The sequence below is a fragment of the Methylobacterium nonmethylotrophicum genome, assembly GCF_004745635.1.
GTDB classification, from domain to species: Bacteria; Pseudomonadota; Alphaproteobacteria; order Rhizobiales; family Beijerinckiaceae; genus Methylobacterium; species Methylobacterium nonmethylotrophicum.
Window position 1 is genome coordinate 1 of the sequence record NZ_SRLB01000031.1, and the last position, 54,139, is coordinate 54,139.

Consider the following 54,139-nt stretch of genomic DNA (forward strand, 5'->3'; position numbering starts at 1 on the left):
CCGACCTGCTGCTGGATGGCCTTCTCGCCCGGATGCCAGGGCGAGGACTTCGTGATGGTCGGACCGTCGCTCATGATGCTCTCCCGTCCGGTTCGAGCGAGCGCGCCTGGCGGCGCGACCGCACCCGCAAGGTCACGCAGCGGCCGTGAGGCCGGCCGGCGTCTGGACGAAGGGAAGGAAGCCCGGCAGGGCCTCGATCCGGCGCAGGTACCCGTTGACGTTGGCGTAGCCGGAGAGGTCGACGTTGCCCTCCGGCGCACGCGCCAGGTAGCTGTAGAGCGCCACGTCCGCGATGGTGGGGTGTCGGCCAACCAGCCAGTCGCGCCCGGCGAGATGGGCCTCCAGGCGGCCCAGCAGCGTGTGCGCCCGGCCGATCACCTCCTCCGGATTGAACTTCGCGCCGAACACGGTGACGAGGCGCGCGGCCGCCGGGCCGTAGGCGAGCTCGCCGGCCGCGACCGACAGCCAGCGCTGCACGGCAGCCTCACCCTCGGCGTCCTCCGGCAGCCAGTCCGTGCGCCCAAGCTTCCGGGCCACGTAGACGAGGATGGCGTTCGAGTCCGAGACGACCGTCCCGTCATCGTAGAGGACCGGCACCTGCCCGAACGGGTTGAGGGCGAGAAACTCAGGACGCTTGTGCGCGCCCGCCTTCAGGTCGACCTCGACCGCCTCGTGGGCCACGCCGAGCAGCGAGAGGAACAGGCGGGCCCGGTGCGCGTGGCCAGAGAGGGGATGATGGTAGAGCTTCATGACCGTGTTCCCTTAATTTCGGACCGGGCGAAGCCCCGAACCGCAGGGACAAGGTGCTCCGGTGGAAGCACGGCGAGAATGCTCGCGCTTGGCAGTTCATTGTTGTCGCGAGCGGAACAATCCAACGCGAGGGGAGCCGGTCGTCACCGTGCGGTCGGTGCCCGGCCCCCTTCAAGCGGTTACGGCTGCCCCTTCGCGGCCAGGAAGCCGGCGTAGTTGTTGCCGGCGAAGGGCAGGTGGTCGCCCATCAGCTTCGCGTGCGCCTCGCCGGTGGCGGACTGCCAGTGGGCGAGGAGCTCGGCGCCGACGGCGACCCAGTTGATCGGCACGATGCCAGCCTGGACCATCCGGGTGATGGCCGCGTCCTCGACGAGCTTGCTCCAGGTGCCGGAGGCATCGACGACCGCGTAGACGTCGTATCCCGCATCCTTCGCCGACAGGGCCGCGAAGGCGACGCAGACGTCCGTCGAGATGCCCGCGATCAGGAGCTTCCTGCGGCCGGTCGCCTTCACGGCGGCGGCGAAGTCGGCGTTGTCGAAGGCGTTGATCTCGCCCGGCCGGTGCACGACGACTGCGTTCGGCAGGCCCTGCGCTACGATCGGCATGATCGGGCCGTTCGGGCCGTCCGAGGCGCTGGTCGTGATCACGGCCGGCAAGTCGTAGACCTGCGCGATAGTCACGAGCGCCTTCACGTTGTTCTGGAAATCCGCGGGCGACTGGGTCTGCACGCCGTTGGCGAGCCCGGTTTGATGGTCGACAAACAGCACGGCGGCGTTCTCGGCGGTCAATCTCTCGTAGGACATGACGTTCTCCTTCGGGTGGGGCGGCCTCGCTCCGGAACCGCCTGACACCCCCAAGATGCCGTCCCATGTCCGGCGCCACTAGCCGCCTTTGCAGGCACTCTGCGTCCCTGAATGCGGGACGCAACGCCTCTCCGGGCTTACCGGCCGAGGCGCTCGATCAGCAACTCGATGAGAACCTGCACCTTGCGCGATGCGTGCTGCCCGGGCGGGCGCACGACGAACATGCCAATGGAAGGCAGGGCGTATCCCGGCATGACCGGCACCAGAGAGCCGGCTACCACGTAGGGCTCCGCGATGACGTCGGGCAGCGCGGTGATGCCCGCGCCCGCGGCTGTCGCCTCCGCGATGGCCACCGCACTGTCGGCGCGGAAGCGGCCCGTCGGGCGGACCGGGAACGACTTGCCACCGGCGCTGAACGTCCAGGTCTCCGTGCCGATCATCACAGCCGGGTGTCCGGGCACATCATCCGGCGTCTCGGGCGCGCCGTGCGCGGCGACGTAGTCGGGGCTCGCGAACAGCCGAACCGAGAAGGACCCGATGCGGCGTGCGACTAGGTTCGAATCCGCAAGGTAGCCGACTCGGATGCCGCAGTCGAAGCCCTCCGTGACAAGGTCGACGTAGCGGTCGCTGTAGCGGCAGTTGATCTGCAGTTGGGGATGGCGGCGGGTGAGTTCGGCGATGGCCGGCGCGAAGTGCGTCGGGCCGAACGTGGAGGGCACGGCGACCCGCAGGAGGCCGCGGAGTGCGCCGCCGACCGAGACCGCCTCCAGGGCCGCGTCCACCTCGGCGCAAATCCGCGCGGCGTGCTCACGGAACGTCGTGCCCGCCTCGGTCAGGGCTGCGCCCCGGGTGGTGCGGGCGAGGAGCTGGGTGCCGATCTCGGCCTCCAGCCGCAGAAGCCGCCGGCTGACAATCGACTTCGCCATGTTGAGGCGGCGGGAGGCGGCCGAGACCCCTCCCGCGTCGGCGACCTCTACGAAGGTCCTCAGGTCGTCGACGTCCATCGCGTTCCGCTTCCCGGGACGGAGCTTACCCGGATCGGACGATACCGTCCCCGGCACGACGACGCTACGTTCCATGGAGGAGATGCCCACCGAGAAAGGACGACGACCATGGACGTGACCAAGCTCAGACGCGGCGACCGCATGGGTGACCCAACCCGTGGCTTCGCCGTCGAGATCATCCGTCCCGGGCTGAGCCTCGGCGGCGGAGATAGCGGCCTAGGCGCCATCGGCCGGATCGACCGCGCCACCGTGGCGCCCGGGCACGTCATCGGGATGCACCCGCACCGCGACGACGAAATCCTGACCTACGTCCGGGCCGGACGGATGCTCCACCGGGACACGGTCGGAAACGCGGAGGAGATCACGGCGACGCGCCTGATGATGATGAACGCCGGCCACACCTTCCAGCACGAGGAGTGCATGCTGGACCACGGCCCGGTCGAGGCACTGCAGATCTTTCTGCGACCGCGGGCGGCCGACCTCGGACCCAAGGTCCAGTTCCACGACTTCGGGGAGGTGTTGAGCCGTGGCAAGTGGCGCCTTATCGCGGGGCCCAAGGGCGCGCCGCTGGAGGTCCGAGCCCAGGCATGGGTCTCCGACGCGCATGTTGCGGCCGGGGCAGCGTTGTCCCTGCCGCCGCTCCCGGCGCCCGATGCGGTTCGCCTGCTCCACGTCTTCGGCGGCGACGTTGAGGTCGGCGGCTTGACGCTGCGGGCGGGAGAGACGGCTTACCTGACCGCAGAAGAGGGGAGGGTGCAGGCCCGGTCCGACGCCGACCTGGTCCTGTTCGCGACCGATCCGGGCGCGCCGTTCTTCCGCGGTGGCATGTTCAGCGGGAACGTGCTCGCCGATTGAGGGCGCGGTCCGTGCGCCGACCGTGTCCCTTGAACGGCTTGTCGACCTCGACCGAGGATCGCGCTGCGCAAGGATGCGAACGGCAACGGCCGTTCGCGAGGCCCATGCGGGTCGTGAGTGAGACCCATGGTCTTCGACCGTCTAGTAAACCGGACTGCGATGCCTGCCAGCCGCAGTGTCCTCGTTGGTTACTAATATTCCCGAACCTGTTCATGTCATTGCCGCCGCTTTCAGGCCTGCTTCTGCCTTAGGGACGGAAAGTCGAAATAGCAGGGCAGCAGTTCGCATGCCGCTTGGTCGGCTATGCGCCATAAACCGACCTTAGGTCGGCAGGCCCTGAACCGCCGCTCTCGACCCGTTGCGGTCCCTGGGAAGGTCCGCTTCCAGGCTGTTGACGCGGCAGAGGTCGACGACTGCGTTGGGTGGATTTCTGCTGATCCGCTTTCGGTCGGCAGCACGCAAGAGCAGACATCGCACCGCGCCTGCTTCCTACTGTCGACCGAAGACCGAGGGATGGTCGGCGGCGACTTCGACGGTTATCGCCTTCAGCTTCCAACGATCGGGGTACACATTGAGAGGCTAAATGTCGGGTAGGGCGGCTCAGGGGCGCCCGGTGTCCGATTAGTGTGTCCGCGAGGTAGGGTCCGGTGCCACCGCGAGTGCCTGCGCGACGTGGCGGAGCTTGTCGGGATTGCGGGTGATGTAGATCGCGGTGATCCGGCCGTCCTCAATGGCGAGCGCAGTGGTTTGGAGAACGTCGCCGCGTTCACGGCTGATATAGCCGGGCAAGCCGTCGATCCAGACGGGTTCGAGCATCTGCGCCCAGCCTCGACCCCATTTGCGCCGCACACCCTCGAACATGCGCAGGAGGCGGTCCAATCCGGTGATGGGGTTGATGAAGGCCAAAACCTTTCCGCCGCCATCCGAGCGCAGCACCGCGTTCTCGGCGAGAAGAGTACGCAGCGCTGCGGTGTCGCCGCTGGTGGATGCCGCGAAGAAGGCCCGTGCGATCCGCTCGCCCTCTTCGCGCTCTACGGGGAAGCGCGGACGCGCAGCCTCCACGTTCCTCCGTGCCCGGACGGCGAGTTGGCGCACAGCCGCTGCCTCCCGGTCGAGCGTGTCCGCCACCTCGTCGAGCGGCACGCCGAAGACGTCGTGGAGGAGAAATGCCGCCCTCTCGAGCGGCGACAGGCGCTCCAGCGCCATCATCAGCGTCAGCGTCAGGTCATCTTTGTCCAGCCCATCCTCCTCGTTCTCGACGAGCGGCTCGGGCAGCCAAGCGCCGACGTAGGTCTCCCGGCGGGCGCGGGCCGACTTCATCTCGTCGAGGCAGAGGCGCGTAACGATGCGCGCGAGGAACGGATAGGGAGCAGAGACCTTCGTCTGGTCCACCGCCACCCAGCGCAGCCAGGCATTCTGCACGACATCCTCCGCTTCGCTGCGCGAGCCAAGCATGCGGTAGGCGATGCGCAACAGCCGCGCGCGATGGGACTCGAACGTCGTTGTGGCGATTTCGGCCTGCGACATGGACCGTTCCTCGTAAACGAAGCCGGTTGAGCGAATGTGGACGACCATCGGCTATCCTTGCCGCCTTGAACAGCTGAGTTACCGCGCCGCCGACGCTGCTAGTGCCTGTCCGGGGTCGTCAACACCCGATCAGCCGTGTCCACGACGAAGACGGCGAGGAGCTTGGAGGGCTCGACGTCGCTGGCATTAGCGCTGACACCGTGGTGATCACCTGGCATTTCGACAAAGCTCTCGCCGACGCGGAAGACTTTCTCCGGGCCGTCGTTGATCCGGCTGCGCACCGCGCCCTCGATCACAGTTGCCGTGATGAAGGCAGATGCGGCGTGGGTGTGGGACGGTGAGGATCCGCCGGGACCGTACTCGACGAGGACGCCGCGCAGGCTCTTGCCGGGCACCGAAGGTAGTGGATGGTCGAAGATCGTCGTGACGCGGGCCTCGCCCCTCGCAACATCGGCCGCCATCGCAGGAACGGCGGAGAAGGCAACGAGGGTGCCCAGCAGAAATGCTCTGAACATGGAAGGGGTCTTTCTTCGTGGATGAGGAGACGCGCAGCGGTTCAGGCAGCAGCGAGCCAGCTCTCGAACCGCGTCGGCCCGAGCCGCGCCGCTTTCGCGTGCTCGGGAACGAGCGACCCCTTGTCGAGCGCAGCGCCGAAGTAGCGCGCCGCCCTGTCGGCCAGCACCTCCCGACGGTCGCCGGTGGATGCGATCGAGTGGGCGACGAAGTCACGGAACGGCAGGCGGTCCGGCCCGGCGATCTCGATCGTCGTGTTGCGGGGAGGAGCAGGCGCGACATCGGCGAGCGCTGCGGCTACATCGGCGGCGGCGATCGGCTGGAAGTCGGCATCGGGAACAATGATGCGGTCTCCTACGACGGACGCCCGGGCAATCGTCGCGACGAACTCGAAGAATTGCGTCGCCCGGACGATGGTGTAGGGAAGGCCAGACGTCGCGATCAATCGTTCCTGCGCGACCTTCGCGAGGAAGTACCCGTTCCCCGCCAGGCGGTCCGTGCCGACGATGGATAGGGCAACGTGATGTTTCACACTCGCCTCGCGCTCCGCGGCGAGGAGGTTACGGCCAGAGCGCTCGAAGAAGTCGAGCACCGCCGCGTCCTCGAAGGACGGAGAGTTCGACACGTCAACGACGACTTCGGCTCCGGCAAGAACCCTGGCCAAGCCTTCGCCCGTCAGCGCATTCACCCCGCTGCTCGGCGAGGCCGCAATAGCCTCATGTCCTTGTCGCGACAGTTCGGCCGTCAGATGCCTGCCGATGAGGCCGCTTCCGCCCATCACCACGATCTTCATGATACCCGTCTCCTTGCTCGAGAACGGACGGCGCGGCTCCTTGCCGCTCTCAGGCGTCCGTCGAACAAATGACGAGGCAGGGTGGGCCCGATGTGACATGCCCCGGAAAAAATCGGCGACATGAAACGTGGAGCCGGCGCCGGGGATCGATTGACATCCGCGGGAAAGGGACGGCGCTGGCGCCGCCCCTGACAGAGCGCAGAACCGACTAGGTTTTCACCTGGACCGGGAGGCGGAAGGGTGCGCCGAGGCGGTTGAACGCGTTCATCGCCGCGATGGTGATCGTCAGATCGACGAGATCCTTCGGCGCGAAGGCCTCGCTTGCGGCCGCATAGGCCTCATCGGAAGCATGCGTCTCGCTGACCAGCGTGACTTCCTCCGCCCACGCGAGCGCGGCGCGGTATTGGTCAGGAAACAGGTGGGGCACCTCTGCCCAGACCGGAACCAAGGCGACCTTCTCGAACGGCATCGTCTTAAGGAGATCCCGGGTGTGCAAGTCGATGCAGTGCGCACAGCCATTGATCTGCGATACTCGCAGGAAGACGAGATGGATCATCTCATGGGGTAGGCCGGTGGCAGTGGTGATGTAGTGATGAATGCCATAAAGCGCTTTGGCCCCCTGCGGGGCCACCTCGTTCCAGACCAGTCGCTTGATCTCGCTCATGTCTCGTCCTTGTGCTCGGAGCGCCGGAGACCGACGTTCGAAGCCATGACGAGCCAAGCGATCCGGGTGTGACATGCGATGCCGCATTCTCTCACAAAGCGGATCATCTCACGCCGAGAGTATCTACACCCGCTTCCAAGCGGGCCGGGCAAGTCGATTGATGACCGACATGAGGCGGAAAAGGAACGTCCGCTATCGGGCAGCGGGGTAGGGTCCGCTCCCCACCCCATGCGGTCGTTCAAAGGTGGCGGTTTGAGCGTCGGCTATGGGTGCAGGCTGTGTGAGAACGCGGTTTTGGTGGCTGGGTAGGTGAGTGAGCCCTTGCAGCGAACTCGCGTGCACGGGTCGGCTCACGCCCGGATCGCCGAGATCAGCGCTCCAACCCCGACGATCCGGATCATCCGCTTCATGTTGTAGGCCAGAACCTGCAAGCTCATCTCGGTTCTGAGCTTTGCCAGCGTACGGGTCAGGAAGTGGGTCGCCCCCATCCAGGCCTTCAGCGTGCCGAACGGATGCTCCACGGTCTGGCGACGGATCAGCATTGCGTCCGGCATCCGGTCGAGCCGCTCCTGCATCGCATCGAGCACGCCCTCGTGCACCCAGCGCTTGACCCGTCTCGTCTTCGCAGGTGTGCAGCGGGGTTTGAGCGGGCAGCCCGCGCAAGCCGCCGGGTTACGGTAGTGGTCCATCGCGTCATCCTCGGCCCGGCGGTCGAACCGGGCCACCCCCTTGGTCAGGTGCTGGCCGGCAGGGCAGGTGTAGTGGTCCTTCTCGGCGTCGTAGATGAAGTCTTGTCCTGTAAAGAGGCCGAGCTTGGCGTGGCCCGAGGTGAGGGTCTTGGGTACGCACGGCAGCAGGCCACTGCCTTCGCACGCCAGAACTTGATCCCCGTTGAGGTAGCCCCGGTCAGCCAGCACCGTGAGCGTGGTGCATCCCGTCGCCTCTTGGGCCAGGAGTCCCATCGGAACGAGCTGGGCGCGGTCGCTGCCGACGTTGGTCACGGCGTGAGCGACGATCAGATGATGCTCGGCATCGACCGCCGCCTGAACGTTGTAGCCGACGATCCCGGTTCCCTTGCCGCTGGTGGCCATCGAGCGGGCATCGGGGTCGGTCAACGAGACCTGCTGGTCGGGTGCCTCCTCGACCTGCTGGCGCATCGCCTGAAGGTCCTTCATCTGCTCGCGCAAAGCCGTGATCTTCTCGGTGAGCCGTGTTGTTCGTGCCTCGGCGACGTCACTCGGCTGGCGGTCGGCCCGGTCCAAGGCTGCGAGATAGCGGGCGACGCTCGCCTCGACCTGAGCCAGGCGTGCCGCGACCTTGGCGACCGTGAAGTTTTTGTCGCGATTGTTGACCGCCTTGAACTTGCTGCCGTCGATCGCGACCACCGCCTTGCTGAACTGGTTCAGGCGACGGCACAGGACGACGAACTGTGCGCAGGTGGCCTGGATCGCCGGTCCATTGTTCTTGCGGAAGTCGGCCAGGGTCTTGAAGTCGGGCATCAGTCGGCCAGTCAGCCACATCAACTCGATGTTGCGCTGGGTCTCGCGTTCGAGACGGCGGCTCGAGGGTACGCGGTTGAGGTAGCCGTAGAGGTAGATCTTGAGCAGCGTCGCCGGATCGTAGGCTGGACGGCCGGTCGCCTCGGGCACGGCTCTGGCAAACCCGAGGGTAGCGAGATCAAGCTCGTCGACGAAGACATCGACGAGGCGGACCGGGTTGTCCGCCGCCACATAATCATCGAGGCAGTCGGGCAGGAGCGTGCTCTGACGACGATCCTCACCGGCGATGAAGCGGGCCATCCCGACCTCCTCAGATCGGCGACAACCTTAGCAGATCAGCGCGTTTTCACACAGCCTCGGTCAAAAGTCCGCACGTCGATTTCAGGGGCAAAGTTCCGGCTGGCTGCATCGGCCTTAATCAAGCTGGCGCGGCGAGCAGGTTTGGATCGGCCGCCAAGTCGGGCACCGAGGCGACCGGCACGGCGACGTTCACGCTGAGCCTCAACGGGACGGCCATCGGGACGGTCGTCTTCTCCGCCGGCAAGACCGTGGCCACGTTCACGACGACCGGCGGCAACCCGTACCTCGTCAACCAGGGCGACGTCCTCACCCTGGTGGCCCCCGCGACGCAGGACACCGCCCTGGCGGATCTCGTGGGCTACGTCGCGCTCCAGTGAGGGTCCGTTCGTACCGCGCCGGTGTAACGGGGGGGAGGCCAGGTTCGGAAATTCGTATGCCGCGCACGTACCGAGGGCAGCCCGATAGCAAGGCTGTCCACAGGGGCAAGGGGGGTTGGTAACCACGAAGCGCGATGGGGCTCGACAAGGGATTCGGGATCCCGATCACTTGTCGGCACGCCGGTGAGATGGAGGATGCCCCGATGACGACCCGAGCCCACGACGTCGTTCAGGCCTTTGACGTCCCCATGCAGAGCATCGCCCTGGGGCTGGCAGGCGTCCTAATCGAGCAGCGGGCCATCCGCGCCGCCGACCGCCAGGAAGCCCGGGCCATCCGCCAGGCGACCGCCGCCCTGGCCTACCGCCGCGTCATGGCCGAGCACCGGGCCAAGCAGGAGGCCAAGGCCATCGTCGCCGCCCGCGCCGACCGGTACGCCCGGCAGCGGCAGGCCGCCATCATCGCGGCGCGCCGGGCGGCCCTGGGGGGCTGATGCCGTCGCGTTCCGTGCGGATGCTAACGGGATGCTGCGGTGAGCACGACTTGGGCTCCCGCAGCAAAAGTCTAGGACCCTTAAGCAAGAAACGCCGTTATCCACGGATTTATTTTCAGGCATGAAAAAGCCCGCCCAGGTCGCTCCGGGGCGGGCTTCGTCGTTCCGGGGAGGCGCTTCAGCCCAGGCTGACGCGGGGCTCGTAGGCGATGAGCTCGTCGAGGGCCTCGGCGATCCACGACGTCTTCTCCATCTCGGCCCGGGTGGCCTCAGCCGCTTCCGCGGCAGCTTGGGCCTCCCGCTCGGCGAACTCGGCCGGCGTCGGTGGCACCGGCAGGTGCTGCAGGCGGCGCTCGCCGAGGAGATGCTCGCCGACGTGTCGGGCATCGTGGAGGAAGAGCGTCGCGCTCTCCTGCGGCGTTAGGCTGTCGAGATACGCGATGGCCGCGCGGTCGAGCGTAGCGGGCGGGATCTCGCCGGAGCCGGTCGGGTGCAGGTGCTCCGCCGCTGCGAGCCCCCACTGCTCCGCCGGCGACAGGCTTTCGAACGTCGGCACCTGCGGCGCCTCGGGCGCGCGCATGGCCTCGGCTTGGTAGGCCACCTCGGCCTCCGCCGCGGCGGCCGGCGGCTCCGGGGCGATGACGTTGCGGGCGACGCGCCAGACGAGGCGGCCGGCCTCGATGACCGGCACCAGCGTGACCGCGGCCATGAGCGCCGCCATGCGCTTCGCAGCGGCAAGGAGTGCCTTGAGCATGTGATTTCTCCCTCCGTGGATTAACGCCTCGATCCTGCCCCCGGGCCCAGAAAGGGACCAGCGCCTCGGTACGTCATGCGATCCCGAGGGACTGCGCCTCGGCATACGTGACGGCGCGGGCCCATACGTACCGCTCTCCCGCCCGCGTCACGACGGCCACATAGTCCTCGCCACCCCACGGATAGACGACACCGACTTCGTAACTGTGGCGCTGGAACGTGAAGCGCGTCGGCACATCCGTCAGCCCGGCGCGCACGCAGCGCCGGCGCCAGGACCGCCGCCCCTCGCCCGCGGGATCGATTCGGTCCTCCGCCTCGACGAGGGAGACCTCCGCGACCGTGCCGTCCGGCTCGACGGCGTAGGCCCGGTTCGGGCTGCTGGACCGGGGCGGCGCCACGGCGACGAGCGTCCCGGGCGCGAGCTCGTAGCGAGCCCGGTCTCCGCCGTCGGCGTCCTGCACAGGACAAAAGCGCGCACCCAGCGCCAGGCTGTCCCCGACCAAAACCGCCTCGTACGCCCGCTCCCAGGCTGGGATGGCAAGGATTGGAGCGGCGATCCTTGAAGGACTGGACACCCCGTCCTTGTCGGGACCCCAAGAACAGGAACCGTATTCCTTTGACATTCGAAGCATCTCTGCCGGGATGCGTCATATTCGTCCGTGTCGCGAGCGGCATTCGTCAAAAAATCCGCTTGACGAATAGCATTGAAGCTGGAACGCTCAACAGCGTCAATAGCTTCAGGAGGCGTTGGTGACGGCCGAGGACGTGAGGGCGCTGCTGCGGCAGCGCGTAGATACTGAGGGGAGCGCCCTCGCATGGTCGCGCCGTCACGGGATGAGCACGGCGTACGTGCTGGATGCCCTGGCGGGGCGTCGTTCCCCGGGCCCGGCGATCCTCCGGGCCCTTGGCCTGGAGAAGGAGACGAGGGTCGATTACCGGGAGACCGCCCGTGGCTGACAAGTGGACGAGCGGCCTCCGGGACCTCGACGCCCGTCAGACGCGCCAGCGGCTCGCCGCGCTGATGGCCGAATGCCGTTTCGCCGCCGACGGCCTGGAGCACTTCCAAAGGCAGGGCCTGCGCGAGCAAGTGGCTGCGACCGAGCTCGCGTTGCTCCGGGTCGCCAAGGCCGAGATTGAGCGCCTCGCCGAGAAGCTGGCCGAATATCGCCAACCCTTCGAGCCGGCGCCGCCCCCGACTTACTACGACCCCTACGCCGCGGCCCGGGCACGCGCCGAGGCGAAGGCCAAGGAGGCCGCGGAGGCCACCCCCGAGCCGCAGCCGGAACCCGCGCCGGTGTCGGAGCCCGCCCCGGTCACGCCGCCCCGCCCGGTCCTGCCGCCGCGGCCCGGCATGCGGCTGCCCCCCATGATGCCCCGGAGGTCGGCATGATGCTCACCGAACGGCAGGCCCGGCAGCGGCTCGCCAAGGCGGTTGCCGAGGCTGGCTCCCAGCTCTCCATCGCCCGTCAGCTCCCCCTCACGCCGAGGGCGGCTCAGACGGCCGTCAGCCGGGCGCTCTGCGGAAATCGGGCGATCCATCCCGCGGTCTTGTCCCACCTCGGCCTGCGCCGCAACCCGCGGACGGGCGTCATCCGCGACGACGCCCCGCCGGCTTCATCCTTCCAGTTTCTCGCCGTCCAGGCCTCCGGCGAGGCCGGCGAGGCCGGCGAGGCCGGCGTGGCCGCGGCGGTCGCCCTCGCCGCCGCCACTCTGGGGAGGGATGCGTGAGCGAGATCGACGCCATCCGCGAGGCCTACCGCCTCGGATACGAGCGCGGGACTTACGACAGCGGCGGAAGCCCCGTCGACGGCCCCCACTTCGCCTACGTCGAGGCCGCCGACCTGCAGCGGTGGCTCGGCGAGGAGCGGTGGCATGCCGAGCTCGCACGGTTCCTCGGTCGCCCGCCGGCCGAGACGCCCGAGCCTGACGTCAGGGCCCGGTTCACCTCGGACGACCCCGACGAGATGCCGTTCTGAGGGCCTCCGTCGACGCGCCAGGCGACGGTGGCGCAGCCCTCCCGTTCTCACCCCCGAATCGCAGGTGCTCGCCATGCAGATCGCCCTGTCCTCTCTCCGTCCCGGCCACCATCCCGACGCCCCGGCCGGCGTCGTCAACGTCCGCCAGGTCGGGCGCGACGCTGGCCTGGACGCGCTCGGCGCCTCCATCGCCAGCGTCGGCCTGATCGCCCCCCTCGTCGTCGTCAGCGGCGGGGATGGCTTCTCCTACGTCGTCGACGGCAACCGGCGCTTCGCCGCCATCGAGTTCCTCGTGGCTGCCGGTAAGATGGCCCCGGACGCCGACGTGCCCGTCATCGAGCGCGAGGCCGCGTTTGCCCGGGAGATCGGGCTGAGTGCGAACGTCACCCAAGCCCCCATGCATGCCGCCGACCAGGTCGAGGCGTTCTCGGCTCTCCGGAGGGCGGGCGCCACGGAGAAGGTCATCGCCGAGCGGTTCGGCCAGCCGGTCGCGCAGGTTCGGAAGCTTCTGGCCCTCGGTGGCGTGTCCCCGACGGTGCTCGATGCCTGGCGTGCCGGCAAGGTCACCGAGGAGACCGTGAAGGTCTTCACGATGGCGTCGCACGAAGACCAGGACCGCGTCCTGGCGAAGGCGATCAAGGAAAATGCCATCTGGCCGCATTACGTCAGGCGCATGCTCGGCCTCGATCAGGACGTGTCGGGGCTGCTCGCCTACGTCGGGTCGAAGGCGTTCAAGGCAGCCGGGGGCCACGTCGTCGAGGATCTGTTCGGTGGGCAGAATGCGGTTTCCGACCCGGTCCTGCTGAAGCGCCTCGCCGATGAGCGCCTTGAGGCCGAGTGCGAGCGCCGCCGGGCCGAGGGGTGGTCGTGGGTCGCCAAGGGGGCGGACTTGCCCGGGGGCTGGCGCTGGTCATGGCCCAAGGTCAAGACCGGCGAGCGCCCCCTGTCCGCGGTCGATCATGCCCGTTACGAGGAGATCCAGGCCTGGCTCGATTCCGACGACGATGACGCGACGGACGAGCAGATCCGCGCCGCTCATGACGAAGCGGATGCGATCCTCGCGAAGGCCGTCGTACCGCCCGGCCCGGCGGAGCGTGCCCGCTCCGGGTGCGTGATCGAGCTCGGTCGCGATGGCAAGATCGACGTCACCGAGTACGTCATCCGCCCCGAGGACGTCCCCGCGGTCGCGCCGAAGGACGACAAGCCGGCCGAGCCCGAGGAGAAGGGCCTGCCCAACTCCCTTGTCGAGGCCCTTTGCGGCACGGCCACGGAAGCCGTGCAGGCGACGCTCGCCTCGTCACCGACCGCCGGTCTCGTCGCGCTGCTGGCCGGGGCCCTGACGGCGGACGCCTACGCGGCGCCCATGAAGCTCCGCCTCGAAGGCGTCGGCGGTGCGCAGGCCGCGTTGAAGGACAAGGAGCCGTTCCACGCGCTGGTCGCCCGCCTGTCGGCCATGTCGGTCGACGAGCTCCTGGTCGTTGCGGCCGGGGTCGCCGCCCGGGGCGTCCAGACGCTCTACCGCGAGCACGGCTCCAAGCCCCGCGCACCGTCGGAGCGGCCGTCTGTCCAAGCGCTGATGGGACTGCCTGACCCGGCCGTCCTCCAGGCCGAGCTCCTGACGCGGTTCGACGGCGAGGGATTCTTCAAGAGCGCGCCCAAGGCGGTGACGGTCACCGTCGTGGGCGAGGTCCTCGGCGAGGCCGAGGGGCGCCGCGCCGCCGGCATGAAGAAGGGCGACCTGGTGGCCTACGCGGTCGCCTCGGTCCTGCCGACGGGCTGGCTTCCGGTCGAGCTCCGCCACCCCGGCTACGACGGCCCGGGATCGGACGGGTCCGGCGAGGCACGTCTCTCAGCCGCGGCCTGAGAGCCTCCGTCGACGCGCCAGGCGACGGTGGCGCTCACGTTCCACCCCGGGTTCAGCAGAAGCGCCGCGTGCGCAGCGTCAACTATGTCCGCCTCATCCACGTAATGGCGGCTAACGAGTTACCAAAGGAGCATCCACGATGACTACTACCCTCTCCACCGGCGCCGCCGGCCGCTTCTTCGTCGCTCTCCCCGGCAACGGCGAATTTGGCATCTACAGCTCCGGCCGTACCGTCGATGTGACACTCGCCAAGGCCTATCGCGACTCCCAAACACTCCCCGCCGACGTCTGCCAGAACGAGGATGGCGAATGGGTCGTGTCCTGTCAGGGCGATAGTGAGACGTTCCGGGACGAGGATGAAGCTCGGGAATACGCTGGCGAGCTCGGCTTCGTCGCCCACCCCTGCACCGAGCGGCTCTACATCCACGTCGAGCGCTACGGCTACAATAGAAACGAGCCTAGCTTCCGCTATGCCTCGGGCACTAATGGGCTGATCGACCTCGACCTCGGCGACAGCGAGGTGGCGCTGGACGACGCGGTCGACGAGGTCCTCTTAGGTTTCCACGGACTTAGCTACGAAGCTCAGGACGAGTGGACCGCCGAGACCGCCCTCATCGACGCCCACGATTACGTACATGCCTACGTTATCGAGGGTGATAAGACCCGCAAGTGGGGCTACCTCGCCGACGAGCGGACACCCTTCAGGACCGCACTCGATCTGCGGGTCCGCGACATCATCCTCGACCGCATCGAGGCTCGCTGAAACAACACTCCGGGGCAGTCGCCCCGACCTCCCACAGCACCGTGATAGGAAGCACCCATAACCAAGGACGAGCGCACTGTAGAGATCCGCGCCACTGTCCGCGGCGTGCCCAACGTCACCCGCTCAACGCCACGCTCTCGGGCATGAGCTTGGCGCTCCGCGTCCACCGCTCCTGTATCGACGGAGTGCTCTACTTCGGCGACCAGGCCGCCGAACTCGAAGCCCAGGCCGACCGGCTCCGCGACGTCGCCGAGGACATCGAGGAGGAGCTCCGGCCACCGGGGCCGCGCCGATAGCCAGACAGCCGAAGGGCCCCCGGGATGACCCGGGGGCCCTTCGCGTTAGGCGGCCTGCTCGGCGGCCCGGGCTCGCTCCGCCTCCTGGCGGCGCTTGATCCCCCATTCCTCCGGCTCGACCGGGCTCGCCCGGAGCCAGGGCACGATCTCGGCCAGCGTCACCGGCCGCAGGTTCCAGGCGTCGACGCCGACGTCGCAGGACCGGCAGGTGCCCGGCATGGACGCGTGCGTGTGCCCGAAGAGCGAAAGGGTGTTGTGGTGGATCGCCGGCCAGGACCTGAGGGCGTAGTGCGTCAGGACGACTTCCTGGTGGCCACCCGGCTGGAAGCCCCCCTCGAACGGGATCTTGAGGACCTTCAGGTCCGCCGGCGGCTCGGCCCACGGCAGGCCGAGAACGCGGTCGCGGTCGTGGTTGCCTCGGACGAGACACTTGCGGCCGCGCAGCCGGGCGAAGATCGCCTGGCACCGCTCCGGGCTCGACTTCATCGCGAAGTCGCCGAGGTGCCAGACCGTGTCGTTCGGGCCGACGACGGCGTTCCAGTTGGCGATGAGGACCTCGTCGTGCTCCTCAATGGACGCGAAGTCGCGCTTGCTCATCTCCATGACGCCGATGTGGCCGAAGTGGGTGTCTGCGGTGAAAAACACGCGGGCGGGGGTCTTGGACTTGGTCATGAAGGCAGCCTCCTCAAAGGGGGGGCTGCGCGCGCGGCGTCACGCCCCCGGGGGATGGGTCTCGGTGCGGGTGGAGGCTATTCGGCGTTTCACGGCGGACCTCTCGTCGGCGTGGGGCAGGGATCGCAGCTCCCGATTCCTGGCGTCAAGCGGGGTCGTGCGGCGTGGTTAACGGAAAGCCCTGGCGGGGCGATTGTCACATTCTGCTTCCAGTTGGCCGATTGGAGTGGAAACGGACAATCAGGCCTCCGGGAGGTCGCGGTACGGAGGGCGGCGCGACCCGAGGTCGGCGTACCTCGCCCGGCACCAGGGCAAATATTTGGCGATTATGTAGCTTGCAAACCTGCCGCAATGAGAGTACAACCGTAGGCAGGAGCAAGCCTTCATGTCCGTCCTGAGCCAGCCCCAGTTCCACGACGAGGAAGCCGCCTTCAAGTGGCTTGAGGACACCTTGTGGCCGGAAGGCCCGGTCTGCCCTCACTGCGGCGGCATGGGCCGCATCGGCAAGATCAAGGCGAACCCTGAGAAGCGTGTCCGTCTCGGACTTCACAAGTGCGGCGACTGCAAGCAGCAGTTCACGGTGAAGGTCGGCACGGTGTTCGAGCACGCCCGCATCCCGCTCCACAAGATGCTTCAGGCGGTGCACCTGATGTGCTCTTCCAAGAAGGGCATCAGCGCGCACCAGCTACACCGCATCCTTGAGGTTCAGTACAAGACGGCATGGTTCCTGGCCCACCGCATCCGCGAGGCCATGCGCGACGGCTCTCTGGCCCCGATGGGCGGCTTGGACGGCCCGGCCGGTGGCGCCGGCATCGTGGAGGCTGACGAGACTTTCATCGGCCGCGAGCCGGGTGCGCCTGTGAAGCGCGCCTATCACCACAAGATGAAGGTACTAAGCCTCGTGGATCGAGAGGCCGGCAAGGTTCGCTCCATAGTCGTGAACGACCTCAAGCCGACGACCATCGTGCCGATCCTTGAGGAGAACATCGCCAAAGAAGCAACGCTGCACACCGACGAGGCCGGCGTGTACCTCAAGGCTGCCCCATCCTTTATCGACCACCAGACGACCGCTCACGGGCAAGGCGAGTACGTGCGCGGCATCGTCCACACCAACACGGTTGAGGGCTACTTCTCCGTGTTCAAGCGCGGCATGAAGGGCATCTACCAGCACTGCGGGAAGCAGCACCTTCACCGCTACCTTGCCGAGTTCGATTTCTGGTACAACAACCGCGTGGCGCTGGGGTGTGGCGACGTGGAGCGGGCGGGGCGAGCGCTCAAGGGCATCGTCGAGAAGCGACTTACGTATCGGTTAGCTTGCCCTAGTGAAATATAATCAAAATAAGAAGCCTTGAATTATATGCGGTGACCTTCCCGACGCAGCATATCGTTAAATGTAAAGTGCACAACACCCTCTAGTTGGCAGATGTCGGGAATTCTGCGCTTTGTCGTTGAATTTCCGGCCGAGCTTTCCATGCTGATTAGAGGGACGTTGAGTGTTTTGGCTAGAGCAATAATTGAAATGTCATTCAAGCCCACCGTGTTTTTTCGGTCATTGTTGTATTCAGCTATGACGCTTTCATGCACTGCTTGCATTCTTGAAACACACTCAATATATTCTTCGACAGGCCAACCCGCATCATCAAGATCTAATATCAGATTATGTTCATTTTCGCAAAGACATACGCCTATATCGCCAGTTATGCGCGTGAGTTCTTCGTATATTTCTGGAGTGCATGCAAGACAGCCCGACTCAACCATTGTCTTCATCAAAAGCCACAAAGACACATGTATATCCTCTGGAGTTGTCTCCATCGGATTGGAAAATCCAGAGGTATCTAAGCAATACCTCTTCATGTCAGGCGTTGAACTCTTCTCTGATACGGAACAAATGTTCCATATTCTTTATTCCCATAAACTCAGATGCATTATGGTTAGTAATTTTTCCTGTATTCCATGCCTCTATGACAAGGCCAGTATAGAGATCTCCTAGACTGGAACGATAACGGGACCCATAGTATTTTGATCGAGCAAAGCTCTCGAAATCCTCTTCTTCCCTAATGTACTCAGGTCTTTTGCGCTCCCAATAAAAACTTGGCTCGACATATCTGAGATTTACGAGTCGTATGAGCATGGCATGCTTGCTGACCTTAAATAGATCGGCAAGTGAAATGATTTCTTCGTTGGAGATCTGAGCAAGCGGCGTGACCGGCCGTGGCCGAATAATGCCTAGCGCATCTTTGGGCATAAGAAATGCCGCTGAAAATCGATCACACCAGCGCTCCACTGTGGGCCGCCTCGCTGAAACTAGCCGCGCATAAGGTTCTTTGTCGCTAACCCCGCTCGCACGCAAGAGCACATGCCCAAGTTCGTGGGCAAGCGTGAACGCCTGTGCTCCTGGCGACTCGCTGGTATAAACAATCGCAGGAAGAATGTCATGCGCGAGACATAGACCTCGGGCGCCAATCTTTTTAAGATCTGAGTGCTTAAGGGTCAGAATTCCAGCACTCTCAAACTTCGCGCGAAGTACATTGGGGAATTTGTCGCGCGCAGAACGTGGGATTGTTATTTGTTGGCTTGCCGGGAAATCCAGGGCATTCCTGGCAACGAGGGCTACATTCTCGACATTATCAGACACGCTTGCTCTAAGAGCCTCAGGAAGGTGCGGAACCTCCTCTCCGAGAGTTGAAAAAAGGTCAAGCGTGTTGAGCCGCTGAGAAGTCGCCCACTCCTGTAGTGTGCGAAGCTGCCATGCCTGTTCCGAGGACTGAACCTCGCGATGCTGCCGATAATCGGGAGTGATGTCGGCCGGCTTTTCAGACGGAGGCGCCGTGCGAAAGAACTCTATAAAAGCACGCCCATACACATCAGCAAGCCTTCTGGCCTGCTTTACTGTAGGGGCAGCCCCGCTGTTAGGCGTCTCCCAAGCCAGAATATCTGCCGCGGTCTTGTCGACCGCTCGGCCGGCTGCATCAGCACTTAGGCCACGCCACTCCCGTGCCCAGCGCAGCATGCCTGGGTTATAGGGTGGGCGCGGTCTCTTGCTTCTCAGTTCGGGCACAGCGGACAGAACCTACCAGAACAAGTCGGGAACAAAAATCGGACAAAGGGACCCACTTACGGCCAAGCTTGTGCCATGCGGGCTTAAGGGAGTCTAATGCACTGAGCGCCTGTGGGCAGCCCCTTGGTGAAGCGAGAGCCCGTGGCCTCGCGTGCTACAGGAGTCTACATTCTCGGGAGAGCAAGGACCGCACCGATGTCGGCGGACACACCCAACAAGCCCAAGCGCCCCGTCCCCAAGGCCGGAGCCGAGAAGCCACCCACCGACGCCGTTCTCTCCCAACTCGACAAGTTCAAGCAAGCCGCCCGCGAACTCGGGACAGACGACGACCCGGAGCACTTCAAGCAGGTGGTGCGACGGATCGCGCGGGCGCCTTCCGCCCCTGGCGAAAATACACTGAATACTACAGTAAAATCAAGCAAGGAATAGAATTCAAGCGATTTATAACGAAGCAGTGTATTATTTTAACTTTCTCTCTGATTTTTCCAGAATTGCTCTATAGTTAATGCCACGAACTCGCGAACCTTTGCGCGAGGCACTTTATTTCTATAGAGCCTTATAACATCAAATTGCAAAATCGCATGCGCTTTGCTTGGTAGATCAGCCATCATGCGATTGATTTCGAGACCGATATTGTAATCATTAGACGACCCTTCATAGGGCTTGCGCGCCGGATTGCGCTGCGCCCCTCCAGGCATTGAACCTGCGTACCTGCCCATCTCGCCCTCCCGTCTCACGACCGAGATAACGCTCAGAGGTCGCAATGGATGCGAGCCCTGGTTGCGCTTCCGGCAGCGGGTTTGCAAACTACACAATCGCAAAATATTTCCCCGGCCGCCGGACGTGCCACGGCGCCGGCCACCGGCACCGGACGAGGGCCGCGAGCACGTCCTCCAGGCTCGCCACGGGCCCGAGGCGCGCGATCAGCCGCTCGGTGTCGTAGCAGCCCCGGCGCCGGGGGCACCAGGGGCAGACGATGACGACCCGCCGGTACGGGAACGCCCCCAGCGCCCGCGGCGCCTCCATCCGTCCCTCCGTCGACCCCTATCGCGCGTTCCCTATCTGTTCCGGAGGGTGGCGCCGTCAATCCCGGGACCGCGCGGTCCCGGGATTCGAGAGGGGAGGGGTCAGCCCCCGAGGCGGGCCCGCTCCTGTTCGACCGCCTCCAGGATGGTGTTGACCCAGACATGCATCCCCTCGGCCTTGAGGTCGAGGCGCTGCGAGTGGATGTAGTGCCGGAGGGTGATGGCCTGCGCGAGCTCGCGCTCCTCGTCGGCGTCGCCCTTCGCCTTCCGGGCATGTGCCAGGATGGCCGATCCCGCGCCGCCCAGCCGCTCCATGTCGAGGAAGGTCGGCAGCGTCCGCCGGACGTCGTGCGGGGTCCAATGCCGGATGCCGTTGGCCGTCAGGAGATCCGCTTCGGGCCGGAGCGTCACGCCGCCCTTACGGGCTGCCTTGGTCTTCCCCTTCAGGCGGTCCATGAACTGCGTCAGCCCGACGGGGGTCGACCGCTTCCCCGCAACCCGGGACGGGAACAGATGGACGCCTTCCCGGGGCGCGCCGACGCGGTCGAGTGCCGCCAGGGCCTCGGGCGGGATGGGCAGGGCGTGCGGCCGCGCCCGCTTCTTCGGCGACGCGTTCCGCCCCGACCCCTTCATCTCGGCGGCCGTCCAGGTCCAGATCTTCCAGCCCGGCCGCTCGGGCCAGTCCCGCGTCGTCGCCCGCAGCGTGCCGGTCAGGGCACCGGCGCGCTGGCCGGTCAGGACGACGGCCCAGAGCGCCGCGAGCATGCCGGGGCCGGTTTCCTTCGCGGTTCCGCCGAGCGCCTTGTGCCGCTCCGCCAGAACGAGGGTCCGGGCGAGCTCCTCGATGGTCGGCGTGTGCTCGCGTGTCCCGGACGCGTACTCGACGGTGAGCCGCTCCCGCCACCAGGGGAACTCGACTTTGGCCAGGCCGGCGCGCGGCGCATGGTGGCGCCAGGCCCAATCGAGCGCGGCCTTCGTCGCCTCGACGCTGTCGGCGGCGGCGGACATCGTGTGCGCCTTCGCGACCATGTCGCGCATCTTCACCAGGTCCGCCAGGTCGACCATGTCGACGCGCTTCATGGGGAAACCGGCGCCGAGCGTCCGGCGCAGGTGACGCTCGTATTGGGTCTTCCACCTGCCCTTCAGGGTGGGGAGCTTCATCTCCAGGAAGAGGTCGACGAGGTCGCGCCATTCCCAGGGCCCGCGCCGCCGCCGCTCCTCGTCGGACATCTCCGGCGGATCGTCCGGGTGCGGCTTCGTGAAGGCGATGTCGAGGGCCTGCTCGGTTCCGATGCCCCGCGCGGACACCTGGCTGAAGACGTTCAGCTCGAACGCGACCTGGCTCTTCGTCAGGCCCCGGCGCTCCGCGGACCGGACCTCGTCGGCGGCGACGCGAGCCGAGGCGACGGGCAGGTCGTCCATGTCGCCGAGCGTGACGGTCCCGGTGCGGCGCTTGAGGAGCCACGTCCCGGAGCGCCGGGTCACGCGCAGCACCAGCCCCTGGCACTCGGTGTCCACGAAGTCGAAGCCGCGCCCCTCCAGCGCCTCTCGCGCGATCAGGCCCTTCGCCCGCTTGACGTGGACCTGCGTGAGCTTCGTCCGCTCGCGCCCGTATGTCCCTCGTTCCGCCCCCGCCATCGACGCCTCCGCCTGGATACCACGGGGATACCACGCACGTCGCCGCGCCCCGGGGCAAGCCGTCAGGCTGCGTAGACGGGCGAAAAACCGTTTGTTATCAAAGGGAGGGTTAACGGTCGACGGCGTCAGCCGGACCTGCCAGGAAGGGCCTTATCAGCTTCCCAAGCTGAATGTCGTCGGTTCGATCCCGATCGCCCGCTCCAATTGCTTCAGGCACTTGGCTGGTCAACGTGGTACGCCGGAGATCGAGCGAACCACCAGCGTCCGATGCGCAGCCTCTCTGCACGTCCCTTTTGCGGTCCCCGGATCGGGTGTCGATCCTCGCGGGCATCGATCGACCTTTCCAGGACGCGCAGCACCGAAGGCATCCCCGCGGCGGTCCGTTCAGGTCGGGAGCGCGCATCGGTCCAGCGGCCGGGATCGCCGATCGGACCGTGAGACCGCAGCCGTGGGAGAGCCGGCGCCATCGGCCTCATCGGCCCGGACCCCCAGCTGACGATCGGATCGTCCCCGGGAGCTTGGCCCCAAGGCCGCCAGGCAGGACGCCCCCGAAAGGAGCCGCGCGCGTTTGAGGGGTGCTGCACGGCCATCCGCGCCCGCGGCCGGCACGGATTGCCTCGACGCCCGGCATCACGGACATCGCACCCTGCGCCGCGTTCGGCGGCTTCCGCGTCCTGGTCCCGGCCGTTCGGTTGCCCGTCGCGCAGGCGCGGGAGGAAGCGACGGAGCGGGCCGCATGACCCTGCGCGGCGCCGGCGGAACGCTCGAACCCGACGCGGACCCTGGACGCTGAACCGCTTCGCCGTCCTCAGCCCGACACCGTACTGCAACCTGGCGGCAGCATCGCTGCGCCATTCCGGCGGCTGGCGGGCGACCCCGACCTGGTGGCGTGCACCCGTGCCGACCTCACGCGGTCGCGTTCACGAGATGGTCCGATACGGTCGAGATGAACGCACGAAGGCGCTGAAGACGCCGCAGGTCCCGGTGATACCCCATCCAGATGTCTCGCGCCGGCGGCGGCGTCGGCAGTTCCAGGGTGCGCAGGCCCGGGATCTGATCGCCGACCACGCGGGGCAGGACAGCGATGCCGACCCCTTGCCGGCACATGCGCCCCTGGACGTTGCGGTTGTTCGATCGCAGGACCGGTCTCGCGTTGGGGAAGCTCTCGATGAGCCACGCGATGTCAGGGAAATGGCCCGTGGATGTGTCGTGAGTGATCAGGCGGAAACCGGTCCCGTCGCCGTATTCGGGATCAGCCGCCTCCTCGGCGATGTAGACGCCGTATTCGAGCCTGAACAGCCGCCGCTGGACGACGTCGGCCGTGTCGAACGGAACGATGCGGAAAGCGACGTCGGCCTCCCGCTGGGCTAGGTTGAACAGGCGCGTGCCGGTCAGGATCTCGACGTCGACATTGGGGTGGGCCTTCGAGAAATCCGCCAGGACAGGCGGGAGGACATAGGCCCCGAACCAGTCCGCTGACGAAACACGCAGACTGCCTTTGAGATTCCGTTCCTGCCCCGCAAGCCGGCGCTCCATGGCCAGCGCGCCTTCTTCCATTTGCTCGGCCAGCGCGATGATCCCGTGGCCCTCGTCGGTCAGAACAAGACCGTCCGCCGTGCGCTGGAAGAGCGTGTGGCCGATCGCCTGCTCGAGGGCGCGAAGGCGCCTGCCGACGGTCGGATGGCTTGTGTGAAGAGCGCGCGCGGCGGCGCCGAGCGTGCCGGATCGCGCAACGGCAAGAAAGATTTTGACGTCACTCCACTCCATCGCGACCACCCGCACAAAACTGAACGCCGAGAGTACAGATATGTCACTTAACGAATAAATCTAAGCAGCTAAAGTCCCGCCAGCGCATGGAGAAGCGTCCGGCCATGGATTCCCCAGCCCGTGAGGGCGGTCGCTTGGATGACCCTGGCTGTGGCCGGGGGAAGCCCGCCCGGGCGGAGCAGAGAGATGGCTCGGCGTGGTCGCAGAACGCGGCGGCCCGCTCCGACGCTCGCAAATGAGGAATTCGATCATGATCGCGATGCTGGTGACCTGGGCGGGCGATGAGCAGGCGGCGTTCGACCGCGGTCATCGGGGCGACGTGCACGTCCCGCTCGTGCGGGAAGGCCGGAGGCCTCCCCGCGGGTGAGCGCCGCACTCGGCGTCGCAGTGATCGGCAACGCATCGGACTGGGTCTCAGCCTGAGGATCGCCCGGCAGCCCGCGTCCGGTCCTGCCCCCCAGCTCTCATCCGAACGACAGGAGATGGACCATGCGGATCGGATTTATCGGTCTCGGCAGCATGGGCTCAGCCATGGCCCTGAACCTGGTGAAGGCCGGTCATGACGTCCGGGCCTGGAACCGGAGCAAGGTCGACCAGGGCAGCGTCCCCGGGGTCACGCTGGTCGAACGCGCGGCGGACGCATTCGAGGCTGACGCGGTCTTCACGATGCTGTCCGACGACCCGGCCATTCGGGAGGTGATCCTCGATGCCGGCCTGCTGGCGCGCGCGCAACCGGGGCTGACCCATGTCGTCACGTCGACGATCTCGGTCGCATTCGCGCGGGAACTGGCGCGCCTGCACGACGCGGCGGGCCTTGGCTACGTGTCCGCGCCGGTCCTGGGTCGACCGAACGTCGCGGCGAGTGGCCGGCTCAACATCCTGGCGGCCGGGAAGGCCGATGCCGTTGCGGCGATCGAGCCGCTGCTCGCCCCCCTCAGCAGAAAGGTCTGGAAAGTGGGGGAGAACCCCGCTCGGGCGAATGCGGCAAAGCTCGCCTGCAACATGATGATCGCCATGGCGATCGAGGCGATGGCGGAGGGTGTCGTGCTGACCGAGAGCGTCGGCCTCGATCGTGCGGATTTCTTTGCACTCATCCTGGGCACCCTGTTCTCGGGTCGCGCCTATGAGAGCTACAGCGCCCAGATCACGGAACGATCATTCGAGCCGGGCTTCAAAGCCAGGCTCGCCCTCAAGGACATGCGCCTGGCGACTGAGGCCAGCAACGAGATCGGGCGTACGCTCCCGATGCTTGACGCTGTCCGCGAGGGACTCAGCAAAGCTGTCTCCGGTGGCCTTGGGGAGAAGGACTGGTCGATCATCGCCGATATGACGGTTCGCGGCGGTGACGGCGTGGCGTCGTCGAAGAACGGCGCGGAGGGAAAACCTTGAAGACTTGGCTCGTCACTGGCTGCTCGAGCGGCTTCGGCCAGCGCCTGGCCCTGGCCGCGGCACGACGCGGCGATCAGGTCATCGCGACCGCGCGCACCGTCGAATTGATCGAAGCGATGGCGGCACCCTTCGCCAGCCGCATGATCACGCTGCCGCTCGACGTGCCGGATGCGGCGGCGGCGGGGTCGGCGGCGAGCAAGGCCGTCGAGACATTCGGCGAGGTTGACGTGCTCGTGAACAATGCCGGCTACGGATCGTCCGGCGCACTCGAGGAAGACACGCTGGAAGAATATCGGCCGATGTTCAAGGTGAATGTCTTCGGCCTCACCGAGTCGACCAGAGCCGCTCTGCCGGTCCTGAGGCGCGAGGGCGGAACGATCGTCACTAGGTCGCCGGGCGCGGGCGGTGGCGGAGGGGGCTGCGACGATGCCGCCACGATGGCTGTGGAAGGCGTTTCCGAGGCGCTCGCGGGCGAGCCGGCCCCCTTCAGTTCCGCGGGCTGATCGTCGAACCCGGGCCGTTTCGCAGCGATATCGACGCCTGGCGCGGTGTCTCGATCGCCACGGATTTCGATCAGCCCTGAGCGCCGGCCGCCAGCGCTGTTCCACCGTCACCATCTGACTGGAGTGCGATCATGATCGCAACTGTGAAGGGATTTGCCCAGCAACGCGTGCCCGCGAACGGCATCACGCTCAACGCCGTCACCGGAGGCGCCGGCACGCCGGTTCTTCTGCTTCACGGCTGGCCTGAAACCTGGTGGGAATGGCACCATGTGATGCCGCTGCTGGCCGCGCATTTCAGCGTGGTGGCCATCGACCTGCGCGGCGCAGGCTTCTCCGACTGTCCGCTCGACGGCTACGACAAGGCAACGATGGCGCGCGATGCGCACGCGGTCATGGTCGCCCTCGGGCATGAACGCTACGCGGTGTGCGGGCACGACATCGGCGGCATGGTGGCGCTGGCGCAGGCGGCGATCCATCGGGAGGCGGTCACGCATCTGGCGGTGCTCGACGTGCCGCTTCCCGGCTGGACCGGATGGGAGGCGACGATCGCGAGGCTCTGGCATTTTGGTTTCCACATGAACCGGGACCTGCCCGAGCGCCTGATCCACGGCCGCGAATACGACTATGTTTCGGCGTTCATGGCCGAGCGGTTCCACGATCACAGCACCTTCGATCCGGCCGACATCGAGATCTACGCCAAGGCGATGGCGCTTCCTGGCCGCACGCGCGGCGGCCTGGAATGGTACCGTACCCTGGCCGCCGATCATGCGGCTGCCCTCGCGTACAAGAAGCGACCGCTCGCGATGCCGGTGCTTGGCTTAGGGGGAGACCAGCGGTTCGGGGCCCAGATGGTGCCGATGCTGCAAGAGTTCGCCAGCAATGTGACAGGCGGCGCGATCGCGCAGTGCAGCCATTATGTCGCCGATGAGCGGCCGCACGAGGTCGCGGCCGCTCTGATCGATTTCCTGAAGACTCACTGAAAACCGGAGCCCGCGAGACAGCGCCGGCCACGCCGGTCGCGACCTTGCGGGCAACGCCCGTTCAAGGGGCCGCGATCGACCGATCTAGTCGAGACAAGGAGATTGTCATGTCCGTACCCGTCATTCGCGGCGTCAATCACATCGGGATCACGGTGCCCGACATCGAAGCGGCAAAGTCGTTCCTGGTCGAAGCCTTCGGCGGGCAGGTGATCTACCAGTCCTTCGGGCCCCAGGATCCGCCGCGACAGGGGCCCGACTTCGAGCGGGCGGTCGGGGCATGTCCCGGAACGGTCGTCCGTGCCCAGGCGATGGTCAAGATCGGAACCGGACCCGACATCGAGCTGTTCGAGATGCACGGCCCCGAGCAGGCCCAGCCGATCCGGGCCAGCGACATCGGCATCACGCATTTCGCGCTTTACACCGATGACATCGATGCGTCGGTCGCGCGCTTCGAGCGGGCCGGCGGCACGCCCCTGACCGCGCCGCGCGCCATTCCCTACGGGACTGAAAAAGGACCGGGGAACAAGGTCTGCTACTGCCGGATGCCCTGGGGCACGACCATGGAGTTCATCACCACACCCGACCGCATGGCCTATCATGACCAGACGGATCTGCGGCGATGGCAGGACGAGGACTGAGCAGGGCGCGAAACGGGATGGGCATGAGCGCTCAGCCGCCGCGATGGTGACGTTGCCGGATCATCCGAAGGGCGCGCCGGGGCCATCCCACGCCCGCGTCCGGTCCGGCTGCCTGCTCCGAGGCGAAGAGGCCGGCGCCGACGGATTTCGGTCGCGCCCCGGGGCAGACCAGTTCGATCGGTGCGGACCACCTCGGCCGGGCACGCGTGACGTGCGCCGGCCTCCGGACGAGGCCGGTTGAGGCGAGGCGAATTTGCAAAATATCGCCATTTTGTAAATTTTGCTTGTCAGACGCATGCGTCCGCGGTACGCCACCGGTACCGGAGGGCTTGCCGATGATGGTCGACACCGCACCGAACCGCTCGCTGAGGACAACCCGCGTCAGGGGATGCGACATCGCCTTTCGCGATGAGGGGCATGGTGACCCCGTTCTGCTGATCCATGGGCTCGCGGGCGACCATTCGGCTTGGGATCCGCAGATCGAGGCCTGGAGTCGGCGCCTGCGTGTCATCGCGCCGGACAGCCGCGGCGCCGGCCGCTCGACGCAGACCGATGCCCCGACCTCGACCGCCGAGATGGCCGGCGACTTCCTTGCGCTGATGGACGATCTCGGGCTCGAGCGGGTCCACGTCGTCGGCCGTTCGATGGGCGGCAGCATCGGGCAGCACATGGCGCTCGCGGCGCCCGAGCGTATTCTGTCGCTGGCGATGCTCGCCTCGTGCGCCCGCTTCGATCCATTCGGCCGGCGCTGCCTGGAGAACATGCGCGACGTGCTCGCGTGGCGCGGTTCCTGGGCTGACCACGCCCGCCACTCGGTGCAGAACTTCGTTTCGCCGGCCTTCTACAACGCCGAGCCGGAGCGCGCCGCCGCGATCGAGCGGCTCATCGCGTCTTCCAGCCGGCTGCAGGCCTGCTACGTCCAGCAGAACTACGCGGTGCTCGCCCACGACACCCTGGACCGCCTGCACGAGATCCGCTGCCCGGTGCTGATCCTGTCGGGGGGGCGCGATCCTCTGTGCGGCCCGACCGCGACCCGCTGGATGGTGGAGCGGCTGCCCACCGCCGAATGGGTCGAGTTCGAGCAGTCGAGCCACTTCTTCCTCATGGAGGAACCCGACCGGTTCATGGCCGTGATGGCGCGCTGGTTCGACCGTGTGTGCACCACCGGCATCGTCGCCGCAGCCTGAACGGAGGCCACCGTGGAGACGGCCCGCTTCTTCCTGAACGGTGAGCCGCGCAGCCTGACGGTCGAGGATCCTGACGAGCCGCTCCTCTACGTCCTGCGCGACCGGCTCGGCCTTCGCGCGACCCGGTACGGGTGTGGGCAGGGCTTGTGCGGATCCTGCACCGTGATCGTCGACGGGCGAGCGGCGCGCGCCTGCGACCTGCCCTTATGGTCGATCGAGGGGCGCGACGTGGTGACGCCCGATGCCGGCGACGCCGTCTCGCCGGTCCTCGGGCGGGTGCGGGCCGCCCTCGCCGCCGAGCGGGCAGGTCAGTGCGGCTACTGCCTGCCGGGGATCGCCATGAGCCTCGCCGCCCTGTTCGCGGCAGAGCCGGCACCGACCGGGGCGGCCATCCGCGCCGCGCTCGCCCGCAACCTCTGTCGGTGCGGCGCCCATCCGCGGGTCCTGCGGGCCATCGCACGCCTGGAGCACTCATGAGCGAGCCATCCGCGCCGCTCTTGCCGGCGAGCCTCATCACCCATCCCTTCGTGGCGCAATGGGTCGCTATACGCGCGCCCGACCGCGTCGCGATCTTCTCAGGCAAGGTCGAGCTCGGCCAGGGCATCGCGCAGGCGCTCGTCACCGTGGCGGCCGCGACGCTCGGGGTGGCGGCCGGGCGCATCGACCTCGTCGCCGGCGACACCGACCACACCCCCGACGAGTGGTACACCGCCGGCAGCCAGTCGGTGGAAGTGTCGGCGACCGCGCTGCGTCTCGCCTGCCTGACCCTGCGCCGGGCCGCCCTGGAAGCGGTGCGATCCACCGGCCCTGCGGCGGTGGAGATCCTCGACGGGCATGTCCTCGTGGCGGGCCGACCGACCGGGGAGAGCTACTGGACGCTCGGCGGGGCTCTGCCGCAGGACTTGCGGATCGCCGCCGATCCGCAGCCCTGGACCGGCTTTCCGGAGGCTGGCCGGGGGGATCGCTCGACGATCCCGGCGAAGCTCGGTGCCGGATACTTCATCCAGGATATCGCGCCGCCCGATCTGGTCCATGCCCGGGTGATCCGCCCTCCGCGCCACGGCTCGGTGCTCCTCGACATCGACGAGGCGGCGCTGGCTGCACTTCCGGGGATCCGATCCGTGGTGCGGGACGGCGCATTCCTGGCGCTCGTCGCGGACCGGGAGTGGGATGCGGTGCGGGGGGCCCGACTGGCCGCGGCGCATGTCCGCTGGCAGGACCCGATGCCGCAACCCGAAGCCGAGGACGCCGTCGCCGAACTTCTCGCAGCGCCGAACCCCCTCGTGCGGGAGGTCCATGCGGATGCCGGTCCCGAGCCTCCGGTCGTCGCGAGACGATGGCGGGGAACGTTCTCGCGTCAGCCTCTCTCGCATGCACCGATCGGCCCCTCGTGTGCGCTTGCCGCCGAGACGGCCGGCCGCCTGACGGTCTGGACCCACAGCCAAGGCGTCTTCCAGCTCCGCGGCGCACTCGCGCGCCTTCTCGGTCTCGAGGACGAGGCGGTCCGCGTCGTCCACGTGCCCGGCGCGGGCTGTTACGGCCATAACGGTGCCGACGACGCGGCCTGCGACGCGGCGCTGATCGCACGGCGCCTCGGAACCGGTCACACCGTGCGCGTGGTGTGGTCGCGGGAGGACGAGTTTCGCTGCGCACCCCTCGGACCCGCCATGCATGTCGATGTCGAGGCCGGCCTCGATGCCGGGGGGGGCGTCGCCGGATGGCGGCTCACGGTCCGTTCGGCGCCGCATGGGCGCCGCCCCGGCTTCCTCGGGGAGGTCAATCTGCTCGCCGGCGACGAGATCGCCGATGGTGTGCCGATCGCCCCGCCAAGGCCGGTCCCGCCGCAGCTCGGCGGCGGCGGAGAGCGCAACGCGGTGGCGGCCTACAGCTTCCCGCAGCAGGTCACCCACGCCTTCATCGGTGAGACGGCGTTCCGCACGTCGTCCCTGCGCGCGCTCGGGGCGCATCTGAACGTCGTCGCCATCGAGGGCGCGCTGGACGAGCTTGCCGCGATGGCCGGGATGGACCCGGTCGCGTTCCGGCTCGCGCACCTCGCCGAGCCCCGGGCCCGCACCGTCGTGGAACGCGCGGCCGCGGCCTGGGGCGATCCGCAGGCCCGGGCAGCGGAGGTCGGATCCGGGCGGGCGAGGGGCTTCGCCTATGCGCGATACAAGAACAAGGCGGCCCTGATGGCCTGCATCGCCGAAGTCGAGGTCGATGAGGAGATCCGGCTTCTGCGCGTCTCGGCCGCCGTGGAGTGCGGGCGCGTCCTCGACCGGGACGGCTGCCTCAACCAGGTGGAGGGCGGCATCGTTCAGTCCGCCAGCTTCACCCTGCGCGAGGCGGTCGCCCTCAAAGGGGGGCGCGCCGCCACCGAGACCTGGGAAGATTATCCGATCCTGGGCTTCGCCGAGGTCCCGGAGATCACCGTGGAGCTTCTCGAGAGCGGCGGTGACCCGCTCGGAGTCGGGGAGGTCGCGACCGGTCCGACCGCGGCGGCCATCGCGAATGCGGCGTCCCGTGCCCTGGGCCTGCGGCTCGGCCATCTGCCGCTCACCCGCGATCGCCTGATCGCGGCCCTCGCGGAGCAAGCGTGATCCGCAAGACGACCAAGGCCAAGATAAAGTAAAACAAAATAAAATACGAAACCGCGAGAGCTGCGCGAAGATATTTCTTCTCGGACAGGGAGAGAAATAATGCCCAAGCTTGCCCCGAACTTATACCACCAGTTTCTGGAGTTGCCGGCCCGCGAACGGTTTGGGGCGGCGCGGCGTGCTGGCTTCGATGCGATCGAGTGGCATTTCCCGTATGAGATCCCGATCGATGACTTGAAGCTGCTCCTGGACGACAACGGCCTCACCTTCGTGAACGCCGTCACCCCGGTCGACTGGTCGGTGAGCAAGGGGCTCGCCGCTCAGCCGGGCCGGGAGGACGAGTTCCGCCGCGCAGCCGATCTCGCTCTCCGCTACGCGTTCGCGACAGGCCTCCGGACGCTGCATCCGGGCCCGGGCCAGATCCCGCCGGGAATCGCCCGCGAGCATTGCATCGACGTCTTGCGCGCCAACCTCGACTATCTGTGCGAGCAGGCGCGCGGCTCGGATCTCGTCATCGCCATCGAGGGCGTCTCGAATGCGCGCTTCCCCAACATGGTCCTTCAGACCATCGCGGACGCTGCCGCCGTCGCGGCCGATCTCGACCGTCCGAACCTGGGGATCATCTACGATACCTTCCATCTCCGGCACGAGGAGAAGGGTCCGCTCAGCGCCATCTACGAGCGCCACAAGGACAGGATCGCGCATATCCAGATCGGCAACGCGCCGCCGCGTCACGAGCCCGGCGTCGGTGAGATCGACCTGTTCTTCCTCATGGATCACTTCGACCGCGACGGCTACTCCGGCTGGATCGGCCTCGAATACGATCCCTCGCGCGACACGTGGTCGAGCCTGCGATGGGCGGAGCGCTACGGCTACCGCATCGGGGCAAGGCCTGCCGCCTGACACGCGCACCCGTCGCCGTCCCTCCATCCATCTCGCCACCAGAGGGGGTCCTCATGGCTCATCCCACAGTCCTGCCGTGCCTGTCCGTCGGGGAGCGACTCGATCGTCTGCCGGTGACGCCGAAGCACTGGCGGATCTTCTGGCTCCTGACCGCGGGCCTGTTCATCGACTCCACGGAGATCTTCCTCGGCGGGGGCGTGGCCGCCGCGCTCCTGCGCGACGGTTGGTCGACCCTGGAACTCAATGCCGCCTTCCACTCCTTCACGTTCCTCGGCATGGCGATCGGGGCGCTCGGCTGCGGGATCCTGTCCGACCGGTACGGCCGCCGGTTCGCCTTTCAGTTCACCCTCCTGATCTTCGGGGTGGCGTCCTTTGCCGCCGCAGCCGCCCCGTCGATGGGATGGATCATCGCGTTCCGCTTCATCATGGGCGTCGGCCTCGGTGGCGAACTCGTCGTGACCTATTCGACGCTGACCGAGTTCATCCCGGCCCGGCTGCGCGGGCGCTTCCTCGCACTCCTCGTCATCTTCGGCGGCTCGACCCTGTTCGTCGCCAGCCTGATGTCGTACCTCGTCATTCCGTCCTTCGGCTGGCGGCCGTGCTTCGCGGCGATCGGCGTCGCGGCCCTGCTGCTCTGGCGCGTGCGCAGCGTGATGCCGGAATCACCCCGCTGGCTCGCCGAGAACGGGCGCAGGGCGGAGGCGGAAGCCGTGACCCGTGACCTGGAGGGACCGCACTACCAGCCGTGCGTTCCGGCTTTCGAGCTTCACGCCGCGCAGGGCGCGCGGGCGTCCTTCGCGGATCTCTTCCGTCACGGCATGGCCGCGCGCACCCTCGCCACGGCCTCGATCTCGGTTGCGGTCAACATCGCGCTCTACAGCTTCACCAACTGGATCCCGACCTTCCTGGTCAAGCAGGGGTCCAGCATCACGTTCTCCCTCGGCCTGTCGACGCTGATGACGGCCGGTGCGCCGGTCGGGGCCGCGGTCGCGTTCTTCATCTCGGATCGCTTCGGCCGCAAGCCGCTCATCATCACCGGGTTGATCCTCGCCGCGCTCGCGGGCGCGCTCTACCCCACGGCCCGCTCGGTGGAGGCCGCCGTGACCTACGGCTTCCTGCTCAACGGCCTGCTCTATTTCCTCGTCGCGGTCGGGGTGACCGGCTACTCGGCCGAAGTGTTCCCCACCGCCTGTCGCCTGCGCGGCGTCGGGTTCGTCAGCATGTCGGCGCGTGTCGCCGCCATGCTGTGCCCCTACGCCGTCGTGCCCCTGTTCCAGTGGGGCGGGGTCGCCGCGGTCATCGGGGTGGTCGCCGCAATCCTGTTCGTCGTTCCGGTTCTGGTCTGGCGCTGGTGCGTCGAGCCCACGGGCCTGTCCCTGGAGGTGGCGGCGTCGACGACCACGGATGCCGCCCTCAAGCCCGGGCTTGCTCTCGCGGAGGATCGGATCGGATGAGAAGCCTGCACGACGACCGGGGCCGGTTTCCAAGCCCGGCCCTATTCCATAAATTGACGCCGGATTTACAAAATGGCGAATCACGATGGCCGAGCGCAGGCAGACTGAGACGTTGGGTCCGAAGGCCTGGGGCCCGAACGCGGCGGGCCGGCTGAAGCCGGACGCCGCCCGAACCCTCTCGGACGACGCGATCCGCGGTCTCCACGAGGATATCGTTGCCGGCCGGTTCCAGCCCGGGGAGAAGCTGAAGCCCGAGGACCTGAAGACGCGCTATGCCGTCGGCACCTCACCCATCCGGGAGGCGCTGCTGCGGCTCTCGGCGGAGGGGCTGGTTCTCTCCGAAGGGCAGCGGGGCTTCCGCGTCCCGCCGACCTCGGAGGCCGAACTCGACGACATCGCCGACGTGCGCTGCACCCTGTCGGACATGGCCTTGCGCCGCGCCGTCGCGCGCGGCGACGACGAGTGGGAGGCGCGCATCGTTGCGGCCTTCCACAGGCTCCAGGTGCTGGTACAGCCGATGATCGAGGATCCGGACACCCATCGCGACCAGTGGGAGCAGCGCAACCGCGACTTCCACGCGGCCCTCGAAGAAGGCTGCGGCTCGCCCTGGCTGCTCCACTTCTCGAACATCGCCTACAGCCAGTCGGAGCGCTATCGCCGGCGCTTCGTCCACTATCCGGTCCTGCTGCCGAAGGCGCAGGAGGAGCACGCGGCGATCATGGAGGCGGCGCTGGCGCGCGACGCCGAAACCGCCTGCCGCCACCTCCTTGCGCACATCATGGACGGCGTCGAGATCGTGCGCGCGGCCATGCGCCAATCGCTGCCGGAGCGCGAGAAGGCCCGGGCCTCACGGTGACCCGGCCTCATGGAGCGTTGCCGGGCGGGGTTCCGTACCGGGCCAGGATGGTGGCGACCGCCGCCTGCACCACCTGTACGACCTCGGTCTCCGGGATGGCGAGATCCGTCACCAGGAAGCGCGGCCAGAAGATCTGATCGTTGATCATGCCGAGGAACTGGCGCGTCGCCTCGGCCTGTTCCTTCGGCGTCATCGTGAGCGTGCCGGCCGCGGCCTCGGCCGCGAGATAGGCGCTCACGCGCGCGAGATAGGGTGCCTTGCCCCGTTCGTAGAGCTCGCGCCCCAGTTCCGGAAAGCGCGGCGCCTCGGCGATCACCACCCGGAAGAGGGCCTCCACCTGCGGCGCCCGCAGGAGACGTGCGTAGTCGAGGCCGATGGCGGTGAGACCGGCGCGGGGCGCGCCCGGAGCGGGAGCCGGCGGCGCGGCGCCGGGCTCGGCGTCCCAGACCCGCGCCATGATCGCGCCGAACAGGGCCGCCTTGGTCGGGAAATGTTTGAACAGGGTGCCGGTCGAGACTTTCCCGGTCCGCGCGATGGTCTCCAGCGACGTGCGATCGTAGCCGTTCTCCAGGAACGTGGCGATGGCCGCGTCGAGGATCGCGGCGCGCTTCGCGCGCACCACACGGGCCCGGTAGGCAGCGAGGCCACCGCCCTTCTCGGCTGGTGCGGACGTCATCACGCTTCCGTCATCCTAAGCCAAGTGGATTGACTTACCATGCAGGCTTCTCCATATACCGAGTTGCCGGACTTATCATAGGGGAAGCAAGGTGAGACACTCTCGCCGCCGCGCCGCCATCCTGTGTCTCATCGCCTGCGCCGGCACCGCCGCGCTGCTGCGGCCTGGCGAGGTCACGGGGCGTGACCTCGCCGCGCCGCTCGATTTCAAGGGCCGGATGCTAGTCTCGGTGTCGGATGCCGACATGCTGGCCTCGGCCTACGTGAACGGCGAACTCGGCCCGCGTGAGGGCAGCGACGCGCTGGCGGTCGTCCCGCTGGGCGCTCACCCCCGCGACCTCAAGGCCTTCGAGGCGCCGGTGTCGAACTCGGTGGCGGGCCCGCCCGCCGCCGTTGCGGTGAGCCCTGACGGTCGCTACGCCGTGGTGGTCGAGACGTTCGCACCGCGATCCGCCGCCGAACGAGCCGGCGAGCGCTTCAGCGATCTGCGTCCCGGCCGCGCCCTCACGGTCATCGATCTCGGCGACCCGACGCGGCCGACCGTCGTCCAGGTCGTCGAGGGTCTCGAACGGCCGGATTCGGTCTCGTTCAGCGCGGACGGATCCCTCGTTGCCGTGACGCATCACCCGCTGGGCGCGGGGCGAGCCGCCCCGATCGCCCTCTATCCGTTCTCGAGCGGCCGTCTCGGTACCGCGGTTGCTCCGGCGATACCCGGGTGGCTTCCCGGCGACCGGCTCATTCACGCGGAATTCCACCCGCACCAGTCCCTGCTCGGGCTGCTCAACGAGACGAAGGCCGAGATCTCCTTCGTGCGCGTCGAGGGGATGGGCGAGGGCGTGCGCCTTGTCGCCCACGGGAACACGGTCCGGATCGAAAAATCACCCTATCTCCTCCGATTCACACCGGATGGGCGCCACGCCGTCGTCAATGGCCTGTACTGGGGTCCGGACGTCCAGGGCACCTGGAACGAGGCTCCACGCGGGAGCGTGGCGAGCGTGCGCCTCGACGCGGGACGGGACCGGGACGGCAGCCCGCGCCATGCCCTCGTCTCGCGGGCGCAAACCGGCGTCAGCCCCGAAGGCCTGGCGGTGAGCCCCGACGGAACCCTCGTGGTCACCACGAATCTGGAGCGCAGCTACCTGCCGTACGATGACCCCAGGCAGACCTTCTTCTCGTCGCTGACGCTCCTGCGCCTCGACCCTCGGACCGGAGCCCTGTCGCGGGTCGGTGATTTCCCGAGCGACGGAATCCTGCCGGAGGCGGCAGCCTTCGATGCCTCGGGCCGCTATCTCGCTGTCACGACCTACGATCACTACGATGACCGCCGTCGCGGCGGGGCGATCGACTTCTGGCGTGTCGCCCGCGACCCCCTCGACCCGGCCCGCCTCGAACTCGTGAGGACCGAGCACGCCGTGCCGGTGACGCGGGGTGTCCATTCGATGGTGCTGGTGAAATAGGCGGCGAGGCGAACCGATGCAGGCCAGCGCCCGGTCCGGCGTCGTTCTGATGATGCTCGCGATGCTGGTGTTCGGCAGCCAGGACGCGCTCTCGCGCCTGCTCGCCACGCAGTATCCCGTCGTCGTCGTGCTGATGCTCCGGTTCTGGTTCTTCGGCACCTGCGTGCTGGCGTGGTGCGCGTGCCGTCCCGGCGGCGTGACGCGGGCCCTGTCGACCCGGTGGCCGCTCCTGCAGGGGCTGCGCGGCATCCTGCTCGCGGCTCAACTGATCCTGCTCGTCCGCGGCTTCACGCTCATCGGTCTCGTCGAAAGCCACGCCGTGTTCGCCTCCTACCCGCTCCTCATCACCGCGCTGGCCGGTCCGCTGCTCGGCGAACATGTGCCCGCACGCAGCTGGCGCGCGCTCGCTCTCGGCGCGTTCGGGGTCGTGGTGATCTTGCGGCCCGGCGCCGGACTCGTCGCGCCCGGTGCTCTCCTGGTCCTCCTGGCGGCCCTGCTCTTCGCCGCCTATTCCCTGCTCACGCGATTCGTCGCCCGCACGGATTCGCCCCTCACGAATGTCCTGTATACGGGCCTCGTTGCAGCGACGGTGCTGACGGGGCTTGGTCTGCCGCACTGGGTGCCGATCGACCTGTCCGACACTGCGCCTTTGCTCCTGCTCTGCGGCTCCGGTGTCCTCGGCCACGTCCTTCTCATCAGTGTCTATACCCGAGTCGAAGCACATATCGTTCAACCCTTAGCGTATCTCCAGCTCGTATTCGCCTCGGCTTTTGGCGTTATGGTTTTTGATGAGCACGTGTTCGTCAGCACGGCGATCGGCGCGTTCATCGTGATCGTTGCAGGGCTGTATTCATTGCAATTATCAAAGGCATGATCAATACATTGTTGATCGGCGACGTTTCGGGGGGCGTACAGACCTGTCTATGGTTTTTGCTTTATGCGAAATCAATGTCCTGCAACATGCTGCTCGCGGCAGTCTTTGTCGCAAAGTCAGTCGAAGATGCAGATTTTTAATCGATGTGATGAGAATGAATTCTAGGACACCCTGAATATTTTGAATATAGCAGTTTCTTTTTGTTGCAAATATCAGCAAAAAGATATGACAGATACAGACGAAAAGGTATCGATCAGTCTCAATCCTGCTCGCGACGGCGGCGCGAGCTGGATCCCGTGTCTTCGACCGCCGAGATATGGAGATCAGTCATGAAGGATCTATACGTCGCCCGGACACATGTCGAGCAGGGCCGCGATGGAGTCGTACGCTCCGACGATGGGCAACTCGACGTGCGCCTCGCCTTCCCGGCCGCTCTCGGTGGCTCGGGCCAAGGCACCAATCCGGAACAGCTGTTCGCGGCAGGTTTTTCAGCCTGTTTCGCCAGTGCCGTGCGCTTCGCCGCTGGTCAGAAGAAGCTCGACGCCGGGGCGGTGACGGTGGACACGGAGGTGACGCTGTTCGTCCGCGAGGACGGCCGCTACGGCCTGCGCGCCGATTTCGCCGTCAAAGCTCCGGGCTTGTCCACCGACGATGTCGATGCCGTCATCGCTGAAGCCAAGCGCATCTGCGCTTATACGAATGCAACGGCCGGTCATGTCGAGACACGGTTCTTGGTCAGCTCTTCTGATTAGGATTGGGTGCACCTCACGAAACTCCCGCTGCACCGAGGCCGCCATACTGGGCAAGGCCAGCGATCGGGAGCTCTGTGACAGACACTGAGCATTAGAGCGCTCTCATTACTACGGTGGCATGTCGCAGGTCGGCGACCCGAATTCAAGGAAGCCGGCCTGTTTTTGGCAGCACGCGGTTAGCATTGGCGGTTTGCCCCGATGCGGCACCATGCCGGACCCGATCGCACAGATCGACGCCGCAAGGGGTCCCCTGGGCTGCAGCAGGAATCGATCCTTGAGGCCATCATTGAACCGGTTATCGGTATCGGGGCCCGATCAGGCAACCGAGTACGATCTTCTATCCAGCAACTTCGAAGGGATATTTGACAAGGCGTCACTTCGTCAGACGGCAGGACGTCTCCGTCGGCTCAGCGGCGGAGAGTTCCGGGACGTCGTTGATGAGTGTTGCACGAAGATCCGGCGCATTTGCGGATTCCGGCACAGGGTTTCGTCGCTCACCCGCCTTAGGATCGCTGGAGAACGAAGGCCCAGTCGCAAGGATTCCTGCATGCCCACTTTGTCCGCCCGCCAGTCCTACGCCCTCGTTCTCGCGGTCGTATCCCTGCTCCTCGCCTGTGATCCGGCCCTCGCCGCCGGACGCTCGATCGTCGGCGACTGGGCACCCGATCCCGGCATGTGCCGACCGCTCGACGGAGCGCTGACGATCAGTCCGCTCAGCATGGCCGGGGACGAGTTCGCCTGCAACTTCAAGAGCGTGTCTCGTTCCGGTGACGTCGTCACCTGGCGCGGCTCGTGCTCGCCGTCCGGGAGATCGGATGCCGCGGTTGTCGTCGCGGCGTTGCGCGGAGAGGTCCTGTCGGTCCGGATCAACGGCAACGACGTCGGCACGTACCGGCGCTGTCACCGGGGTTCCCCGTCGCAGGGCTGATGATGATGTGGATCGTGCCCCGGGAGGTGGCGTCGCCGAGGCTGGTCCACCACGGCGACCGGCAAGGCCGGAGGGCAGGGTAGGGCAGGTCGGCTCGCGGAGATGCCGGTCCCGCCCATCGCCTGCACGCGATCGTCGACCGCACGGGTCGAGATTCCCGGGGTGCCCGCCTTCTTGATCGCCCCACACGGGAGCGGGGAGATGGCGCGGGTCGTCTATTCCGCCGCCTGAAGCCACGCCACGGCCTGTGGCACCGGCTCCGTGACTTCGTCGGTGTGGACCTCGAACTTGGCGAGCCAGGCCGGGCCGAAGCTCGTCGAGATCGCCACGTCGGTGGCGTCGCGGCCCCGCGCCATCACGATGCGGCCGATCCGCGGCGTGTTGTGCCGGGCGTCGAACGTGTACCAGCGGCCGCCGAGATACACCTCGAACCAGGCGGAGAAGTCCATCGGGTCGGGCACCGCCGGCACTCCGATGTCGCCGAGATAGCCGGTGCAGTAGCGCGCCGGGATGTTCATGCAGCGGCAGAAGGTGACGGCCAGATGCGCGAAGTCGCGGCAGACGCCCTCGCGCTGGGTATGGCCGTCGAGCGCCGAGCGCGTGGAATCGGCGCGCTGGTAGTCGAAGCGGATGTGGTTGTGCACGTAGTCGACGATGGCCTGGACCCGCGCCCAGCCCTCGGGCGTATGGCCGAAGAGCTGCCAGGCGGTGTCCGACAGCTTGTCCGTGTCGCAGTAGCGGCTGCCGAGCAGGAACGGCAGCACGTCGTCGGGCAGGTCCTGCACCTGGTGCTGCACCGCGTCCGGCGCGACGTCGTCGGCTTGGCCGCTGTCCTGGACCAGGAAGTCGGCCGAGAACGTGATCCGGCCGCCCGGCGCCGTGACCCGGGTGCAGACATTCCCGAAGGAATCGACGAACTGGTGCGCGGGGACCGGCGGGTCGATGGTCAGGGTGTCGGGGGTGATCAGGTCGCCGGCCCGGGAGGGATGCACGTTGAGCATCAGGACCATCGGGGTCGGGCCGGGCGTGTCGAAGGCGATCGAGTAGCCGGTGCGGATCTTCATCGTGGCGTCCACGCAAATCAAAAGACGTGGTGCCTCAATCCTTGAGCCGCGGTGATGTTCCGAGATCTCGCCCCATTCCGTCGGCGACCTTTGCTCAAATGTTGTGCATCGACGAGGCGTCTGCGCTTGTGTCTGCTTTCCGACACCGGGTCAGCTGCCGGAGAGGGTGTCGAGGAGGAGCTTCAGGTTGAGGCCGACGATCACCGCGGCGATCGCCCAGGACAGCAGCTTGAGCCACGCCGGGATGACGAAGGCGCCCATCTTGCGCTTGTCGGAGACGAAGCTCACCAGCGGGATCACCGCGAAGGGCAACTGCATCGACAGCACGACCTGGCTCAGCACCAGGAGCTTCGCGGTGCCCTGCTCGCCGTAAAGGCCGGTGACCACCACCACCGGGACGATCGCGATGCCGCGGGTGAGGAGGCGGCGCGCCCAGTCGGGCAGGCGCAGGCGCAGGAAGCCCTCCATCACGATCTGGCCGGCGAGCGTCGCCGTGACGGTGGAGTTGAGGCCCGATGCCAGGAGCGCCAGCGCGAACAGGGTCGAGGCGAGGCCGACCCCGAGGAGCGGCGAGAGCAGGGCATGCGCCTCCTCGATCTCCTGCACGCCGGTATGGCCGGCAGCATGGAAGACCTTGGCCGCCATGATCAGGATCGCGGCGTTGACGAAGAGCGCCAGCGTCAGGGCGATGGTCGAATCGGCGACGGCGAAGCGCAGGGCGCTGCGCCGCCCGGCCTCGTCGCGGGGATAGGCCCGGGTCTGCACGATCGAGGAGTGCAGGTAGAGGTTGTGGGGCATCACCGTGGCGCCGAGGATGCCGATGGCGAGGTAGAGCGCCGCCGGGTCGGCGACGATCTTCGGTGACGGGATGAAGCCGCCGAGCACGTCGCGGATCGGCGGCGCGGCCATCGCGATCTGGATCGCGAAGCAGGCGAAGATGATCGTGAGCAGCGCGATCACGAAGGCTTCGAGCGCCCTAAAGCCCCGGCGCATCAAGAGCAGGATCAGCAGGACGTCGAGGCCGGTCAGGATGGCGCCGGCCAGCAACGGCAGGCCGAACAGGAGCTTCAACGCGATGGCGGTGCCGATCACCTCGGCGAGGTCGCAGGCGATGATCGCGGCCTCGCAGGCGAGCCAGAGCGCGATCCCGACCGGGCGCGGATAGGCGTCGCGGCAGGCCTGGGCGAGGTCGCGGCCGGTGGCGATGCCGAGCCGCGCGGCGAGCGCCTGGAGCACCACCGCCATCAGGTTCGAGACCAGGATGACGGCCAGCAGCGTGTAGCCGAACTGCGCCCCCCCGGCGATGTCGGTGGCCCAGTTGCCCGGGTCCATGTAGCCGACCGAGACCATGTAGCCGGGGCCCAGGAAGGCGAGCAGCCGCCGCGGCCACGACCCGGTGGCGCGCACCGGCACGCTCGCGTTCATCGCCCCGAGGCTCGGCTCCGCCGCGCCCGCGCGCCACGCCCATCCGTCCCGCATCCGCCCGTGCTCCGTCGCTCCCGCCCGGCTGCGGGCCCGTCCCCTTTATAGCCACTGCTATACTGATTTGAGAAGGCTGAATTCGGCGCGAATCAGGACCGCCGCTCTCGGAAGAAGTCGCGCAGCAGCGCCGCCGCCTCGCTCTCGCGCAGGCCGCCATAGATTTCGGGGGCGTGGTGGCAGGTCGGCTGGCTGAAGAAGCGCGGCCCGTGCTCGACGGCGCCGCCCTTCGGGTCGGCGGCCGCGAAGTAGAGCCGGCGGATGCGCGCGAAGCTGATGGCGCCGGCGCACATCGCGCAGGGCTCCAGGGTGACGTAGAGGTCGCAGCCGGTCAGGCGCTCGTCGCCGAGGCCCGCGCAGGCGGCGCGGATCGCCAGGATCTCGGCATGCGCCGTCGGATCGCGGTCGGCCCGGGGGCGGTTTCCGGCGACCGACAGCACCGCGCCGGCCCGCACCACGACGGCGCCCACCGGCACCTCGCCCCGCAGCCCCGCCTCCCGGGCCGCCGCAAGGGCGAGGCCGAGGGGATCCGGACGGGGATCCGGACGCGGGGGCGCCCCATCAAATTCGCGCATCGGTTCCGCTCGCCTGGACAGACCCCGTCTGGTATCAGGCGCGCATGAACGACAGCAACGACGACGAAACCGGGGCGCCGCAGCGGCGTCGCGGACGGGACGAGGCATCCGCGGGCTCCCCGGAGGGCCAGGCTTCGACGAAGCGCGCGGCCACCAAGGCGGCGGAGCCGGAGCCGGAGCGCATCGCCAAGGCGATCGCCCGGGCGGGCGTGGCCTCGCGCCGCGACGCCGAGGCGATGATCCTCGAGGGCCGGGTGACGCTGAACGGCGCGCGCCTCGACTCGCCGGCGGTGAACGTGACCCCGAGCGACCGCATCACGATCGACGGCGAGCCGCTGCCGACCCGCGAGCGCACCCGCCTGTGGCTCTTCCACAAGCCCCGCGGCGTGGTCACCACCGCCCGCGACCCGGAGGGGCGCCAGACGGTGTTCGACGTGCTGCCCGAAGACCTGCCGCGGGTGGTGGCGGTCGGCCGGCTCGACATCAACACCGAGGGGCTCCTGCTCCTCACCAATGACGGCGGCCTGGCCAAGGTCATCGCGCACCCCGAGACCGGCTGGCTGCGCCGCTACCGGGTGCGCGCCTATGGGGAGATCGACCAAGCCCAGCTCGACGCCCTGCGCAAGGGCGTCACCATCGACGGGATGGAGTACGGCCCGGTCGAGGCGACGATCGACCGGGCGCAGGGCGACAACGTCTGGCTGACGCTCGGCCTGCGCGAGGGCAAGAACCGCGAGGTCAAGCGGATCCTCGAGCATCTCGGGCTGTCGGTGAACCGCCTGATCCGGCTCTCCTTCGGGCCGTTCCAGCTCGGCGACCTCGAAGTGGGGCTCGTCGAGGAGATCCGCACCCGGGTGCTGAAGGACCAGCTCGGCACCACGCTCGCCGAGCAGGCCGGGGTCGACTTCACCAGCCCGGTGCGCGAGCCGATCGCGCCGTTCGGCTCGCCGAAGGCCGCCGCCCGCCAGGCGGCGCAGGAGGGCGCGCCCCGCGGGCGGGATCCGGCCCGGCCGCAATTCGGCAAGCCGCCCGGCGCGCCGGGGGCCCGGCGTCCGCCGGCGCCGCCGCGCACGGTCTGGCGCGACCCGGAGGCCGAGGCTGCCGGCGACCTGCCGAATCGCGGCCGGGTGCACCGGCGCGGCGACACCCCGCAGGAGATCCGCGCCGCCACGGCGGAGGCGCCGCGCAAGCGCGTCGGCGCCATCGCGAGCGGCGAGCGCCGGGTGCTGGTCGAGCGCCTGGTAGCCCAGCCGCAGGAAGCGCCGGCCCCGCATCGCCGCACCCGGTTCCGCGACCGCGACGACGCTCCCGGCCGCGACGCCCGCCCGATGCGCCGCCCCCGCGACGAGTCAGGCCCGGCGCGGCCTCCGCGGGGCGGCGCCAAGGACGGCCTCGCCGAGGAGGGCCGCGGCCGCGGCTTCGGCGGCAAGAGCGTCGGCGGCAAGAGCTTCGGCGGCAAGAGCTTCGAGGGCAGGGGGGGCGGTGGCCGCTCCTTCGAAGGCCGGTCCGGCGAGGGCCAGGGCCGCTCTTTCGGCAAGGGCGGGGGTGAGGGCCGGCCATTCGGCAGGGGTGGTGAGGGCCGCTCCTTCGGCGGCGGGGGCGGAGAAGGCCGCTCGTTCCGGTCAGCCGGCGGCGAAGGCCGCTCGTTCGGGGCGAAGGGCGGCGAGGGCCGCAGCTTTGCCGGCAAGGGCGAGGGTCGTCCCGGCGGCAAGTCGTTTTCCGGCAAGCCGTTCGCCGGCAAGTCTTTCGCCGGCAAGGGCGGCCCCGGCGGCGGCCGTCCGGGCGGGGGCGGAAAGCCCTTCGGCAAGCCCGGCGGCGGGTTCCGGGCGGGCGGCGGTGGCGGCGGCGGGAAGCCCGGCGGGCGCGGGGCGCGGCCGGGCGGCCGTCCCGGCGGCGGCCGGCCGCCGCGCGGAGCCTGAGCCTGAGCGATGCGGATCGTCGGAGGGACCTTGCGGGGCCGCGGCCTCGCCGGGCCGCGCAGCGACGCGATCCGGCCGACCTCGGACCGGCTGCGCGAGGCCGTGTTCAACGTCCTCACCCACGCCTACGACGATCCGGTCGCGGGCGCCCGCGTCCTCGACCTGTTCGCCGGCACCGGGGCGCTGGCCTGCGAGGCCCTGTCCCGCGGCGCGAGCTTCGCGCTTCTCGTCGATGACGGGGCGGAGGCCCGCTGCGTGATCCGGACCAACCTCGACGCCCTCGGGCTCGGGGGCGTGACCCGGCTGTTTCGCCGCGACGCGACCCGCCTCGGCGCGGCGCCGCCCGGCGCCCCGTTCGGCCTCGTCTTCTGCGATCCCCCTTACGGCCGCGACCTCGCCCCGAAGGCGCTCGCGGCGGCCCGGGAGGGCGGCTGGCTCGGGGCCGGGGCGCTGGCGGTGGTGGAGGAGGCGGCCTCCGCGGCCCTGGCGGCACCGGAGGGCTTCGCCGAACTCGAGCGCCGGACCTACGGCGACACCCAGGTGGCGTTCTGGCGCCTCACGGCTTGACCATCTCGTCGAGCGCCGCCGCGAAGCCGCTCGCCGCGACCCCGACGCCGCTCGCCGAGCGATAGGCGCTCCCGACCCGCACCCCCTGCGTCACCGCGGTGTGGATGCCGACGATCGCCGCGCTCCCGTCGGCGTCGAGGACCAGGACCGGCGCGCCGGATTCCCCCGACATCGACTCGCACAGGCCGGTGAGCTGGCCCGGCGCGGGGGCGTCGATGCGGGCGGCGCAGCCGCGATGGATCACCGGCAGGTAGGGCCGGTCTGCGGCGTAGCCGGCGAGCGCCACCACGGTGCCGGGCCGGCTCGCCGGCAGGTCGGCATCCGGCAGGACGAGCCACGGCACCGGCTTCAGGGCGAGGGGCTGGCGCAGGGTGACGACCACCCAGTCCCGCCCGACCATCTCCGGCGCGATGGCGCCGCGCGCCGGCCGCGCCGCGAGCCGCAGGTCGATGCCGGGGGCGAACCGGAAGGCCTCCGCCTCGGCGGTGCCGCCGTTCAGGTCCCGGGCCTGCCCGGCCACGAAATGGACCTGGTGCGGCTTGACCCATGCGTCGAGGCGGGCGTCGAACAGGCAATGGGCGGCGGTGAGCACGTGCCGGGGGCCGACCAGGGTGCCGGTGCAATGGCTGCGATGGGCCGGCCCCTGCACCACGTTGACGCGCCCGATCGCCGTGAACGGCCAGGCCGTCGGCTCCATCGGAACGCGCTTGTCCGGGAGACGGGCAGGCGCCTGCGCCTGCGCCGGAGGCCCGAGCGCCAGGATGAGGCTGACGACGAGAGGCACCGGAATCCGTCCCCGCTGCGGCATCGTCCGCGCCTCCCCTTGCGTCACCCTTGAGGGTCCATCGTAGCGGGCAGGACGCCAGTGTTCGAGGGCGCCCGCACAAGACCAGTCGTGAGAAAGTCAGGTCCGGACCGCTCCGTCCTCCTGCGCCGGCCGCCTTCGCGGGCGATTCCGCCGATCGGAGCGGGCCCGGGACCCCGCACTCATAAATTGTTCATCTATGGCGCGAAGCCCGGAACTGGCAGGCTGCCGCCGAGGTTAATGGCCCGCGTACCAGTACGGATTGTTCAAGGCCGAGCGACGCACTCGACTGGAGGGGCCCTATGCCGTTGCACCAGACCACGCCGGCTGCCCGGCTGCGCGCCCTGCTCCTGGCGATGACGTCGGGTTGCCTGCTGATCGCCTCGAGCGCCGGGGCGCGGGCGGAGAATGACGGCCTGGACTTCCTGCGGCAGATGTTCTCCGGCCCGGCCGCCGCACCGGCCCCGACGGCGCAACCCTACGCGGTCCAGCCCTACGACGCGCCGATGCGCCAGCGCGTGACCCGGCGCAAGAGCCTGGCGACCCAGGCGCGCGCCCTGCGCGGCCGGACCCGCTACGTCGCCCTGCCGAAGCCGGAGGTGAAGCCGCAGAAGGCCACCGAGGTGAAGCCGCTGGCGATCGCGGTGTCGCCGCTGAAATCCCTCGATGCCCGCACCGCGCTCCTGCGCGACCCGACCCTGAGGCCCGGCGACATCGTGATCATGCCGGAGGGACCGCGGGTGTTCCAGGGCACGCCTGATTCCGACAAGCACAAGATGGCCGACTTCCACGACGTGAACCGTCCGGGCGTGGTGCCGGCCAAGACCCGCAAGGAGCTGCTGGCCATGACGGCGCCGATCGGCGCGTTGCCGGCCGACGCCGCCCGGCGGATGATGGCGCAGTACCAGAAGGCCTCCGCGACGGTGGTGCCCACACCCCGCGTCGAGGCGGCCCTGGCCCGGGTGGTCTACCCGCGCTGAACCCGCGTCGCGGGCTCGGTGCCTGCGGCAACGAGGGTGTGGCTGACGGGACCGCGGGCGGGGCGAGCGGCGGCTCCGCTTGCTAAGGTGGGGCGGGCCGCAGCCACGCGGCCGGCCGCGTCGAGTTGTCAGTCCGCATGTCGATCCTGAGCCGGTTCCGGAACACCATCGCTCGGTCCGGCGGGACCCTGCGTGTTCCCGACGCCTCGCATCCCCCCCTCGCTCTCCCGGCCGCCCTCGTGGTGGCCGCTGCCGTGCTGGCCCCGGCTCCCGCCCGCGCGGCGGACGGCGCGGTGCTGGTCGCGCAGTGCAAGAGCCTGCTGCGCGGCGCCAAGGTCCGGGGCGACCAGGTCGAGTTCCGCCAGGATCCGGAGACCGTCGGCTGCTGGGCCTTCATGGCCGCCGTGCAGGACCTCGCCGGCGTCGCCGACACCGCCAATCAGCCGCCGCTCCTCGGCACCTGCCTGCCGGCCGACGGCAACCGCCTGCAGCTCGTCCGGGCGGTCGTGGATTACGGCGCTGCCCACCCGCCGGCGCTGCGCGAGAAGGCCGGCGTCCTCGCCCTGCTGGCCCTGCGCGACAAGTTCCCGTGCCGGAAGGAATAGGTCTCGCCGGCGATCGGGCCCCTGACCCCTCGGGAGGTGCAGCCCAGCCCATGGTCAGATGGTATCGCGCATCGCATTCGACGGCAAAAGGTTCCCGGCAATATTTCCTGCCGCTCCGCTTGCTCTGGCCGATGCGCTTCATACTCTCAGTGAGTACGGTGGGACGAGGCGCCGCCAACGGCGAAAGAGCCTCGTCCCGCGATCCGCTGATCGGAGGATGAGCATGGCCAAGGCCGACAGGCACAACATGGGTCCGGGGGCGCAGGGCAAGGGCTCCGGCACCGGCGCGATGACCGAGCTGCCCGAGGGCATTCTCGAGGAGAACATGGTGCTCAGCAACCGCGACAAGTCCCAGCACGGCGCGGCGCGGGGCCTCGACAGCAAGTTCGTCCAGACTGAGCAGTACCACGATCACGCCGCCAACCGGCGCAACTTCGACCAGACCCTGCCCGACCGGGCCGAGCAGAACACCAGCGGCCTGGAAGCCCCGATGACCACGACGTCGGGCGACGACAGTGCCCTGACCCGCCGGCAGCACAAGTAAGCGCGCCCGCCCGCCCATGCCGGCGAGAGCCCTCGTCCCGCCCGGGACGGGGGCTTTTTCTCGCCTCTGCGGCCGATCGGGGGAGGGGGCGTCAGGGGTTGCCGCGCAGGCCGTTGGCCAACTCTCGGTTGATCCGGATCAGCGCCGTCAGCTTGTCGGCGCTCGGCTCGACCATCGCGTCGAGGGTGCGGGTGAACACGAAGGCGCCGAGGCGGGCCATCGCGGTCTTCATCTCCTCCGGCAGCGGGGCGTCCGGCTCCGTCGCCGCGGAGGAGAGGATGGTCCAGACCTTGCGATTGAAGCCGAGGGCGTCGTTGAGCGTGGTGTGATGCGCGTCCCAATTGTCCTGGATCGTCTGCAGGCGGGCCGCTGCCTTGATCAGCACCGCCGCTTCCGCCTCGCGGGGGGTCAACGCCGTTTGCGACACTTTCGCGTAGGCGTTCGCCGCGTAGCTCATCGTCTGCCTCTCCCGTGGGCCGCAGCGTGGCCCCGCAGGCAGGTCTGCCATCGATTTGTTAAGCTAGGGTTGTGAGAGACCAGCGACGTGTCGGCAAACGGCTCGACCGGATTGCCGGCGTTCCGCCCTCAAACCGCTACGATGTCGGCGCAAGGACCGGCCGCTATGCTGAACTTCCTCCTCGGCGCCGTCGCGGGCGCATTGATGGCCGCCGTGGCGACGATCGCGGCTCTGCGCAACCCGGACGTCCAGGTGAGGATGGGGCTGGTGCGGCCGGAGCCGGCGGTGATCCAGAGCCGGCGCCCGGAGCCGGCGGCCTGCCCGCCGCCGGCGGCCCAGGCCCAGATGCCGGCGGGGACCCCGCAGGTCGGCCAGCCGGAGATGCTGTTCGCGCGCCGCCGCTTCTGGTCGGTGGCGCCCTGAATGGCGGCGCGGACGCCGCAGCCCGTCAGACGCTGCTGAGGAGCAGCATCACCACGGTCGTCGCCGCGGTCGAGCCGAGGAAGCCGCAGAGCGCCGCGGTGAACGAGTGGGCGCTGGCGGTCGGGGCGGCGAGGCGGGTCTCTGACGGGGTCTGGCTGGCGCTGGTCATGGCAAAGGATCCGATCTGGCGCGCCGCGTCGCGGCACCGCCCGGTGAGAGAGATGGGTGAATTGTCGATGAAACGGCGTGCGCTACGGCACGCCGTCAGTCGCAGCGGAAGAACCGCTTTTCCTGGCGCACGGAGCGCAGGGCACTCTTGAGGTCGACGGAGGCGACCGCGAGGCCGCAATCGTCGAGCCGGTCGCGGGCATCCTCGTAGCGATCCTCGGCATCGCCGAGGTTGTCACAGACCCGGTCGCGGTCGCCGATGCGGGCATCCTGGCGCGCCTGGAAGCGCAAGGCACCGGCCTCGTCGATCTTGCGCTGGGCGCCGAGGCAGGCCGGCTGCGCCAGGGCGGGACCGGCGAGGAGCAGGACGACGGCGGCGAGTGGCCAGCCGGGCGGGAGACGACGCGGTGTGGTCATCGCGAACTCACGGACTGTTCTGGGGTCAGACGCTGCGGCGATCGGCCTCATGGATGAAGGCTGATGCCAAGCTTGCTTATTGTGACCGAGGAACGTCGGGGGCGCCCGTGAGGTTCCGCGCAAAACGGCTCGGATGGGCACCAGCTCCCTGCCCGGGGGCCGTGACCCCGAGCGATCTCAGGTCACGGCGCGCCGCCGCCTGGTCGACAGGATCGTCTCGAGCGTGACCGGCCGGAATTCCCAGGCATCGACGCCGACATCGTATTGCCGGGTCACCGGCTTCAACTTGCCGTGCGAGTGCCCGTGCAGGTTCACGACGCCGCGTGCCATCCGGTTCCAGGTCCGGAACGCGTAGTGGCACAGCACGAGATGCGTGCCCTCGACGTCGATCTCGGCGTAGTGGGCGACGCTGAGCCAACTGTCGGCGCCGAGCGTCGCCGGGCCGTCGTTGTTGCCGACGATCAGGTGCTTCTGCCCGTTGAGGCCCGCGATCAGGGCCTGGACCCGCTCGGGCGGGGGGCCGAGCGCGACGTCGCCGAGGTGCCAGACCGTGTCCTCGGGCGCGACCACCGCGTTCCAGTTCGCCACCAGGGCGGCGTCGTGGGTCGCGAGGTCGGGGAAGGGCCGGCGGTCGATGCGCAGCACCCGCGGATCGCCGAAATGGGTGTCGCTGGTGAAGTAGGTCGTCATGGGCTGTCCGGAATGCCTGCTCGTCAGGTCGATGCGTCGGCCGCTCGGGGTCCGCCGCGTCGCAGGGTGTCGTGGATCGCAGCGTGTCGTGGCGAGACCGGCCCGGGCCGGCACGCGATGCCGGACTGATCGCGTCGGCCAAGTCCTGCGAAATCGCTGTCGCGATGCGGGAATCGGCGCCTCTCAGGCGCCGAGGATCTTCCAGACCCCTTGCGCGACGGCGCAGACCCGATCCTCGACCCGCAGGGTGCCCTGCATGAACATGATCGCGCGGGTCGATCGCACCACCCGGCACTCGGCGACCAGGAACTCGCCGACCTCGACGGGGCTGAGGAACTGCAGGTCGAGGCTGATCGTCGCCTGCCGCTGGCCCCCCTGGGCCTCCGCCGAGGCGCGGCCGAGCGCCATGTCCAGCAGCGTCGCCATCACGCCGCCATGGACCACGCCGTTGCGGTTGCGGTGCTTGTTCGCGACCAGCAGGCCGTGGAGCATGCCCGCCTCGCTGCCCCGCCGCCAGACCGGCCCGATCAGGTCCATGAACTCGGACATGTCGACGGTCTCCCAGCCGCCGGCGGCGGGATCGAACGGGGCGGTCATGCGGCTGTCTCCGTGCGGGGCGCTTGCCCTGATCATAGGAGGCCGCCTCAGGCCCGGCGAGGGCGTCTGGCGCGAGCGGTGGGCTGCCTCCGTGCCGATCAGGGGGGTTGAGGGCGGCGATCGCGCGGAGCCGCGCATCGGCCTAGCAGCCTGGGCTGCGAGCCGGCCGGAGACCTGCTGACGAACCCGACGGCCCGCGCGCGCCGCACCGCCGGGGCCGCTGCACCAGGGTTCCTCGGTAACGACAGTGGGACATTCTGAGTCTGCGCCTACCGACACGATTCGCATAAGGAAGATTATGGAACCATCATGGAGCCTCCGCGATCGGGCCACTGGATGCGGGTGGGCCATCGTGAAGGAGCAGCGCCGCCCGCGGAGTCGAGCGGTGCCGCACCCCGCCCGATCGCGTCACTTCACCATCGGGCAGCCGCCCTCCGACATCGGCCGGAAGGCCTGGTCCGCCGGGACCGTGTCGACGAGCTTGTAGTAGTCGTACGCACCCTTCGATTCGGCCGGCGCCTTCACCTCGAAGAGGTAGATCGGGTGGATCGCCCGTCCGTCGGGACGCACCGTCAGCTCACCGAACAGCCGGTCGCGCGGGCCTTGGCGCTTCATCTCCGCCACCGCGGTGCGTCCGTCGTCGCTGCCGGTGCGCGCCACCGCGTCGAGATAGGCGAGCGTCGCCGAGTAGACGCCGGCCTGGTTGCCGCTCGGCACCTTCCCGGCCTGGCCCGGCCGCGCCGCGAAGCGCTTGGCGAAGGCCCGGGTCTCGTCGCTCATGTCCCAGTAGAACGACTCGGTCAGCAGCAGACCTTGCGCATCCTTCAGGCCCATGGCGTGCACGTCGTTGATGAAGACGAGGAACGCGACCAGGGACTGCCCGGCCTGCTTCAGCCCGAACTCGTTGGCCTGCTTCACGATGTTGATCGCGTCCGCGCCCGCATTGGCGAGTCCGACGACCTTCGCGCCCGACCCCTGCGCCTGGAGCAGCAGCGACGAGAAGTCGGCGGTGCCGAGGGGATGGCGGCTCGCTCCCTTGACGCTTCCGCCATGAGTCTCGACGTAGCGGCTCGCCTCCGCCTCGATGCCCTGGCCGAGCGCGTAGTTCACGGTCAGGAAGTACCAGGATGTCCCGCCTCGCTTCATCATGGCGGCGGCGGTGGTGTTGCCGGTCGCCCAGGCGTCGTTGACCCACTGCACGGTGTTGGGCGAGCAGGCCTTGCCGGTCAGGTCCGAGGTGGCGGTGGCCGAGGCCAGGAACGCCATCCGCGTGTCGCGCAGGAGCGCGTTGACGGCGAGGCCGACCGACGAGTTCGGTACGTCCACCACCGCGTCGACCTTCTCGATGTCGAGCCACTTGCGGGCGATGGACGAGCCGACATCGGCCTTGTTCTGGTGGTCCGCGCCCACGATCTCGACCCGGATGCCTTTGCCCCCGCCGGCGAAGTCCTCGGCCGCCATGCGGGCGGCCTCGACCGAGCCCTGGCCGTTGGTGTCCTGGAACGGCCCCGACATGTCGGTCAGGACGCCGATCCGCACCACCCCGTCCGAGATCTCCGCCCGCGCCGCACCGGCGCCGAGGAGCGTCGTCGCGAGCAGGACAGCCCGCATCATCGTGCGCATCGTCTCCCTCCCCTTCCCTGAGCATCATTCGCCGAAGCGGTCACCGGTTCGGCGGCGAAAATGATGCAAAAACAAGAAGCTAAGCAGAGTTGCGCCATGCAATTCTGCTTAGTCTGCATTCTCGACGTTCAGACCTGCCGATCGGGCAGGCGCACCACGAGCCCGTCGAGATCGGCCGTGGCGATGACCTGGCAGGACAGCCGGCTCGTCGGCCGCCGCTCGGCGGCGGTGCCCTCCAGGAGGGCGTCCTCGTCCTCGAACAGCGGCGGCAGGCGCTCCGTCCAGGCCTCGTCGACATAGACGTGGCAGGTCGCGCACATCGCGTTGCCGCCGCACTCGGCCACGATCCCGTCGAGGCCCTGGGTGGTGGCGCCCTGCATCAGGCTCGTGCCCTCCGGGACGGAGAGGTCCCGCTGCCCGCCATCCGGGCGGATGAAGGTGATCATCGGCATGAGGCGTCGTCCTTCAGGCGGCCGTCAGGGTGACGGGCAGACGCTCGAGCCCGCGCAGGGTGTTGTTGTAGCGGCGCACGACCGGGCCGGTGATCGTGATCGCGCCGACCCTGGCGGCCAGCGCCGCGAGCATCACCTCGCCCTCGAGGCGGCCGAGCAGCTGGCCGACGCACATGTGGATGCCGGATCCGAAGCCGACATGGCCGACCGTCGGGCGGGTCGGGACGTAGCGGTCGGGCTCGTCCCAGCGCCGCGGGTCGCGGTTGGCGGCGCCCAGGAACATCAGCACCTTGGAGCCTTCGTCGAGACGGGCCCCGCCGATCTCGACAGGCCGGGTCGTGGTGCGGAAGAAGGTCTGGACCGGGCTCTCGAACCGCACCGCCTCCTCGAACGCCGCCCGGGCGAGGCTCGGATCCGCCCGCAAGGCCGCCCAGGCCTCGGGGAAGCGGGCCAGGCAGTAGATCGCCGCCCCGATGCTGTTCACCGTCGTGTCGAGGCCCGCCGTCAGCAGCGAGCGCACGAGGAGCGGCGCCTCGTCATGGGTGATGGCGCCGGCATCGGCCGCCGCGTGGATCGCGGCCCCGAAGCCGCCGGGCGCGAGATTCTCCCGCCGGCACTGCTCCATGACCCAGGCGACGTGGGGCGCCGCGGTCTCGAGGGCGCGCTGGCGCAGGGCGTTGGGCGGCCCGAAGGCATTGAAGGCGAGGCCCGCATAGGGCAGCAGGTGCTCGCGCCCGTCCTGCCGCAGCCCGACCGCGTCCGGAAACACCGAGAGCGGGAACGCCTCGGCGAGATCGGCGACCGCGTCGATCTCGCGGCGGGCGAGGAGCCGATCCACGAGCCGGTGCGCCGCCGCCTGGAAGCCCTCGCGCAGGGTCTTCATCACCGCCGGCGACAGGACCCGGTTCAGGACCGCGCGGGTGCGTCCATGCGCCGGGGGATCGGCCTCCAGGATCAGGCTCTGCGGCCGCCAGGGCTTCTCCTTGGCGAAGTCGCTCAGGCCCACGCCGCGGCCGGAGCAGAAGGTCGCCGGGTCGTGCAGCACGGCGCGCACCTCCTCGTAGCGCGCCACCGCGTGCACGCTCCAGCGCGGCAGCCACACCACCGGTCCGGCCTCCCGCAGGGCCTCGTGGATGCGGTGCGGATCCTCGAAGAACTCGATCGAGAACGGATCGACGTCGACGGCCGGCGCGCCCGAGGCGTTCATCAAGGCGGCCGGAAGTCCCGGAGAGGCAGCAGACATCGATGCCTGCGGGGGTGCGGTCATGCCAGATCCTCCCATGTTCTGTTGCGGCTCTGCCGTGTCACCGAGGTGAACGGCCGGCCGTGGCGCTCCCCACCGAATTCTCGCAGCGCGCCTCGACGCCGTCCACCTGGCGGGACATAAGGTCGGGCACGGACGGCGCGCCGGGGTGGAGATGACATCGGGTCGAGCAGGACAGGCCGGCGACCGGGCGGAGGCGGCGGGCGCGACGCCCGGGCCGCGGCTCGACCTCGAACGCTACGTTCCGGCCCTCCTGACCTTCGTCGCCAACAAGCTGTCGCACAGCGCGAGCGCCACCTACCAGCGCCGCTTCGGCGTCAACGTCACCGAGTGGCGGATCATGTCGCTGCTGGCGATCGAGCCCGGCATCCCGGCCGCGCGCATCTGCCAGGTGATCGGGTTCGACAAGGGGCCGGTGAGCCGGACCCTGGCCTCCCTGGAGAAGCGTGATCTCGTCGCCGTCGAGGCGGATCCGGACGACGCGCGCCGGCGCCTGATCCGCCTGACGATGCGGGGCGAGGCGCTGCACGACGAGATCATCGTCGTGGCGCTGGAGCGGGAGCGCCGCCTGACGGCCTGCCTGACGCCGGAGCAGCGCGACACCCTGATCGATCTTCTCAACCGCCTGCATGCGAACCTGCCTGCCCTGGCGACGCCCGGGACCTCCCGGCGCAAGCACCCGATGTGATCCGGAGAGACGGCGCCGCTCAGGCGGCCGCCGCGTGCCCGACCAGCGCCCGCAGGTCGAAGGCGGGATCGGCCGCCTGGCCGGCCGGCAGCGGCGCGCGCTGCGCGATCAGGCGTCGGGCGACCATGTGGTCGGCCGGCCTGTTGACGGACTCGACCGCGACGAGGCGCTCCTCCCGGTAGCGGAAGACCGAGAAGGCGCCGCTTGCCGGGTCGCCGCGCGTCACCGCGAGGTCGTGCGGCGT

Annotated in this window: 62 protein-coding genes (1 of these 62 cut by a window edge); 31 read left to right on the plus strand and 31 right to left on the minus strand. The window is 68.5% G+C overall.

Annotation, left to right across the window (positions count from 1 at the left end; translation table 11 throughout):
* Window positions 1-132: 132 nt before the first annotated feature.
* The 3 genes from EU555_RS28605 to EU555_RS28615 form a co-directional block, all read right to left on the minus strand.
* Window positions 133-750, minus strand: a complete 618-nt coding sequence (locus tag EU555_RS28605) for a glutathione S-transferase family protein (RefSeq protein ID WP_135418785.1) — start codon at window positions 748-750, stop codon at window positions 133-135.
* A gap of 179 nt (window positions 751-929) precedes the next feature.
* On the minus strand, window positions 930-1,553 hold the full coding sequence (locus EU555_RS28610; protein ID WP_135418786.1) for an isochorismatase family protein: 624 nt from the start codon (window positions 1,551-1,553) through the stop codon (window positions 930-932).
* A gap of 137 nt (window positions 1,554-1,690) precedes the next feature.
* Window positions 1,691-2,557, minus strand: coding sequence for a LysR family transcriptional regulator (locus EU555_RS28615; RefSeq protein ID WP_135418787.1), 867 nt, complete (start codon window positions 2,555-2,557; stop codon window positions 1,691-1,693).
* A gap of 108 nt (window positions 2,558-2,665) precedes the next feature.
* On the opposite strand from EU555_RS28615, the gene EU555_RS28620 reads away from it, so the two are divergent.
* Window positions 2,666-3,412: a pirin family protein gene (locus tag EU555_RS28620; RefSeq protein ID WP_135418788.1), complete on the plus strand. Its 747-nt coding sequence runs from the start codon at window positions 2,666-2,668 to the stop codon at window positions 3,410-3,412.
* Window positions 3,413-4,033: 621 nt separating this feature from the next.
* Here the strand turns inward: EU555_RS28620 and EU555_RS28625 are convergent.
* From EU555_RS28625 to EU555_RS28645, 5 genes are all read right to left on the minus strand, one after another.
* A complete protein-coding gene (locus EU555_RS28625) occupies window positions 4,034-4,939 on the minus strand; it encodes a sigma-70 family RNA polymerase sigma factor (protein ID WP_167858696.1) in 906 nt (301 codons plus the stop codon).
* 98 nt (window positions 4,940-5,037) lie between these two features.
* Window positions 5,038-5,454, minus strand: coding sequence for a cupin domain-containing protein (locus tag EU555_RS28630; protein ID WP_135418790.1), 417 nt, complete (start codon window positions 5,452-5,454; stop codon window positions 5,038-5,040).
* A 41-nt stretch (window positions 5,455-5,495) separates the two neighbouring features.
* Window positions 5,496-6,245 (minus strand): SDR family oxidoreductase, encoded by a 750-nt coding sequence (locus tag EU555_RS28635; RefSeq protein ID WP_135418791.1) that lies wholly within the window; start codon window positions 6,243-6,245, stop codon window positions 5,496-5,498.
* A 208-nt stretch (window positions 6,246-6,453) separates the two neighbouring features.
* Window positions 6,454-6,909: a carboxymuconolactone decarboxylase family protein gene (locus EU555_RS28640; protein ID WP_205821016.1), complete on the minus strand. Its 456-nt coding sequence runs from the start codon at window positions 6,907-6,909 to the stop codon at window positions 6,454-6,456.
* Between the two features lie 350 nt (window positions 6,910-7,259).
* Window positions 7,260-8,708, minus strand: a complete 1,449-nt coding sequence (locus EU555_RS28645; RefSeq protein ID WP_135418792.1) for an IS1182 family transposase — start codon at window positions 8,706-8,708, stop codon at window positions 7,260-7,262.
* A 248-nt stretch (window positions 8,709-8,956) separates the two neighbouring features.
* Here EU555_RS28645 and EU555_RS37540 point away from each other — a divergent pair, with 248 nt between their 5' ends.
* Entirely contained in the window at window positions 8,957-9,085 is a 129-nt protein-coding gene (locus EU555_RS37540) for a hypothetical protein (RefSeq protein ID WP_281041319.1), read from the plus strand.
* Window positions 9,086-9,288: 203 nt separating this feature from the next.
* A complete protein-coding gene (locus EU555_RS28650) occupies window positions 9,289-9,576 on the plus strand; it encodes a hypothetical protein (protein WP_135418793.1) in 288 nt (95 codons plus the stop codon).
* Window positions 9,577-9,754: 178 nt separating this feature from the next.
* On the opposite strand, the gene EU555_RS28655 is transcribed toward EU555_RS28650, so the two are convergent.
* Both EU555_RS28655 and EU555_RS28660 read right to left on the minus strand, forming a co-directional pair.
* Window positions 9,755-10,330 carry a hypothetical protein gene (locus tag EU555_RS28655; RefSeq protein WP_135418794.1) on the minus strand — a complete coding sequence of 192 codons (576 nt, stop codon included), beginning with the start codon at window positions 10,328-10,330 and terminating at the stop codon, window positions 9,755-9,757.
* A gap of 73 nt (window positions 10,331-10,403) precedes the next feature.
* A complete protein-coding gene (locus tag EU555_RS28660; protein WP_135418795.1) occupies window positions 10,404-10,952 on the minus strand; it encodes a hypothetical protein in 549 nt (182 codons plus the stop codon).
* 326 nt (window positions 10,953-11,278) lie between these two features.
* Between EU555_RS28660 and EU555_RS28665 the strand changes: the two genes are divergently transcribed.
* From EU555_RS28665 to EU555_RS36390, 6 genes are all read left to right on the plus strand, one after another.
* The gene (locus EU555_RS28665) at window positions 11,279-11,719 is read left to right on the plus strand and encodes a hypothetical protein (RefSeq protein WP_135418796.1); all 441 of its coding nucleotides are present in this window, start codon (window positions 11,279-11,281) and stop codon (window positions 11,717-11,719) included.
* Window positions 11,716-12,057: a hypothetical protein gene (locus EU555_RS28670; RefSeq protein WP_135418797.1), complete on the plus strand. Its 342-nt coding sequence runs from the start codon at window positions 11,716-11,718 to the stop codon at window positions 12,055-12,057. Before EU555_RS28665 ends, EU555_RS28670 begins: the two co-directional genes overlap by 4 nt.
* The gene (locus EU555_RS28675; RefSeq protein WP_135418798.1) at window positions 12,054-12,305 is read left to right on the plus strand and encodes a hypothetical protein; all 252 of its coding nucleotides are present in this window, start codon (window positions 12,054-12,056) and stop codon (window positions 12,303-12,305) included. Before EU555_RS28670 ends, EU555_RS28675 begins: the two co-directional genes overlap by 4 nt.
* A gap of 73 nt (window positions 12,306-12,378) precedes the next feature.
* Window positions 12,379-14,169 carry a ParB/RepB/Spo0J family partition protein gene (locus EU555_RS28680; protein WP_167858688.1) on the plus strand — a complete coding sequence of 597 codons (1,791 nt, stop codon included), beginning with the start codon at window positions 12,379-12,381 and terminating at the stop codon, window positions 14,167-14,169.
* A gap of 139 nt (window positions 14,170-14,308) precedes the next feature.
* Window positions 14,309-14,932 (plus strand): hypothetical protein, encoded by a 624-nt coding sequence (locus tag EU555_RS28685; RefSeq protein ID WP_135418800.1) that lies wholly within the window; start codon window positions 14,309-14,311, stop codon window positions 14,930-14,932.
* A gap of 143 nt (window positions 14,933-15,075) precedes the next feature.
* Window positions 15,076-15,228: a hypothetical protein gene (locus EU555_RS36390; RefSeq protein WP_167858689.1), complete on the plus strand. Its 153-nt coding sequence runs from the start codon at window positions 15,076-15,078 to the stop codon at window positions 15,226-15,228.
* Window positions 15,229-15,273: 45 nt separating this feature from the next.
* Here EU555_RS36390 and EU555_RS28690 read toward each other — a convergent pair whose 3' ends face one another.
* Window positions 15,274-15,900, minus strand: a complete 627-nt coding sequence (locus EU555_RS28690) for a metallophosphoesterase (protein ID WP_135418801.1) — start codon at window positions 15,898-15,900, stop codon at window positions 15,274-15,276.
* A gap of 385 nt (window positions 15,901-16,285) precedes the next feature.
* Here EU555_RS28690 and EU555_RS28695 point away from each other — a divergent pair, with 385 nt between their 5' ends.
* Window positions 16,286-17,233, plus strand: a complete 948-nt coding sequence (locus EU555_RS28695; protein ID WP_135418802.1) for an IS1595 family transposase — start codon at window positions 16,286-16,288, stop codon at window positions 17,231-17,233.
* A 20-nt stretch (window positions 17,234-17,253) separates the two neighbouring features.
* Here the strand turns inward: EU555_RS28695 and EU555_RS28700 are convergent, their stop codons facing one another.
* The 6 genes from EU555_RS28700 to EU555_RS28740 form a co-directional block, all read right to left on the minus strand.
* Window positions 17,254-17,754, minus strand: coding sequence for a DUF4411 family protein (locus EU555_RS28700; protein WP_135418803.1), 501 nt, complete (start codon window positions 17,752-17,754; stop codon window positions 17,254-17,256).
* Window position 17,755: 1 nt separating this feature from the next.
* Window positions 17,756-18,910 (minus strand): XRE family transcriptional regulator, encoded by a 1,155-nt coding sequence (locus EU555_RS28705; protein WP_135418804.1) that lies wholly within the window; start codon window positions 18,908-18,910, stop codon window positions 17,756-17,758.
* A gap of 512 nt (window positions 18,911-19,422) precedes the next feature.
* Window positions 19,423-19,677: a hypothetical protein gene (locus EU555_RS28715; RefSeq protein WP_135418806.1), complete on the minus strand. Its 255-nt coding sequence runs from the start codon at window positions 19,675-19,677 to the stop codon at window positions 19,423-19,425.
* Between the two features lie 88 nt (window positions 19,678-19,765).
* Entirely contained in the window at window positions 19,766-19,984 is a 219-nt protein-coding gene (locus EU555_RS28720) for a hypothetical protein (protein WP_135418807.1), read from the minus strand.
* 101 nt (window positions 19,985-20,085) lie between these two features.
* Window positions 20,086-21,621, minus strand: coding sequence for a site-specific integrase (locus tag EU555_RS28725; protein ID WP_135418808.1), 1,536 nt, complete (start codon window positions 21,619-21,621; stop codon window positions 20,086-20,088).
* A 906-nt stretch (window positions 21,622-22,527) separates the two neighbouring features.
* Window positions 22,528-23,388, minus strand: a complete 861-nt coding sequence (locus tag EU555_RS28740) for a LysR family transcriptional regulator (RefSeq protein ID WP_135418809.1) — start codon at window positions 23,386-23,388, stop codon at window positions 22,528-22,530.
* A gap of 489 nt (window positions 23,389-23,877) precedes the next feature.
* Between EU555_RS28740 and EU555_RS28745 the strand changes: the two genes are divergently transcribed.
* The 10 genes from EU555_RS28745 to EU555_RS28790 all read left to right on the plus strand — a co-directional run bounded on the left by EU555_RS28745 (window position 23,878) and on the right by EU555_RS28790 (window position 33,892).
* A complete protein-coding gene (locus EU555_RS28745) occupies window positions 23,878-24,777 on the plus strand; it encodes an NAD(P)-dependent oxidoreductase (protein WP_135418810.1) in 900 nt (299 codons plus the stop codon).
* A complete protein-coding gene (locus EU555_RS28750; RefSeq protein WP_245524547.1) occupies window positions 24,774-25,280 on the plus strand; it encodes an SDR family NAD(P)-dependent oxidoreductase in 507 nt (168 codons plus the stop codon). The genes EU555_RS28745 and EU555_RS28750 overlap by 4 nt, the downstream gene beginning before the upstream one ends.
* Before the next feature lie 131 nt (window positions 25,281-25,411).
* Entirely contained in the window at window positions 25,412-26,260 is an 849-nt protein-coding gene (locus EU555_RS28755) for an alpha/beta fold hydrolase (RefSeq protein WP_135418811.1), read from the plus strand.
* A 107-nt stretch (window positions 26,261-26,367) separates the two neighbouring features.
* Window positions 26,368-26,898, plus strand: coding sequence for a VOC family protein (locus EU555_RS28760; protein ID WP_167858691.1), 531 nt, complete (start codon window positions 26,368-26,370; stop codon window positions 26,896-26,898).
* A 335-nt stretch (window positions 26,899-27,233) separates the two neighbouring features.
* Window positions 27,234-28,085: an alpha/beta fold hydrolase gene (locus EU555_RS28765; RefSeq protein WP_205821017.1), complete on the plus strand. Its 852-nt coding sequence runs from the start codon at window positions 27,234-27,236 to the stop codon at window positions 28,083-28,085.
* 12 nt (window positions 28,086-28,097) lie between these two features.
* Window positions 28,098-28,562, plus strand: a complete 465-nt coding sequence (locus tag EU555_RS28770; RefSeq protein ID WP_135418813.1) for a (2Fe-2S)-binding protein — start codon at window positions 28,098-28,100, stop codon at window positions 28,560-28,562.
* Window positions 28,559-30,682, plus strand: a complete 2,124-nt coding sequence (locus EU555_RS28775; RefSeq protein ID WP_135418814.1) for a molybdopterin cofactor-binding domain-containing protein — start codon at window positions 28,559-28,561, stop codon at window positions 30,680-30,682. Before EU555_RS28770 ends, EU555_RS28775 begins: the two co-directional genes overlap by 4 nt.
* Window positions 30,683-30,781: 99 nt before the next feature.
* Window positions 30,782-31,582, plus strand: a complete 801-nt coding sequence (locus tag EU555_RS28780; protein ID WP_135418815.1) for a TIM barrel protein — start codon at window positions 30,782-30,784, stop codon at window positions 31,580-31,582.
* A gap of 53 nt (window positions 31,583-31,635) precedes the next feature.
* Window positions 31,636-33,036: an MFS transporter gene (locus EU555_RS28785; RefSeq protein ID WP_167858692.1), complete on the plus strand. Its 1,401-nt coding sequence runs from the start codon at window positions 31,636-31,638 to the stop codon at window positions 33,034-33,036.
* An 85-nt stretch (window positions 33,037-33,121) separates the two neighbouring features.
* Window positions 33,122-33,892: an FCD domain-containing protein gene (locus EU555_RS28790; protein WP_135418817.1), complete on the plus strand. Its 771-nt coding sequence runs from the start codon at window positions 33,122-33,124 to the stop codon at window positions 33,890-33,892.
* 7 nt (window positions 33,893-33,899) lie between these two features.
* Here EU555_RS28790 and EU555_RS28795 read toward each other — a convergent pair whose 3' ends face one another.
* The gene (locus tag EU555_RS28795) at window positions 33,900-34,568 is read right to left on the minus strand and encodes a TetR/AcrR family transcriptional regulator (RefSeq protein ID WP_135418818.1); all 669 of its coding nucleotides are present in this window, start codon (window positions 34,566-34,568) and stop codon (window positions 33,900-33,902) included.
* Window positions 34,569-34,659: 91 nt separating this feature from the next.
* Here EU555_RS28795 and EU555_RS28800 point away from each other — a divergent pair, with 91 nt between their 5' ends.
* The 4 genes from EU555_RS28800 (at window position 34,660) to EU555_RS28815 (ending at window position 38,578) form a co-directional block, all read left to right on the plus strand.
* Entirely contained in the window at window positions 34,660-36,024 is a 1,365-nt protein-coding gene (locus EU555_RS28800; protein ID WP_205821018.1) for a lactonase family protein, read from the plus strand.
* Between the two features lie 16 nt (window positions 36,025-36,040).
* Complete coding sequence (locus EU555_RS28805; protein ID WP_135418819.1) at window positions 36,041-36,898, plus strand: DMT family transporter; 858 nt, start codon at window positions 36,041-36,043, stop codon at window positions 36,896-36,898.
* A 329-nt stretch (window positions 36,899-37,227) separates the two neighbouring features.
* Window positions 37,228-37,650: an Ohr family peroxiredoxin gene (locus EU555_RS28810; RefSeq protein ID WP_135418820.1), complete on the plus strand. Its 423-nt coding sequence runs from the start codon at window positions 37,228-37,230 to the stop codon at window positions 37,648-37,650.
* Window positions 37,651-38,197: 547 nt separating this feature from the next.
* On the plus strand, window positions 38,198-38,578 hold the full coding sequence (locus EU555_RS28815) for a hypothetical protein (protein WP_245524548.1): 381 nt from the start codon (window positions 38,198-38,200) through the stop codon (window positions 38,576-38,578).
* 215 nt (window positions 38,579-38,793) lie between these two features.
* On the opposite strand, the gene EU555_RS28820 is transcribed toward EU555_RS28815, so the two are convergent.
* From EU555_RS28820 to EU555_RS28830, 3 genes are all read right to left on the minus strand, one after another.
* The gene (locus tag EU555_RS28820) at window positions 38,794-39,642 is read right to left on the minus strand and encodes a transglutaminase-like domain-containing protein (RefSeq protein ID WP_135418821.1); all 849 of its coding nucleotides are present in this window, start codon (window positions 39,640-39,642) and stop codon (window positions 38,794-38,796) included.
* A gap of 150 nt (window positions 39,643-39,792) precedes the next feature.
* Window positions 39,793-41,121, minus strand: coding sequence for an Nramp family divalent metal transporter (locus tag EU555_RS28825; RefSeq protein WP_135418822.1), 1,329 nt, complete (start codon window positions 41,119-41,121; stop codon window positions 39,793-39,795).
* A 92-nt stretch (window positions 41,122-41,213) separates the two neighbouring features.
* Window positions 41,214-41,696: a nucleoside deaminase gene (locus EU555_RS28830; protein ID WP_135418823.1), complete on the minus strand. Its 483-nt coding sequence runs from the start codon at window positions 41,694-41,696 to the stop codon at window positions 41,214-41,216.
* A gap of 44 nt (window positions 41,697-41,740) precedes the next feature.
* Here EU555_RS28830 and EU555_RS28835 point away from each other — a divergent pair, with 44 nt between their 5' ends.
* Window positions 41,741-43,615: a pseudouridine synthase gene (locus tag EU555_RS28835; protein WP_135418824.1), complete on the plus strand. Its 1,875-nt coding sequence runs from the start codon at window positions 41,741-41,743 to the stop codon at window positions 43,613-43,615.
* A gap of 9 nt (window positions 43,616-43,624) precedes the next feature.
* Window positions 43,625-44,182, plus strand: a complete 558-nt coding sequence (rsmD, locus tag EU555_RS28840; protein WP_135418825.1) for a 16S rRNA (guanine(966)-N(2))-methyltransferase RsmD — start codon at window positions 43,625-43,627, stop codon at window positions 44,180-44,182.
* On the opposite strand, the gene EU555_RS28845 is transcribed toward rsmD, so the two are convergent.
* Window positions 44,172-44,966 (minus strand): trypsin-like serine peptidase, encoded by a 795-nt coding sequence (locus EU555_RS28845; RefSeq protein ID WP_245524549.1) that lies wholly within the window; start codon window positions 44,964-44,966, stop codon window positions 44,172-44,174. The two genes, rsmD and EU555_RS28845, sit on opposite strands and share 11 nt — an antisense overlap.
* A 323-nt stretch (window positions 44,967-45,289) precedes the next feature.
* Between EU555_RS28845 and EU555_RS28850 the strand changes: the two genes are divergently transcribed.
* From EU555_RS28850 to EU555_RS28860, 3 genes are all read left to right on the plus strand, one after another.
* Window positions 45,290-45,967, plus strand: coding sequence for a hypothetical protein (locus EU555_RS28850; protein ID WP_135418827.1), 678 nt, complete (start codon window positions 45,290-45,292; stop codon window positions 45,965-45,967).
* Window positions 45,968-46,104: 137 nt separating this feature from the next.
* Window positions 46,105-46,572 carry a Rap1a/Tai family immunity protein gene (locus EU555_RS28855; RefSeq protein ID WP_245524550.1) on the plus strand — a complete coding sequence of 156 codons (468 nt, stop codon included), beginning with the start codon at window positions 46,105-46,107 and terminating at the stop codon, window positions 46,570-46,572.
* Window positions 46,573-46,795: 223 nt separating this feature from the next.
* On the plus strand, window positions 46,796-47,116 hold the full coding sequence (locus tag EU555_RS28860) for a hypothetical protein (protein WP_135418828.1): 321 nt from the start codon (window positions 46,796-46,798) through the stop codon (window positions 47,114-47,116).
* A gap of 91 nt (window positions 47,117-47,207) precedes the next feature.
* Here the strand turns inward: EU555_RS28860 and flaF are convergent, their stop codons facing one another.
* A complete protein-coding gene (gene flaF, locus EU555_RS28865; RefSeq protein ID WP_135418829.1) occupies window positions 47,208-47,573 on the minus strand; it encodes a flagellar biosynthesis regulator FlaF in 366 nt (121 codons plus the stop codon).
* A gap of 165 nt (window positions 47,574-47,738) precedes the next feature.
* On the opposite strand from flaF, the gene EU555_RS28870 reads away from it, so the two are divergent.
* Window positions 47,739-47,996 carry a hypothetical protein gene (locus EU555_RS28870; protein WP_135418830.1) on the plus strand — a complete coding sequence of 86 codons (258 nt, stop codon included), beginning with the start codon at window positions 47,739-47,741 and terminating at the stop codon, window positions 47,994-47,996.
* Window positions 47,997-48,021: 25 nt separating this feature from the next.
* Here the strand turns inward: EU555_RS28870 and EU555_RS36395 are convergent, their stop codons facing one another.
* From EU555_RS36395 to EU555_RS28900, 7 genes are all read right to left on the minus strand, one after another.
* A complete protein-coding gene (locus EU555_RS36395) occupies window positions 48,022-48,165 on the minus strand; it encodes a hypothetical protein (protein WP_167858693.1) in 144 nt (47 codons plus the stop codon).
* Between the two features lie 95 nt (window positions 48,166-48,260).
* Window positions 48,261-48,581, minus strand: coding sequence for a hypothetical protein (locus tag EU555_RS28875; protein WP_135418831.1), 321 nt, complete (start codon window positions 48,579-48,581; stop codon window positions 48,261-48,263).
* 177 nt (window positions 48,582-48,758) lie between these two features.
* A complete protein-coding gene (locus EU555_RS28880; RefSeq protein WP_135418832.1) occupies window positions 48,759-49,271 on the minus strand; it encodes a metallophosphoesterase family protein in 513 nt (170 codons plus the stop codon).
* Between the two features lie 183 nt (window positions 49,272-49,454).
* Entirely contained in the window at window positions 49,455-49,868 is a 414-nt protein-coding gene (locus EU555_RS28885; RefSeq protein ID WP_135418833.1) for a PaaI family thioesterase, read from the minus strand.
* A 408-nt stretch (window positions 49,869-50,276) separates the two neighbouring features.
* Entirely contained in the window at window positions 50,277-51,491 is a 1,215-nt protein-coding gene (locus tag EU555_RS28890; RefSeq protein ID WP_135418834.1) for an ABC transporter substrate-binding protein, read from the minus strand.
* A gap of 128 nt (window positions 51,492-51,619) precedes the next feature.
* Entirely contained in the window at window positions 51,620-51,943 is a 324-nt protein-coding gene (locus EU555_RS28895; RefSeq protein WP_135418835.1) for a 2Fe-2S iron-sulfur cluster-binding protein, read from the minus strand.
* Window positions 51,944-51,956: 13 nt separating this feature from the next.
* Window positions 51,957-53,150, minus strand: coding sequence for a cytochrome P450 (locus EU555_RS28900; protein ID WP_425375165.1), 1,194 nt, complete (start codon window positions 53,148-53,150; stop codon window positions 51,957-51,959).
* 211 nt (window positions 53,151-53,361) lie between these two features.
* Here EU555_RS28900 and EU555_RS28905 point away from each other — a divergent pair, with 211 nt between their 5' ends.
* Window positions 53,362-53,895, plus strand: coding sequence for a MarR family winged helix-turn-helix transcriptional regulator (locus EU555_RS28905; protein WP_135418857.1), 534 nt, complete (start codon window positions 53,362-53,364; stop codon window positions 53,893-53,895).
* 19 nt (window positions 53,896-53,914) lie between these two features.
* Here EU555_RS28905 and EU555_RS28910 read toward each other — a convergent pair whose 3' ends face one another.
* Window positions 53,915-54,139, minus strand: the 3' end of a protein-coding gene (locus tag EU555_RS28910) for an NAD(P)/FAD-dependent oxidoreductase (RefSeq protein ID WP_135418836.1). Its footprint extends 1,020 nt past the window's final position; only the last 225 of its 1,245 coding nucleotides appear in the window; the start codon falls outside the window, past its right edge; its stop codon occupies window positions 53,915-53,917.

Bases quoted from the DNA above. Each gene is read 5' to 3' on its own strand.
- EU555_RS28900 (WP_425375165.1), bottom strand. From the start codon at position 53,150: ATGAACGCCTCGGGCGCGCCGGCCGTCGACGTCGATCCGTTCTCGATC.
- EU555_RS28895 (WP_135418835.1), bottom strand. From the start codon at position 51,943: ATGCCGATGATCACCTTCATCCGCCCGGATGGCGGGCAGCGGGACCTC.
- EU555_RS28745 (WP_135418810.1), top strand. From the start codon at position 23,878: ATGCGGATCGGATTTATCGGTCTCGGCAGCATGGGCTCAGCCATGGCC.
- EU555_RS28795 (WP_135418818.1), bottom strand. From the start codon at position 34,568: ATGACGTCCGCACCAGCCGAGAAGGGCGGTGGCCTCGCTGCCTACCGG.
- EU555_RS28635 (WP_135418791.1), bottom strand. From the start codon at position 6,245: ATGAAGATCGTGGTGATGGGCGGAAGCGGCCTCATCGGCAGGCATCTG.
- EU555_RS28790 (WP_135418817.1), top strand. From the start codon at position 33,122: ATGGCCGAGCGCAGGCAGACTGAGACGTTGGGTCCGAAGGCCTGGGGC.
- EU555_RS28765 (WP_205821017.1), top strand. From the start codon at position 27,234: ATGATGGTCGACACCGCACCGAACCGCTCGCTGAGGACAACCCGCGTC.
- EU555_RS28860 (WP_135418828.1), top strand. From the start codon at position 46,796: ATGGCCAAGGCCGACAGGCACAACATGGGTCCGGGGGCGCAGGGCAAG.
- EU555_RS28630 (WP_135418790.1), bottom strand. From the start codon at position 5,454: ATGTTCAGAGCATTTCTGCTGGGCACCCTCGTTGCCTTCTCCGCCGTT.
- EU555_RS28680 (WP_167858688.1), top strand. From the start codon at position 12,379: ATGCAGATCGCCCTGTCCTCTCTCCGTCCCGGCCACCATCCCGACGCC.
- EU555_RS28690 (WP_135418801.1), bottom strand. From the start codon at position 15,900: ATGACCAAGTCCAAGACCCCCGCCCGCGTGTTTTTCACCGCAGACACC.
- EU555_RS28610 (WP_135418786.1), bottom strand. From the start codon at position 1,553: ATGTCCTACGAGAGATTGACCGCCGAGAACGCCGCCGTGCTGTTTGTC.
- EU555_RS28885 (WP_135418833.1), bottom strand. From the start codon at position 49,868: ATGACCGCCCCGTTCGATCCCGCCGCCGGCGGCTGGGAGACCGTCGAC.
- EU555_RS28640 (WP_205821016.1), bottom strand. From the start codon at position 6,909: ATGAGCGAGATCAAGCGACTGGTCTGGAACGAGGTGGCCCCGCAGGGG.
- EU555_RS28670 (WP_135418797.1), top strand. From the start codon at position 11,716: ATGATGCTCACCGAACGGCAGGCCCGGCAGCGGCTCGCCAAGGCGGTT.
- EU555_RS28760 (WP_167858691.1), top strand. From the start codon at position 26,368: ATGTCCGTACCCGTCATTCGCGGCGTCAATCACATCGGGATCACGGTG.
- EU555_RS28810 (WP_135418820.1), top strand. From the start codon at position 37,228: ATGAAGGATCTATACGTCGCCCGGACACATGTCGAGCAGGGCCGCGAT.
- EU555_RS28720 (WP_135418807.1), bottom strand. From the start codon at position 19,984: ATGGAGGCGCCGCGGGCGCTGGGGGCGTTCCCGTACCGGCGGGTCGTC.
- EU555_RS36395 (WP_167858693.1), bottom strand. From the start codon at position 48,165: ATGACCAGCGCCAGCCAGACCCCGTCAGAGACCCGCCTCGCCGCCCCG.
- EU555_RS28805 (WP_135418819.1), top strand. From the start codon at position 36,041: ATGCAGGCCAGCGCCCGGTCCGGCGTCGTTCTGATGATGCTCGCGATG.
- EU555_RS28780 (WP_135418815.1), top strand. From the start codon at position 30,782: ATGCCCAAGCTTGCCCCGAACTTATACCACCAGTTTCTGGAGTTGCCG.
- EU555_RS28740 (WP_135418809.1), bottom strand. From the start codon at position 23,388: ATGGAGTGGAGTGACGTCAAAATCTTTCTTGCCGTTGCGCGATCCGGC.
- flaF (WP_135418829.1), bottom strand. From the start codon at position 47,573: ATGAGCTACGCGGCGAACGCCTACGCGAAAGTGTCGCAAACGGCGTTG.
- EU555_RS28880 (WP_135418832.1), bottom strand. From the start codon at position 49,271: ATGACGACCTACTTCACCAGCGACACCCATTTCGGCGATCCGCGGGTG.
- EU555_RS28615 (WP_135418787.1), bottom strand. From the start codon at position 2,557: ATGGACGTCGACGACCTGAGGACCTTCGTAGAGGTCGCCGACGCGGGA.
- EU555_RS28775 (WP_135418814.1), top strand. From the start codon at position 28,559: ATGAGCGAGCCATCCGCGCCGCTCTTGCCGGCGAGCCTCATCACCCAT.
- EU555_RS28685 (WP_135418800.1), top strand. From the start codon at position 14,309: ATGACTACTACCCTCTCCACCGGCGCCGCCGGCCGCTTCTTCGTCGCT.
- EU555_RS28620 (WP_135418788.1), top strand. From the start codon at position 2,666: ATGGACGTGACCAAGCTCAGACGCGGCGACCGCATGGGTGACCCAACC.
- EU555_RS28660 (WP_135418795.1), bottom strand. From the start codon at position 10,952: ATGTCAAAGGAATACGGTTCCTGTTCTTGGGGTCCCGACAAGGACGGG.
- EU555_RS28875 (WP_135418831.1), bottom strand. From the start codon at position 48,581: ATGACCACACCGCGTCGTCTCCCGCCCGGCTGGCCACTCGCCGCCGTC.
- EU555_RS28870 (WP_135418830.1), top strand. From the start codon at position 47,739: ATGCTGAACTTCCTCCTCGGCGCCGTCGCGGGCGCATTGATGGCCGCC.
- EU555_RS28705 (WP_135418804.1), bottom strand. From the start codon at position 18,910: ATGCTGCGCTGGGCACGGGAGTGGCGTGGCCTAAGTGCTGATGCAGCC.
- EU555_RS28855 (WP_245524550.1), top strand. From the start codon at position 46,105: ATGTCGATCCTGAGCCGGTTCCGGAACACCATCGCTCGGTCCGGCGGG.
- EU555_RS28850 (WP_135418827.1), top strand. From the start codon at position 45,290: ATGCCGTTGCACCAGACCACGCCGGCTGCCCGGCTGCGCGCCCTGCTC.
- EU555_RS28815 (WP_245524548.1), top strand. From the start codon at position 38,198: ATGCCCACTTTGTCCGCCCGCCAGTCCTACGCCCTCGTTCTCGCGGTC.
- EU555_RS36390 (WP_167858689.1), top strand. From the start codon at position 15,076: ATGAGCTTGGCGCTCCGCGTCCACCGCTCCTGTATCGACGGAGTGCTC.
- EU555_RS28820 (WP_135418821.1), bottom strand. From the start codon at position 39,642: ATGAAGATCCGCACCGGCTACTCGATCGCCTTCGACACGCCCGGCCCG.
- EU555_RS28830 (WP_135418823.1), bottom strand. From the start codon at position 41,696: ATGCGCGAATTTGATGGGGCGCCCCCGCGTCCGGATCCCCGTCCGGAT.
- EU555_RS28605 (WP_135418785.1), bottom strand. From the start codon at position 750: ATGAAGCTCTACCATCATCCCCTCTCTGGCCACGCGCACCGGGCCCGC.
- EU555_RS28645 (WP_135418792.1), bottom strand. From the start codon at position 8,708: ATGGCCCGCTTCATCGCCGGTGAGGATCGTCGTCAGAGCACGCTCCTG.
- EU555_RS28655 (WP_135418794.1), bottom strand. From the start codon at position 10,330: ATGCTCAAGGCACTCCTTGCCGCTGCGAAGCGCATGGCGGCGCTCATG.
- EU555_RS28625 (WP_167858696.1), bottom strand. From the start codon at position 4,939: ATGTCGCAGGCCGAAATCGCCACAACGACGTTCGAGTCCCATCGCGCG.
- EU555_RS28835 (WP_135418824.1), top strand. From the start codon at position 41,741: ATGAACGACAGCAACGACGACGAAACCGGGGCGCCGCAGCGGCGTCGC.
- EU555_RS28905 (WP_135418857.1), top strand. From the start codon at position 53,362: ATGACATCGGGTCGAGCAGGACAGGCCGGCGACCGGGCGGAGGCGGCG.
- EU555_RS28785 (WP_167858692.1), top strand. From the start codon at position 31,636: ATGGCTCATCCCACAGTCCTGCCGTGCCTGTCCGTCGGGGAGCGACTC.
- EU555_RS28715 (WP_135418806.1), bottom strand. From the start codon at position 19,677: ATGGGCAGGTACGCAGGTTCAATGCCTGGAGGGGCGCAGCGCAATCCG.
- EU555_RS28725 (WP_135418808.1), bottom strand. From the start codon at position 21,621: ATGGCGGGGGCGGAACGAGGGACATACGGGCGCGAGCGGACGAAGCTC.
- EU555_RS28825 (WP_135418822.1), bottom strand. From the start codon at position 41,121: ATGCGGGACGGATGGGCGTGGCGCGCGGGCGCGGCGGAGCCGAGCCTC.
- EU555_RS28755 (WP_135418811.1), top strand. From the start codon at position 25,412: ATGATCGCAACTGTGAAGGGATTTGCCCAGCAACGCGTGCCCGCGAAC.
- rsmD (WP_135418825.1), top strand. From the start codon at position 43,625: ATGCGGATCGTCGGAGGGACCTTGCGGGGCCGCGGCCTCGCCGGGCCG.
- EU555_RS28695 (WP_135418802.1), top strand. From the start codon at position 16,286: ATGTCCGTCCTGAGCCAGCCCCAGTTCCACGACGAGGAAGCCGCCTTC.
- EU555_RS28700 (WP_135418803.1), bottom strand. From the start codon at position 17,754: ATGAAGAGGTATTGCTTAGATACCTCTGGATTTTCCAATCCGATGGAG.
- EU555_RS28890 (WP_135418834.1), bottom strand. From the start codon at position 51,491: ATGCGCACGATGATGCGGGCTGTCCTGCTCGCGACGACGCTCCTCGGC.
- EU555_RS28650 (WP_135418793.1), top strand. From the start codon at position 9,289: ATGACGACCCGAGCCCACGACGTCGTTCAGGCCTTTGACGTCCCCATG.